Source organism: Streptomyces sp. NPDC030143, assembly GCF_055573695.1.
On sequence record NZ_JBVIAY010000027.1, the window covers coordinates 1 to 55270 of the forward strand.

53 protein-coding genes and 1 pseudogene are annotated in these 55270 nt (G+C 72.4%); 23 read left to right on the plus strand and 31 right to left on the minus strand.

All coding sequences use genetic code 11. From position 1 onward, the window contains the following. Positions 1 to 262 precede the first annotated feature (262 nt). The 3 genes from ACZ4YY_RS32075 to ACZ4YY_RS32085 form a co-directional block, all read right to left on the minus strand. Complete coding sequence (locus ACZ4YY_RS32075) at positions 263 to 1363, minus strand: RNA polymerase sigma factor SigF (protein WP_468298298.1); 1101 nt, start codon at positions 1361 to 1363, stop codon at positions 263 to 265. Next, positions 1360 to 1773, minus strand: a complete 414-nt coding sequence (locus ACZ4YY_RS32080) for an ATP-binding protein (RefSeq protein WP_166002247.1) — start codon at positions 1771 to 1773, stop codon at positions 1360 to 1362. Before ACZ4YY_RS32080 ends, ACZ4YY_RS32075 begins: the two co-directional genes overlap by 4 nt. 270 nt (positions 1774 to 2043) lie before the next feature. Then, positions 2044 to 2304 (minus strand): UBP-type zinc finger domain-containing protein, encoded by a 261-nt coding sequence (locus ACZ4YY_RS32085; RefSeq protein ID WP_468298300.1) that lies wholly within the window; start codon positions 2302 to 2304, stop codon positions 2044 to 2046. Positions 2305 to 2364: 60 nt separating this feature from the next. On the opposite strand from ACZ4YY_RS32085, the gene ACZ4YY_RS32090 reads away from it, so the two are divergent. Beyond that, positions 2365 to 3963 carry a Na+/H+ antiporter gene (locus ACZ4YY_RS32090; RefSeq protein ID WP_468298302.1) on the plus strand — a complete coding sequence of 533 codons (1599 nt, stop codon included), beginning with the start codon at positions 2365 to 2367 and terminating at the stop codon, positions 3961 to 3963. Between the two features lie 152 nt (positions 3964 to 4115). Here ACZ4YY_RS32090 and ACZ4YY_RS32095 read toward each other — a convergent pair whose 3' ends face one another. Further along, positions 4116 to 5075, minus strand: a complete 960-nt coding sequence (locus ACZ4YY_RS32095; RefSeq protein ID WP_468298303.1) for a 1-aminocyclopropane-1-carboxylate deaminase/D-cysteine desulfhydrase — start codon at positions 5073 to 5075, stop codon at positions 4116 to 4118. Between the two features lie 111 nt (positions 5076 to 5186). On the opposite strand from ACZ4YY_RS32095, the gene ACZ4YY_RS32100 reads away from it, so the two are divergent. The 5 genes from ACZ4YY_RS32100 (at position 5187) to ACZ4YY_RS32120 (ending at position 9213) form a co-directional block, all read left to right on the plus strand. Next, a complete protein-coding gene (locus tag ACZ4YY_RS32100; protein WP_468298305.1) occupies positions 5187 to 6593 on the plus strand; it encodes a family 2B encapsulin nanocompartment shell protein in 1407 nt (468 codons plus the stop codon). Between the two features lie 112 nt (positions 6594 to 6705). Continuing rightward, positions 6706 to 7830: a family 2 encapsulin nanocompartment cargo protein polyprenyl transferase gene (locus tag ACZ4YY_RS32105; RefSeq protein ID WP_468298307.1), complete on the plus strand. Its 1125-nt coding sequence runs from the start codon at positions 6706 to 6708 to the stop codon at positions 7828 to 7830. A gap of 209 nt (positions 7831 to 8039) precedes the next feature. Next, positions 8040 to 8627: a dihydrofolate reductase family protein gene (locus ACZ4YY_RS32110; RefSeq protein WP_468298309.1), complete on the plus strand. Its 588-nt coding sequence runs from the start codon at positions 8040 to 8042 to the stop codon at positions 8625 to 8627. Between the two features lie 18 nt (positions 8628 to 8645). Then, positions 8646 to 8912 (plus strand): hypothetical protein, encoded by a 267-nt coding sequence (locus ACZ4YY_RS32115; protein ID WP_468298311.1) that lies wholly within the window; start codon positions 8646 to 8648, stop codon positions 8910 to 8912. 28 nt (positions 8913 to 8940) lie between these two features. Further along, positions 8941 to 9213, plus strand: a complete 273-nt coding sequence (locus tag ACZ4YY_RS32120; RefSeq protein WP_468298313.1) for a hypothetical protein — start codon at positions 8941 to 8943, stop codon at positions 9211 to 9213. 50 nt (positions 9214 to 9263) lie between these two features. Here ACZ4YY_RS32120 and ACZ4YY_RS32125 read toward each other — a convergent pair whose 3' ends face one another. Continuing rightward, a complete protein-coding gene (locus ACZ4YY_RS32125) occupies positions 9264 to 10037 on the minus strand; it encodes a VOC family protein (protein WP_468298428.1) in 774 nt (257 codons plus the stop codon). Positions 10038 to 10519: 482 nt separating this feature from the next. Between ACZ4YY_RS32125 and ACZ4YY_RS32130 the strand changes: the two genes are divergently transcribed. After that, positions 10520 to 10636 carry a phosphatidate cytidylyltransferase gene (locus ACZ4YY_RS32130; protein ID WP_468298315.1) on the plus strand — a complete coding sequence of 39 codons (117 nt, stop codon included), beginning with the start codon at positions 10520 to 10522 and terminating at the stop codon, positions 10634 to 10636. A 299-nt stretch (positions 10637 to 10935) separates the two neighbouring features. Here ACZ4YY_RS32130 and sodN read toward each other — a convergent pair whose 3' ends face one another. Next, positions 10936 to 11331: a superoxide dismutase, Ni gene (gene sodN / locus ACZ4YY_RS32135; RefSeq protein WP_468298317.1), complete on the minus strand. Its 396-nt coding sequence runs from the start codon at positions 11329 to 11331 to the stop codon at positions 10936 to 10938. 145 nt (positions 11332 to 11476) lie between these two features. Between sodN and sodX the strand changes: the two genes are divergently transcribed. Then, on the plus strand, positions 11477 to 11911 hold the full coding sequence (gene sodX / locus ACZ4YY_RS32140; RefSeq protein ID WP_468298430.1) for a nickel-type superoxide dismutase maturation protease: 435 nt from the start codon (positions 11477 to 11479) through the stop codon (positions 11909 to 11911). Here sodX and ACZ4YY_RS32145 read toward each other — a convergent pair. Continuing rightward, positions 11815 to 12444, minus strand: a complete 630-nt coding sequence (locus ACZ4YY_RS32145) for a CGNR zinc finger domain-containing protein (RefSeq protein ID WP_468298319.1) — start codon at positions 12442 to 12444, stop codon at positions 11815 to 11817. The genes sodX and ACZ4YY_RS32145 overlap by 97 nt on opposite strands. A gap of 112 nt (positions 12445 to 12556) precedes the next feature. Here ACZ4YY_RS32145 and ACZ4YY_RS32150 point away from each other — a divergent pair. Next, positions 12557 to 12778 (plus strand): annotated as a pseudogene (locus tag ACZ4YY_RS32150) (SAM-dependent methyltransferase); the annotation flags it as partial. A gap of 101 nt (positions 12779 to 12879) precedes the next feature. Here ACZ4YY_RS32150 and ACZ4YY_RS32155 read toward each other — a convergent pair. Genes ACZ4YY_RS32155 through ACZ4YY_RS32165 form a run of 3 tightly spaced genes read right to left on the minus strand, consistent with a single transcriptional unit; the run spans position 12880 to position 15590 of the window. Beyond that, on the minus strand, positions 12880 to 13641 hold the full coding sequence (locus tag ACZ4YY_RS32155) for an amino acid ABC transporter ATP-binding protein (RefSeq protein ID WP_468298321.1): 762 nt from the start codon (positions 13639 to 13641) through the stop codon (positions 12880 to 12882). Beyond that, positions 13638 to 14597 carry an amino acid ABC transporter permease gene (locus tag ACZ4YY_RS32160; protein ID WP_468298323.1) on the minus strand — a complete coding sequence of 320 codons (960 nt, stop codon included), beginning with the start codon at positions 14595 to 14597 and terminating at the stop codon, positions 13638 to 13640. Before ACZ4YY_RS32160 ends, ACZ4YY_RS32155 begins: the two co-directional genes overlap by 4 nt. A gap of 30 nt (positions 14598 to 14627) precedes the next feature. Further along, complete coding sequence (locus ACZ4YY_RS32165; RefSeq protein ID WP_468298325.1) at positions 14628 to 15590, minus strand: ABC transporter substrate-binding protein; 963 nt, start codon at positions 15588 to 15590, stop codon at positions 14628 to 14630. A gap of 627 nt (positions 15591 to 16217) precedes the next feature. Here ACZ4YY_RS32165 and ACZ4YY_RS32170 point away from each other — a divergent pair. The 4 genes from ACZ4YY_RS32170 to ACZ4YY_RS32185 all read left to right on the plus strand — a co-directional run bounded on the left by ACZ4YY_RS32170 (position 16218) and on the right by ACZ4YY_RS32185 (position 19468). Continuing rightward, positions 16218 to 17450 carry an NAD(P)-dependent malic enzyme gene (locus ACZ4YY_RS32170; RefSeq protein WP_468298327.1) on the plus strand — a complete coding sequence of 411 codons (1233 nt, stop codon included), beginning with the start codon at positions 16218 to 16220 and terminating at the stop codon, positions 17448 to 17450. A 163-nt stretch (positions 17451 to 17613) separates the two neighbouring features. Further along, positions 17614 to 18579: a zinc-binding dehydrogenase gene (locus ACZ4YY_RS32175; protein WP_468298328.1), complete on the plus strand. Its 966-nt coding sequence runs from the start codon at positions 17614 to 17616 to the stop codon at positions 18577 to 18579. A 116-nt stretch (positions 18580 to 18695) separates the two neighbouring features. Continuing rightward, a complete protein-coding gene (locus ACZ4YY_RS32180) occupies positions 18696 to 18905 on the plus strand; it encodes a helix-turn-helix domain-containing protein (RefSeq protein WP_037674056.1) in 210 nt (69 codons plus the stop codon). Continuing rightward, positions 18905 to 19468 carry a Clp protease N-terminal domain-containing protein gene (locus ACZ4YY_RS32185; protein ID WP_468298331.1) on the plus strand — a complete coding sequence of 188 codons (564 nt, stop codon included), beginning with the start codon at positions 18905 to 18907 and terminating at the stop codon, positions 19466 to 19468. Before ACZ4YY_RS32180 ends, ACZ4YY_RS32185 begins: the two co-directional genes overlap by 1 nt. Before the next feature lie 481 nt (positions 19469 to 19949). Here the strand turns inward: ACZ4YY_RS32185 and ACZ4YY_RS32190 are convergent, their stop codons facing one another. From ACZ4YY_RS32190 to ACZ4YY_RS32220, 7 genes are all read right to left on the minus strand, one after another. Then, on the minus strand, positions 19950 to 20999 hold the full coding sequence (locus ACZ4YY_RS32190) for a PadR family transcriptional regulator (protein ID WP_468298333.1): 1050 nt from the start codon (positions 20997 to 20999) through the stop codon (positions 19950 to 19952). A gap of 1 nt (position 21000) precedes the next feature. Next, positions 21001 to 21948, minus strand: coding sequence for a DUF4097 family beta strand repeat-containing protein (locus ACZ4YY_RS32195; protein WP_468298335.1), 948 nt, complete (start codon positions 21946 to 21948; stop codon positions 21001 to 21003). A gap of 217 nt (positions 21949 to 22165) precedes the next feature. After that, the gene (locus tag ACZ4YY_RS32200; RefSeq protein WP_003992906.1) at positions 22166 to 22345 is read right to left on the minus strand and encodes a DUF6104 family protein; all 180 of its coding nucleotides are present in this window, start codon (positions 22343 to 22345) and stop codon (positions 22166 to 22168) included. A gap of 298 nt (positions 22346 to 22643) precedes the next feature. Then, positions 22644 to 26444: a multifunctional oxoglutarate decarboxylase/oxoglutarate dehydrogenase thiamine pyrophosphate-binding subunit/dihydrolipoyllysine-residue succinyltransferase subunit gene (locus tag ACZ4YY_RS32205; RefSeq protein ID WP_468298336.1), complete on the minus strand. Its 3801-nt coding sequence runs from the start codon at positions 26442 to 26444 to the stop codon at positions 22644 to 22646. Positions 26445 to 26757: 313 nt separating this feature from the next. After that, positions 26758 to 27864, minus strand: coding sequence for a HAMP domain-containing sensor histidine kinase (locus ACZ4YY_RS32210; protein ID WP_468298338.1), 1107 nt, complete (start codon positions 27862 to 27864; stop codon positions 26758 to 26760). Beyond that, positions 27861 to 28601, minus strand: a complete 741-nt coding sequence (locus ACZ4YY_RS32215; RefSeq protein ID WP_264935759.1) for a response regulator transcription factor — start codon at positions 28599 to 28601, stop codon at positions 27861 to 27863. The genes ACZ4YY_RS32210 and ACZ4YY_RS32215 overlap by 4 nt, the downstream gene beginning before the upstream one ends. Before the next feature lie 121 nt (positions 28602 to 28722). Further along, positions 28723 to 29400: a spermidine synthase family protein gene (locus ACZ4YY_RS32220; protein WP_468298340.1), complete on the minus strand. Its 678-nt coding sequence runs from the start codon at positions 29398 to 29400 to the stop codon at positions 28723 to 28725. Positions 29401 to 29645: 245 nt separating this feature from the next. Here ACZ4YY_RS32220 and ACZ4YY_RS32225 point away from each other — a divergent pair, with 245 nt between their 5' ends. Then, positions 29646 to 30437: a rhomboid-like protein gene (locus ACZ4YY_RS32225; RefSeq protein ID WP_468298342.1), complete on the plus strand. Its 792-nt coding sequence runs from the start codon at positions 29646 to 29648 to the stop codon at positions 30435 to 30437. Positions 30438 to 30653: 216 nt separating this feature from the next. Here ACZ4YY_RS32225 and ACZ4YY_RS32230 read toward each other — a convergent pair whose 3' ends face one another. Further along, positions 30654 to 31316: a GNAT family N-acetyltransferase gene (locus tag ACZ4YY_RS32230; protein WP_468298344.1), complete on the minus strand. Its 663-nt coding sequence runs from the start codon at positions 31314 to 31316 to the stop codon at positions 30654 to 30656. Positions 31317 to 31489: 173 nt separating this feature from the next. Between ACZ4YY_RS32230 and lon the strand changes: the two genes are divergently transcribed. Together lon and ACZ4YY_RS32240 are read left to right on the plus strand one after the other, a co-directional pair. Continuing rightward, on the plus strand, positions 31490 to 33913 hold the full coding sequence (gene lon / locus ACZ4YY_RS32235; RefSeq protein WP_468298346.1) for an endopeptidase La: 2424 nt from the start codon (positions 31490 to 31492) through the stop codon (positions 33911 to 33913). A gap of 174 nt (positions 33914 to 34087) precedes the next feature. Then, entirely contained in the window at positions 34088 to 34579 is a 492-nt protein-coding gene (locus ACZ4YY_RS32240) for a MarR family winged helix-turn-helix transcriptional regulator (protein ID WP_468298347.1), read from the plus strand. A gap of 308 nt (positions 34580 to 34887) precedes the next feature. Here ACZ4YY_RS32240 and ACZ4YY_RS32245 read toward each other — a convergent pair whose 3' ends face one another. Continuing rightward, complete coding sequence (locus tag ACZ4YY_RS32245; RefSeq protein WP_468298349.1) at positions 34888 to 35673, minus strand: protein phosphatase 2C domain-containing protein; 786 nt, start codon at positions 35671 to 35673, stop codon at positions 34888 to 34890. Between the two features lie 366 nt (positions 35674 to 36039). Between ACZ4YY_RS32245 and ACZ4YY_RS32250 the strand changes: the two genes are divergently transcribed. The 5 genes from ACZ4YY_RS32250 to ACZ4YY_RS32270 are packed head-to-tail and all read left to right on the plus strand — an operon-like array spanning position 36040 to position 42321. Continuing rightward, complete coding sequence (locus ACZ4YY_RS32250) at positions 36040 to 39459, plus strand: sensor histidine kinase (protein WP_468298351.1); 3420 nt, start codon at positions 36040 to 36042, stop codon at positions 39457 to 39459. Further along, positions 39456 to 39959: a roadblock/LC7 domain-containing protein gene (locus tag ACZ4YY_RS32255; protein WP_468298353.1), complete on the plus strand. Its 504-nt coding sequence runs from the start codon at positions 39456 to 39458 to the stop codon at positions 39957 to 39959. Before ACZ4YY_RS32250 ends, ACZ4YY_RS32255 begins: the two co-directional genes overlap by 4 nt. Beyond that, positions 39956 to 40429 carry a DUF742 domain-containing protein gene (locus ACZ4YY_RS32260; protein ID WP_468298355.1) on the plus strand — a complete coding sequence of 158 codons (474 nt, stop codon included), beginning with the start codon at positions 39956 to 39958 and terminating at the stop codon, positions 40427 to 40429. Before ACZ4YY_RS32255 ends, ACZ4YY_RS32260 begins: the two co-directional genes overlap by 4 nt. Continuing rightward, the gene (locus tag ACZ4YY_RS32265; RefSeq protein ID WP_468298357.1) at positions 40410 to 41057 is read left to right on the plus strand and encodes a GTP-binding protein; all 648 of its coding nucleotides are present in this window, start codon (positions 40410 to 40412) and stop codon (positions 41055 to 41057) included. Before ACZ4YY_RS32260 ends, ACZ4YY_RS32265 begins: the two co-directional genes overlap by 20 nt. Positions 41058 to 41070: 13 nt before the next feature. After that, positions 41071 to 42321 carry a styrene monooxygenase/indole monooxygenase family protein gene (locus ACZ4YY_RS32270; protein WP_468298359.1) on the plus strand — a complete coding sequence of 417 codons (1251 nt, stop codon included), beginning with the start codon at positions 41071 to 41073 and terminating at the stop codon, positions 42319 to 42321. Here the strand turns inward: ACZ4YY_RS32270 and ACZ4YY_RS32275 are convergent. The 4 genes from ACZ4YY_RS32275 to ACZ4YY_RS32290 form a co-directional block, all read right to left on the minus strand. Continuing rightward, on the minus strand, positions 42273 to 43367 hold the full coding sequence (locus ACZ4YY_RS32275; protein ID WP_468298361.1) for a C40 family peptidase: 1095 nt from the start codon (positions 43365 to 43367) through the stop codon (positions 42273 to 42275). The two genes, ACZ4YY_RS32270 and ACZ4YY_RS32275, sit on opposite strands and share 49 nt — an antisense overlap. Before the next feature lie 102 nt (positions 43368 to 43469). After that, positions 43470 to 43772 carry a hypothetical protein gene (locus tag ACZ4YY_RS32280; RefSeq protein ID WP_468298362.1) on the minus strand — a complete coding sequence of 101 codons (303 nt, stop codon included), beginning with the start codon at positions 43770 to 43772 and terminating at the stop codon, positions 43470 to 43472. A 14-nt stretch (positions 43773 to 43786) separates the two neighbouring features. Further along, complete coding sequence (locus ACZ4YY_RS32285; protein ID WP_468298364.1) at positions 43787 to 44437, minus strand: TetR/AcrR family transcriptional regulator; 651 nt, start codon at positions 44435 to 44437, stop codon at positions 43787 to 43789. A gap of 200 nt (positions 44438 to 44637) precedes the next feature. Further along, the gene (locus tag ACZ4YY_RS32290) at positions 44638 to 45576 is read right to left on the minus strand and encodes an AurF N-oxygenase family protein (protein ID WP_468298366.1); all 939 of its coding nucleotides are present in this window, start codon (positions 45574 to 45576) and stop codon (positions 44638 to 44640) included. Between the two features lie 150 nt (positions 45577 to 45726). Between ACZ4YY_RS32290 and ACZ4YY_RS32295 the strand changes: the two genes are divergently transcribed. Continuing rightward, positions 45727 to 46062, plus strand: coding sequence for a hypothetical protein (locus tag ACZ4YY_RS32295; RefSeq protein ID WP_468298367.1), 336 nt, complete (start codon positions 45727 to 45729; stop codon positions 46060 to 46062). Here ACZ4YY_RS32295 and ACZ4YY_RS32300 read toward each other — a convergent pair. The 7 genes from ACZ4YY_RS32300 to ACZ4YY_RS32330 all read right to left on the minus strand — a co-directional run bounded on the left by ACZ4YY_RS32300 (position 46022) and on the right by ACZ4YY_RS32330 (position 53185). Continuing rightward, complete coding sequence (locus tag ACZ4YY_RS32300; RefSeq protein WP_468298369.1) at positions 46022 to 46528, minus strand: DUF3291 domain-containing protein; 507 nt, start codon at positions 46526 to 46528, stop codon at positions 46022 to 46024. The two genes, ACZ4YY_RS32295 and ACZ4YY_RS32300, sit on opposite strands and share 41 nt — an antisense overlap. A 44-nt stretch (positions 46529 to 46572) precedes the next feature. Beyond that, a complete protein-coding gene (locus ACZ4YY_RS32305) occupies positions 46573 to 48030 on the minus strand; it encodes a penicillin-binding transpeptidase domain-containing protein (RefSeq protein ID WP_468298371.1) in 1458 nt (485 codons plus the stop codon). Positions 48031 to 48049: 19 nt separating this feature from the next. Then, positions 48050 to 49417, minus strand: coding sequence for an FtsW/RodA/SpoVE family cell cycle protein (locus tag ACZ4YY_RS32310; RefSeq protein WP_468298373.1), 1368 nt, complete (start codon positions 49415 to 49417; stop codon positions 48050 to 48052). A 52-nt stretch (positions 49418 to 49469) separates the two neighbouring features. Then, positions 49470 to 50405 (minus strand): SH3 domain-containing protein, encoded by a 936-nt coding sequence (locus ACZ4YY_RS32315; protein ID WP_468298375.1) that lies wholly within the window; start codon positions 50403 to 50405, stop codon positions 49470 to 49472. A 53-nt stretch (positions 50406 to 50458) separates the two neighbouring features. Next, complete coding sequence (locus tag ACZ4YY_RS32320) at positions 50459 to 51742, minus strand: ATP-binding protein (protein WP_468298377.1); 1284 nt, start codon at positions 51740 to 51742, stop codon at positions 50459 to 50461. Continuing rightward, positions 51739 to 52536 carry a hypothetical protein gene (locus ACZ4YY_RS32325; RefSeq protein WP_468298378.1) on the minus strand — a complete coding sequence of 266 codons (798 nt, stop codon included), beginning with the start codon at positions 52534 to 52536 and terminating at the stop codon, positions 51739 to 51741. The genes ACZ4YY_RS32320 and ACZ4YY_RS32325 overlap by 4 nt, the downstream gene beginning before the upstream one ends. A gap of 142 nt (positions 52537 to 52678) precedes the next feature. Next, positions 52679 to 53185: a protein-tyrosine phosphatase family protein gene (locus ACZ4YY_RS32330; protein WP_468298380.1), complete on the minus strand. Its 507-nt coding sequence runs from the start codon at positions 53183 to 53185 to the stop codon at positions 52679 to 52681. Between the two features lie 109 nt (positions 53186 to 53294). On the opposite strand from ACZ4YY_RS32330, the gene ACZ4YY_RS32335 reads away from it, so the two are divergent. Then, positions 53295 to 54101, plus strand: a complete 807-nt coding sequence (locus ACZ4YY_RS32335) for a nuclease-related domain-containing protein (protein WP_468298382.1) — start codon at positions 53295 to 53297, stop codon at positions 54099 to 54101. A gap of 238 nt (positions 54102 to 54339) precedes the next feature. Here the strand turns inward: ACZ4YY_RS32335 and ligD are convergent, their stop codons facing one another. Continuing rightward, positions 54340 to 55227 (minus strand): non-homologous end-joining DNA ligase, encoded by an 888-nt coding sequence (gene ligD, locus ACZ4YY_RS32340; protein WP_468298384.1) that lies wholly within the window; start codon positions 55225 to 55227, stop codon positions 54340 to 54342. Between the last annotated feature and the right edge of the window lie 43 nt (positions 55228 to 55270).

The window sequence follows — 55270 nt, forward strand, 5'->3', positions numbered from 1 at the left end:
GGTGCTGGACCGGTACCTGCACCACCTGCGGACGCCCCCTGCCCAGACCTCGGAGCAGCCGCAGACAGCCCACAACCTAACGAAGCACTACTAGGGCCCTTCTGATGGATCTCCGCGGCGTCGCGACGCCCGGCGCACGCACTCTCGCCGCACCGCGCGAAAGCCCAAGTAGCGCCGCTACGAGGACTTCCGCGCCGCACGCCGAGAGCGCGCACCGGACGCCGCTCCTTCTCCCACGGAGATCCATCAGAAGGGCCCTAGGTCACTCCTCCACGAGGAGCTTCTCCCGCAGCTGCGCCAGCGTCCGCGCCAGCAGGCGGGAGACGTGCATCTGCGAGATGCCGACCTCCTGGGCGATCTGCGACTGGGTCATGTTGCCGAAGAAGCGCAGCAGGAGGATCCGCTTCTCCCGGGGCGGGAGGTCCTCCAGCAGTGGCTTGAGCGACTCGCGGTACTCGACGCCCTCCAGAGCCTCGTCCTCCGCGCCCAGTGTGTCGGCGACCGCCGGGGACTCGTCGTCGGTGTCGGGGACGTCCAAGGACAGGGTGGAGTACGCGTTGGCGGACTCCAGGCCCTCCAGGACCTCCTCCTCCGAGATCGCCAGCTTCTCGGCGAGTTCGTGGACCGTGGGGGAGCGGCCGTGCAGCTGGGAGAGCTCGGCCGTCGCCGTCGTCAGCGACAGGCGCAGTTCCTGGAGCCGGCGCGGCACCCGCACCGCCCAGCCCTTGTCGCGGAAGTGGCGCTTGATCTCGCCGACGACCGTCGGTGTCGCGTACGTCGAGAACTCCACGCCGCGGTCCGGGTCGAAACGGTCCACCGACTTGATCAGACCGATGGTGGCGACCTGGGTCAGGTCGTCCAGCGGCTCGCCGCGGTTGCGGAAGCGGCGCGCGAGGTGCTCGACGAGCGGCAGGTGCATCCGGACCAGCTGGTTGCGCAGCTCCGCGTACTGCGGGCTGCCCTCCGGCAGCGCACGCAGCTCGACGAACATCGCCTTCGCCCCGCTGCGGTCCTGAGGCACGTGCTGTGTGCCCGGCACGGCCTGCACGCCCTGGTCGTCGTCTCGCTCGTGCTCGCTCATCGTCCCGCCCGTCGCCCTCTGTCGAGCTCTCACCTCAGCCCGGCCCGGGGTGCCCCCGATCCGCCTCTCCCGAGGCGAGCCCTGCACGGCACCGCCCGCGAGGCCCGCCCGCGTGGGGGGCACGTCGCCCTCCGGATGCGGCCGGGCCTGCTCGGGAATGCCGTCGATGCCGTCCGCCATGCCGGGGGAACCGCCCGGAGAGACTGGATTCTCGGCGCTCTCGGCCGGCAGCTCCCGTGTGCCGCGCTCTTCGTCCCGCACCGGCCCGTCCCCGTTCCTCACGCCGGCCCGGGTCCCGCGCCGCGCTGTTTGTAGAGGCTGATCGAAACGGTCTTGTCCTCGTCCACGGCGGAGGAGACCTTGCCCGCCAGCGCGGACAGCACGGTCCAGGCGAAGGTGTCCCGCGAGGGGGCGTGGCCGTCCGTGGTGGGCGCCGAGACGGTGACCTCCAGCGAGTCGTCGACCAGGCGGAAGACACAGCTGAGCACCGAGCCGGGCACGGCCTGCTGGAGCAGGATCGCGCAGGCCTCGTCCACCGCGATGCGCAGGTCCTCGATCTCGTCCAGGGTGAAGTCCAAACGGGCCGCGAGACCGGCCGTGGCCGTCCGCAGCACCGACAGGTAGGCACCCGCAGCCGGCAGCCGGACTTCCACGAAGTCCTGGGTCGCGGGCTCGCCTGCGATGTGGGACACCCTCACCTCCAAGGTGGTACAAGCTTTTCGGGGCCGAGGGTCGCCCCCCGGGGTAACGCGTGTGTGGTGCAGCGGTGACGCTATCGCGCTCTCATCCGTCCTGTCCCCGGGACCCCAACCCCCTGGCGTCACTCACAGTAAAGCTGTGAACACGCTCCGTGTCTAGGGGGTCTGCGGACCCAAATGGGAAGAGGGCGCGCCGGGTTGACGTACCCCGGCGTCAGATGCTCGAACCGTACCCGCTGGACCGCCGCACCGTCCTGCGGTGGCTCATACGAGGACGTGGTCCTCGAAGCACCAACGCCAGTTCTCGCCGGGTTCGAAGGTCCGCATGACCGGATGGCCGGAGTCCTTGTGGTGCTCGGTGGCGTGGCGACCCGGCGAGGAGTCGCAGCAGCCGACGTGCCCGCACGTCAGACACAGCCGCAGTTGCACCGGGTGGGTGCCGTCCCGCTCGCACTCCGGACACGTCTCGCCGAGCGGGACGGGTTCGGGGTGAGGCAGCGCGTCGGCGTGCGTGCACTGTTTCATGATTGCCAGATTACGACGCTCGTGCGGACGACCGCGCGGAAAAACGAGGGTGGGCAGGACATGGACGTGATGCCACTGCTGTTGCTGGTGGCGGGCAGTGCGGCGATCGCCGCGGCGGCCCGGCGCACCCCGGTGCCGGCGCCCCTGCTGCTGGTCGCGGTCGGCCTGGCCGTCTCCTACGTCCCCGGCGTCCCCGACTACACCCTCGATCCGGACGTCGTCCTGCCGCTGCTGCTGCCCCCGCTGCTGTACACCTCGGCCACCGACAGCTCCTACCTGGACCTGCGCGCCCAGCTGCGGCCGGTGGCGCTTCTGTCGGTCGGGTACGTGCTGTTCGCGACGGTCGTCGTCGGATGGGCGGCCTACCTGCTCGTCCCCGGGCTGCCGCTGACGGCGGCGCTGGTGCTGGGCGCGGTGGTGGCGCCGCCGGACGCGGTCGCGGCGACGGCGGTGGCCCGCCGGGTCGGCCTCCCGTCCAAGGTCACCACGATCCTCCAGGGCGAGTCCCTGCTGAACGACGCCACCGCGATCACCGCCTACAAGGTCGCCCTCGCGGTCGTCGTCGGCGAGGGCGCCTCCTGGGCCGGCGGCGTCGAGGAGTTCCTGGTGGCGGCGGTCGGCGGCACCGCCGTCGGGCTGCTGCTGATGGCCCCGCTGCACTGGCTGCGCACACACCTGAGGGAACCGCTCCTGCAGAACACCCTCTCCCTCCTCATCCCGTTCGTCGCCTACGCGGCCGCCGAGCAGTTCCACGCCTCCGGGGTCATCGCCGTGGTCGTCGTCGCCCTCTATCTCGGCCACCGCGCCTGGGAGGTCGACTTCGCCACCCGCCTCCAGGAGGAGGCGGTGTGGAAGATGGTCGCCTTCGTCCTGGAGTCGGCGGTGTTCGCCCTGATCGGCCTGCAGCTGCCCGTCGTCCTGCGGGGCCTCGGCGCCTACGAGGGTGCGGACGCCGCCTGGTACGCGGTCGTCCTCTTCCTGGTGGTCGTCGCCGTGCGCTTCCTGTGGGTCTACCCGGCGACCTTCCTGCCGAGGCTGCTGTCCGCCCGCATCCGCGCGCGGGAGGAGAACCCGACCTGGCGCGGGCCGATCGTCATCGCCTGGGCCGGCATGCGGGGCGTGGTCTCGCTCGCCATCGCCTTCTCGATCCCGCTCACCGCCGACCACGGCGACGAACCGTTCCCGCACCGCAACCTCATCCTGTTCCTGACCTTCACCACCGTCATCGGCACCCTGGTCGTCCAGGGACTGACCCTGCCGCCGCTGATCCGCCTGCTGAAGTTCCCCGACCCCCACCCGCAGGCCGCCACCCTCGCCGAGGCCAACGCGCAGGCGCAGGCCTCCCGGGTCGCCGAGGAACGCCTGGACGCCCTCCTCGCCGACGAGCGCAACATCCTGCCCCCGCCCCTCGCCGACCGCCTGCGCACGGTCCTGGAGCGCCGCCGCAACGCCGTCTGGGAACGCCTCGGCCAGACCAACCCGGTCACCGGCGAAACCGTCGACGACACCTACCGCCGTCTCTCCCGCGAGATGATCAGCGCCGAACGGGAGGTCTTCGTCCGCCTCCGCGACGGCCGCCACATCGACGACGAGATGCTGCGGACGCTGCTGCGCAGGCTGGACCTGGAGGAGGCGGCGGCCTACCGGGAAGCGGGGTAGGGGAGGCCGGGACTGTTTCCTTCGGGACGGCGGGCCGGGCGCGGTCTTTCGGGGCGGCGGGCCGGGCGACGGTTCCTGCGGAGTGCTCCGGGGGAGCGGGCGGGCGTCCCGGGGGCCGTCCCGCGCGGCTCAGAGCCCTGCCGGGGGCCGGGTCACGTGGGGAACGGCGTGCCCGTGATCACGGCCGCCACCCGGGTCCCCGGGGCGAAGGCGCCCTCCCGGGCCAGCGCGACGAGTCCGAACAGCAGCTTGGCCACGTAGAGGCGTTCCAGGGGCAGGCCGTGGCGCCGCTCGAAGTCGGTGGCGAAGACGTCCAGTTCGGGGGGCGTGCGGGCGTAGCCGCCGAAGTGGAAGCGGTCGTCCAGGGACCAGTGTCCGGCCGGCGCGCCGAAGGCCTCCGTCTGGAGGGACCGTATGGCGTCGTCGAGGAAGGCGCCCCTGAGGACCGGTATGCCCAGGGCCCGCTGCCCGGGGGCGAGACCGGCGGCCAGGCCGGCGAGGGTGCCGCCGGTGCCGCAGGCCAGCGCGACGACGTCGGCCCGGCCGCGCAGCTCCTCGCCGAGGGCCCGGCAGCCGTGGACGGCCGCCGTGTTGCTGCCGCCCTCGGGGACGACGTACGCGCCCTCGGCGTCGGCCGCGCGCAGCACCGCCCCGAGCATGGGGGGCTCGTTCTTGCGGCGGTAGGCCGCGCGGTCGACGAAGTGCAGCCGCATCCCGTCGGCCGCGCACCGGGCGAGGGAGGGGTTCAGCGGGCGGTCCGCCAGCTCGTCGCCGCGCACCACGCCGACCGTGGCCAGCCCGAGCAGCCGGCCGGCGGCCGCCGTGGCCCGCAGGTGGTTGGAGTAGGCGCCGCCGAAGGTGACGACCGGCCGCCCGGCCGCGGCCCGCAGGTTCGGGGCCAGCTTGCGCCACTTGTTGCCGATCAGCTCCGGATGGATCAGGTCGTCCCGCTTGAGCAGCAGCCGAACGCCGTGCCGCGCGAACCGCTCGTCGTCCACCTCGGTCAGGGGTGACGGGAGGCGCGGACGCAGGGCGGCGGAGTCGGTCACCGGGCCATTGTCGAACACCGACCGGTGCGAAAACACGCTCTGCCCAGCGCGACGATGATCCATTCCCGCTCTTTCGTGTAATAGCACGAGCGCGCTCCGTGATGGAAGGCTTGCCGCGAGAACAGTGCATCGGCGCAGTACGGCGCCCGTGCATGACCGGGAGGGCAATTCTCTATGTCGGTAGGCGATGAGGTCCGCACGGAGCAGGGCAAGCCGCAGCAGAGTCTCGGCACCGCGGCCGCGCGGAACCTGGCCACCACCACCAAGTCCGTGCCGCAGATGCAGGAGATCAGTTCCCGCTGGCTGCTGCGGAATCTGCCCTGGGTGGACGTGCAGGGCGGCACGTACCGGGTGAACCGGCGGCTGACGTACGCGGTCGGCGACGGCCGGGTGACGTTCGTCAAGACCGGTGACCGCGTCGAGGTCATCCCCGCCGAGCTGGGCGAACTGCCCGCGCTGCGGTCGTACGAGAACGAGGAGGCCCTGGCCGAACTGGCCCAGCGCTGCCGGCAGCGCGAGTACGCCCCGGGTGAGATCATCGCCTCCTTCGGCGGTCAGACCGACGAGGTCTACCTGCTGGCGCACGGCAGGGTCGAGAAGGTCGGCACCGGCCCCTACGGCGACGACCAGGTCCTCGGGGTCCTCGCCGACGGCGCCTACTTCGGCGAGCAGGCACTGCTCGACGCCGACGCCATCTGGGAGTACACCGCTCGCGCCGACACGGCCTGCACGGTCCTGATCCTGTCCCGCCAGGACGTCGACCAGGTCGCGGAGCGCGCCGACTGCCTGCGCGCGCACCTCCAGGCACAGCGCTCGATCCCCGAGCAGCGCACCAACAAGTACGGCGAGAAGGCCGTCGACCTCGCCGCGGGCCATTCCGGGGAGCCGGACATCCCGCACACCTTCGTGGACTACGAGGCCCGGCCGCGCGAGTACGAACTGAGCATCGCCCAGACGGTGCTGCGCATCCACTCGCGCGTGGCCGACCTCTACAACCAGCCCATGAACCAGACCGAGCAGCAGTTGCGGCTGACGGTCGAGGCGCTCAAGGAGCGCCAGGAGCACGAGCTGGTCAACAACCGCGAGTTCGGACTGCTGCACAACTGCGAGTACGACCAGCGCATCCAGCCGCACGACGGCGTGCCCAGCCCGGACGACCTGGACGAACTCCTCAGCCGGCGGCGCGGCACCAAGATGCTGCTGGCCCACCCGCGCGCGATCTCCGCGATCGGCCGCGAACTCAACAAGCGGGGGCTCGTCCCCGAGACCATCGATGTCGGCGGCAACCGGATCCCCACCTGGCGCGGGGTGCCCATCTACCCCTGCAACAAGATCCCGGTCACCGAGGCCCGTACCAGCTCGATCATCGCGCTGCGTCTCGGCGAGCAGGACCAGGGCGTCATCGGCCTGCGCCAGTCCGGCATCCCGGACGAGATCGAGCCGAGCCTGTCCGTGCGGTTCATGGGCATCAACGAACAGGCCATCATCAAGTACCTGGTCACGGCCTACTACTCGGCCGCCGTGCTGGTCCCGGACGCGCTGGGCGTCCTGGAGAACGTCGAGATCGGCCGCTGGCGGTGACGTCGCCCGCGTGCCCGCCGTGTCCCCGTCCGCCCGGGCGGGTACACCCAGGGGGTACCCGCCCGGTGGTGGCGCATCCGCCACCGGACGCGGACCCTGCGAGGGGGACTCCATGACCGAGTTCGTGACGGAGACCAGGCCGCCGCGCGCGGACGGCACGGAGGAAGGGGGCGGCCCCGTCGGGAGCCGGGCCGACGGCGGGCGGGCAGCCCTCGACGGGCACGAGGCGGTGGCGATCCTGGCGGACACCCGGGCGTCCGTCGACCCCGCGCTGCGCACCGCCCTCGACTCCCTGCCCGGCTCGATGCGCCGGATCGCGCGCTACCACTTCGGCTGGGAGCACGCCGACGGAACACCGGCCGCGGGCAACGCCGGCAAGGCGATCCGCCCGGCCCTCGTCCTCACCGCGGCCGCTGCCCTCGGCGGGCCGTCGGCCCGGGCGGCGGCCGTCCGGGCGGCCACCGCGGTGGAGCTGGTCCACAACTTCACGCTGCTGCACGACGACGTGATGGACCGCGACACCACCCGCCGCCACCGCCCCACCGCCTGGACGGTGTTCGGCGACGCCGACGCCATCCTCGCCGGAGACGCCCTCCAAGCCCTGGCCCTCGGGCTGCTCGCCGAGGACCCCGACCCGGCGTCCCCGGCGGCCGTGGCCCGGCTCGCGTCCTGTGTGGTCGAGCTGTGCGCCGGCCAGCAGGCCGACACGGCCCTGGAGAAGCGGGGTCCCGCCGAGGTCACCCTCGACGAGGTGCTGGCCATGGCCGAGGCCAAGACGGGCGCGCTGCTCGGCTGCGCCTGTGCCCTCGGCGCGCTGTACGCGGGGGCGGCCGCGGAGGACGTCGACGCGCTGGACGCGTTCGGCCGGCAGGCCGGGCTCGCCTTCCAGCTCATCGACGACGTCATCGGCATATGGGGCGACCCCCGGCACACCGGCAAGCCGGCCGGCGCCGACCTGGCCGCCCGCAAGAAGTCCCTGCCGGTGGTCGCCGCGCTCGCCTCCGGCACCCCGGCCGCCGCGGAACTGGCCGAGCTGTACGGGAGTCCGTACGAACCGGCGGACCTGGAGCGCACCACGCTCGCCGTCGAGCGGGCCGGCGGACGGGCGTGGGCGCAGGAACAGGCGGGTGACCGGATGGCCCGGGCGATGTCCGAGCTGGCCCGGGCGGTCCCGGACCCGGAGACGGCGGGAGGTCTGCTCTCCCTGGCGGAGTTCGTGACGCGACGCAGCACTTGAGTTCGAGACCCCGGAACCCCGGATCGCGCGACCCCTGACTCCGCGCGGTCGGAGGGGTTCCGGCCGGGCGGGTCCCGCGCAACCCCACGGTGCGCGGGACCCGCTTCTGCGTGCGTCGGGAAAGTCGTGGGTCGAAAACACTTGCGCCACTACGTTTGGAGTACTACAACTACAGTGGTTTACGAATCGATCTACGAAAAGAGACCGGCTTGCGCAAGCTCACCTACTTCGTCGCCTGCTCCATCGACGGGTTCATCGGGGACCCGCAGGGCGACGCCTCGTCGATGTTCGCCTTCCTCGACGAGGAGTTCGTCGGCTTCCTCGCCTCGACGTACCCCGAGACCATCGCCACCCCCGGCCGCGCACAGCTCGGCATCGAGGAGGCCGAGAACCAGCACTTCGACACCGTGATCCAGGGCCTCGGCAGTTACCGGGTCGGTCTCGACGCCGGGCTCGCCAGCCCCTACGGCCACCTCCGCGAACTCGTCGCCTCCCGCACGCTCGGCGACTCGCCCGACCCCAACGTCGAGGTGATCGACGGCGACGTCGTGGCCCGCGTCCGGGAGCTGAAGGCCGAGGAGGGAAAGCTCGGCATCTGGCTGTGCGGAGGTTCGCGGATCGCGGGTGCGCTGATCGACGAGATCGACGAACTGGTCATCAAGACCTATCCGCAGGTCTACGGCTCCGGCATGCCCATGTTCGGCGGCACCGGTTTCTCCCTGTCCGACTTCACGCTGGAGTCGGTGCGCACCTTCTCCAACGGAGTCCTCGTCCGCACCTACGCACGCAGGCGCTGACCGGCCTACCCTGGTGACATGGACAGGGAACACCACGTCTGTCCCGACTGCGGGCAGCACGTAGACACCGTCGTCCGGCGTCACAAGACGCTGGGTGCCTGGGTTCCGCGCTGGGTCGCGGGCCCCTGCCACAACCCCGACTGCGGGGCGTACGTCGAGCCCGGCGCCCAGCAGCACGGCCACCAGGGGCACGGCCCGCACGCGCGGCACGATCACGCCGGGCACCCCGACCGGCCCGGGCCGGCGGAGGAGGCGGGCCCCGCCCCCGCGACCCCTGCCTCCTGAGGCAGGGCCGGGGCGCCGGCGTGCATCCATGACCGAACGTGGAGGAACGGACGGAGTGACGGCCGGCGCGCGCCGCCGCCGATGGCGGTGGGCCGTGACCCTCTGGGCGACGGCGGTGGTCGTGGCCGGGGGCGCGACCCTCCTGCTGCGGGACTCCGCCGCGCCCCCGCAACCGCGTGGGTGGTACGAGACCGACGAGCCCGCGCCGCTGTTGGAGGCGGACGTGGACGAGCTGCCCTCCTCCTGCCCGACGGCGGAGCACACCACCGTCGCGTGCGCGTACGCCACATGGGGCCCCTAGGGTCCCAGCTCGTGATCACCACAGGGCTCGTACGGCGCGGGCCCGCCCGCTCAGCGGCGTCCGACCGCCTCGCGCGTGTCGGACGCCGTCGGCGGCAGGCCTCCCGTCTCCGCGTCGCGGCCGGTCAGGCAGTACAGGCCGCCCGCCGGGTCGCGCATCACCGTCCAGGAGGGGTGGGCGGCGACGAGGTGCGCCCCCCACCGCTCGTGCCGGGCGCGCACGGCGTCGACGTCCGGGCCGCAGGCCAGGTCGAGATGGGCGGACACGGGGCCGTCGTCGTCCAGGCGCTGGAGCAGGATCCGGACCGGCAGGCCGGGCGGCGGCGCGAGCACGTGGAACATCGGGAGCGAACCCGGCCGGGACGTCCACTGCGGCAACAGGGCGCTCCAGAAGGCGACTTCGGCGTCGTACGCGGACGGCGGGACGTCGAGGCAGACCTGGTCCAGGCGGCTGCCGGCCACCACCGGCGGGCGCACGGCCTCACCGTGCCAGGGCACCGCGCAGAACAACTGCCCCGCGGGGGACCGCAGGACGGCCCAACCGTCGTGCTCGGCGGCCGTCCGCGCGCCCAGCTCCCGTGCCGCCGCAACGAACGCGGGCACGTCCTCGACGCAGAGGTCCAGATGCGCCCCGCCGGGCCCGTCGGCCACGCCCTGCACCTTCACGCACGGGTCGGCGCCCTCCGCGAGCAGCGTGGTGAACTCGCCCTGCTCCCCGCGCGGTTCCGACAGCCGGGTGTCGGTGACGGCGGTCCAGAAGGCGCAGGCCCGCTCGAAAAGGTCGGCGGGCCGGTCCACGAAGGCGTACGTCCAGCGGATGCGGATGCTCATGCAGGGATCGTAGGGCGACAACCCGGGCGTCCGTCCCGGCCCCCTCGTCCTGGCCGCCGCGGTGACGGGTGTGGTGCTCGCGGCCTGGCCGGCGCCGGGACAGGGGCCCCGGGTGCTCGCGGTCGGGGCGCTCGCGGTGGCCGCGGTGCCCCTGCTCGCCGGCGACGTCGATCACGGCCCGCGGCGGCTGGGCGCCGGGCTGCCAGGGCTGGCACGGCTGAGTCTTCCGGCCGCGCTGGTGCCGCCCGGGGCGAGCGGGCCGGCGCTGTCCGTGGCGGTCTCGATCGCCGACATCACGGCGTACCTCGCCGGCCGGGGCATCGGCGGGCCGCGGCTCTCCCCCCTGTCACCGGCCCAGCGGTGGAGCGGAACCCTGCCCGGGGCCGCGGCCGGTGTCGGCGTGCTCGCCGTGCTGTCCGCGCCGAGCCGGCCGACGGCGCTCGCGGTGGCGGTCGGCGGGCGACCTGCTCGAGTCCATGGTCAAAGAGGTGCGCGGGCCAAGGACGGGCCGCTGGCTGCCCGGTTCCGGAGGTCTGCTGGACAGGATCGACTCGACGCTCCTCGCGCCGGCCGTCCTGCTCGTCCTGCGCTGACACCCGCCGGCCCGACGCCGCCCGGACGTCAGAGCCGATGCCGCTGGGGACGTCGAGCCGGTGCTGCTGCCCGGACGGCAGAGCCGATGCTGCCCGGACGTCGAGCCGTTGCCGCCGCCCGAGGTCGAGCCGCCGCTCCGAGGTCGAGCCGCCGCCCCGAGGTCGAGTCGCCGCTGCCGGACGCAGAAGACCCGCACCCGGACCGCCGCGGACGCCGTGCTCGGCGGCCTGCGGGCCGGGTGCGGGCCGTAAGACGCTGCAACCAGAAAAAAATCGCAGGTCAGACCGCAAAGAAGGACTCAGGCCTTCTTGGTCTCCCAGAAGATCTTGTCGATCTCGGCGATCAGCTGCAGGGCCTTCTCACCGGTCTGCGGGTCGGTCGAGCCCTTCGCGGCCGACAGGGCCTTCAGGGTGTCGTTGACCAGCTGGTGCAGCTGCGGGTACTTCTCGAAGTGGGGGGCCTTGAAGTAGTCGCTCCACAGCACGGAGACGTGGTGCTTCGCGAGTTCGGCGCGCTGCTCCTTGATGACGGTGGCACGCGCCTGGAAGTGCGGGTCGTCGTTGGCGGCCATCTTCTCCTGCACGGCCTTCACCGACTCCGCCTCGATGCGGGCCTGGGCCGGGTCGTACACACCGCAGGGCAGGTCGCAGTGCGCGCTGACCTTGACCTTGGGGGCAAACAGGCGGGAAAGCATGGAGCGTTCCTTCCTCGTGATCGTCTTCTCAGGTGGGACATTACTCCCTGCGAGACGGGATTTCGCGGGTGCCCCCATGGGCTTAGGACAAAAGTCCGGGGCGAGACTGGGACTGGTGGAGGAACGGACCGGGGAGGTGCCGGCGATGCCGGAGCTGTCGCAGGAGCCCGAGCGGGGGAGGGCCGCCGTGCCCTTCGGACTGGCCGAGGTGACCGGGCCGTCCATGGTGCCGACGCTGCACCACGGGGACCAGCTCGTCGTGCAGTACGGGGCCAGGGTGAGGATCGGTGACGTCGTCGTGCTGCGGCACCCCTTCCAGCAGGACCTGCTCGTCGTCAAGCGGGCCGCCGAGCGCCGTGAGGGCGGCTGGTGGGTGCTCGGCGACAACGCGTACGCCGGCGGCGACAGCACCGACTACGGGGCGGTGCCCGACGACCTGATCCTGGGCAAGGTCCGCTTCCGCTACCGGCCGCCGCGGCCGGGTCAGCGCTCGCCGTTCGCGGTGCTGCGCTGGATGCTGTCGGCGGCCAGGCCCGTGCTGGCCGACCGGTCGGCCTCCAGGCGCTTGCGGGCACGGTAGGCGGCGACGTTGGCGCGGGTGGCGCAGCGGTCGGAGCAGTAGCGCCGGGAGCGGTTGGTGGAGGTGTCCAGGTAGGCGTTGCGGCACGGCGGCGCCTCGCACAGGCCCAGGCGGTCCACGCCGTACTCGGTGAGGTGGAAGGCCAGGCCCATCGCGGCGATGGCGGCGTACCCGGCGGTCGCGTTGGAGGGGTGGTCGGCCAGGTGCATGTGCCACAGCGGGCGGCCGTCGTCGTCGCGGGTGTCGTGGCCCGAGATCTGGGGGCTGACCGGGAACTCCAGCAGGAGCGAGTTCAGCAGGTCGACCGCGAGCGTCTCGTCGCCCGCGTCGGCCGCCTCGAACACCGCCCGCAGCCGTGACCGCACCGAGCGGAACCGGGTCACGTCCGCGTCGGTGGCGCGGCGGGCCGCCGACTGGTTCCCGCCGAAGAGGTCGCGGACGGCCTCGGCCGAGGTCAGCGAATCCCTGCCCCGGGCCGGTTCCTCGCTGTTGACGAGGCGAACGGCGTAGTCCGAGTAATAGGCCAGTTCCACTTGCAGTCCTTACGGAGGGGCTCTACGGTCGCGAGTGCGGTCGAGTAACAGCTGATCGTGCTTCCAGGGTATTACGTAGGTGACGGAAGAGGGCTTCCATGACCATCGCGCTGTCGCGGCCCTCTACGGTCGGGTCGCGGAACTCGTCCGCGACGGCGGTGTCTTCCTGAACGCGGACCACATGATCGACGACACGACGCCCCGGATCAACGCGGCCGAGCGCGTCCGGCGCCACGCCCACATGGACCGGGCCAGGGCGGCGGGCGTCGTCGACCGGTCGCAGTGGTGGCGGCCGGCCACCGCCGACCCGGTCCTCGCCGCCCCTCCCGCCCGGTCGACCGTTTCGAGATCCACGGCGAGCAGTCGACGCGCAGGGCCCGCGCACGCGAAAGGGGCGGTACGAGGATCTCGTACCGCCCCTTCGCCGGTGAGGAGCTACAGCACCTTGGACAGGAACGCCTGGGTGCGCTCGTGCTGCGGGTCCGTCAGGACGTCGCGCGGGTTGCCGGACTCGACCACCACGCCGCCGTCCATGAAGACCAGGCTGTCGCCCACCTCGCGGGCGAAGCCCATCTCGTGCGTGACGACGACCATCGTCATGCCGGACTCGGCCAGGTCGCGCATGACGTCGAGGACGTCGCCGACCAGCTCCGGGTCCAGGGCCGAGGTCGGCTCGTCGAACAGCATCAGCTTCGGGTCCATGGCCAGCGCCCGGGCGATGGCCACGCGCTGCTGCTGGCCGCCGGAGAGCTGCGAGGGGTAGTTCCCGGCCTTGTCCGCCAGGCCCACCCGCTCCAGGAGCTGCATCGCGCGCTCCTTGGCCTGCGCCCTGCTCACGCCCCTGACCTGCACCGGCGCCTCGATGACGTTCTCCAGCGCCGTCATGTGCGGGAAGAGGTTGAACCGCTGGAACACCATGCCGATGTCCCGGCGCTTCAGCGCGACCTCGCTGTCCTTGAGTTCGTACAGCTTGTCGCCCTTCTGGCGGTAGCCGACCAGCTCGCCGTCGACGTACAGCCGACCGGCGTTGATCTTCTCCAGGTGGTTGATGCACCTCAGGAAGGTCGACTTGCCCGAGCCGGAGGGGCCGATCAGGCAGAACACCTCACCGGAGTTGACCTCCAGGTCGATGCCCTTGAGGACCTCGACCGCGCCGAAGGACTTGTGCACGCCCTCGGCCTTCACCATCGCGGTCATGCCACGCTCCTCGATCCGAACAGGTTCGCCCTGATCTTCTGGAAGACGGTCGGCGGCAGGCTCCGGCTCGAGCCACGCGCGTAGTACCGCTCCAGGTAGTACTGGAAGACGCTGAACACGCTGGTCATCACCAGGTACCAGATCGAGGCGACGAAGAGCATCTCCATCACGGCGTACGACGTGGAGCCGATCACCGAGGTGGAGCGCAGCAGCTCGTTGTACGTCACCGCGTACACCAGCGACGAGGTCTTCAGCATGTTGATGAACTCGTTGCCGGTCGGCGGCACGATCACCCGCATCGCCTGCGGGATGACGATCCGGCGCAGCGTCTTGGAGTGGCTCATGCCCAGGGCGTGCGAGGCCTCCGTCTGCCCCTCGTCCACGGCCAGCAGACCGGCACGGCAGATCTCGGCCATGTACGCCGCCTCGTTCAGGCCGAGACCGAGCAGGGCGCACATGAACGGCGTCATCACGTCCGTCATCTCGTCCTTGTAGATCGGACCGAGATTCAGCATCGGGAAGATCAGCGCCAGGTTGAACCACAGCAGCAGCTGCACGTACACCGGGGTGCCGCGGAAGAACCAGATGTACAGCCAGGCCACACCGCTGGTCACCGGGTTCTTCGACAGCCGCATCACGGCCAGGACGATGCCCAGCAGGACGCCGAGCACCATCGCCAGGACGCTGATCAGCAGCGTGCGGCCGGCGCCCGCGATCACGGTCGAGTCGAACAGCTTGTCCGACACCGCCTGCCACTGGATGTCGCCCTGCGCGAACGCCAGGACGAGCAGCACCAGCAGCGCGAGGACGATGACGCCACTGGCCCAGCGGCCGTAGTGACGCACCGGGATGGCCTTGATGGCCTCCGGCGGGCCGGAGAACGCCGAGTCCTCGCCCGTCGGCGGCTGGTCCGCCGGCGGCGCGCCCGCGGCGGACTTGTCGAGCTTGTCAGTCATGGGGACTGCCCTTCAGTGGTGCTGGGAGGATCACTTGCCGCCGTTGACCTGGGCGGCCTTGATCGCGCCGCTCTGGGCGCCCCACTTCTCCAGCACCTTCTGGTACGAGCCGTCCTTGATGATCGCGTCGACGGCTTCCTTGAGGGCGTCGCGCAACTGGGTGTTCTTCTTGTCGACGGCGATGCCGAACGGACCGGCGTCGACCTGCTCGCCGACGACCTCGAAGGCGTTGCCGCCGTCGGCCTTGCGGGCCAGGTCCACGGCGACCGGGTAGTCGTTGACACCGGCCACGGCGCCGCCGGACTTCACACGGGTCTGGGCCTCGGTGTCGTTCTCGAACGACTCGATCTTGATGGCCTTCTTGCCGCCGTCCGTGCACTTCTTGGACTGGTCCTGCAGGGCCTTCTCGTACGTCGTGCCCCGCTGCACCGCGGCGGTCTGGCCGCAGAGGTCCTCGATGGACTTGACGCCCTTGGGGTTGCCCTTCTTGACGTAGATGGCGGTGCCGGCGGTGAAGTAGTCGACGAAGTCCACGCCCTCGCCGAGCTTCTTGCCACTGTCGTCCAGACCCTCCTGGCGCTGCTTGTTGTCGGTGATCGACGACATCGCGATGTCGTAGCGGCCGGTGTTGACCGCCGTGATCAGACCGTCGAAGGAGCCGGAGGTGAACTTGAACTCGACGCCGAGCTGCTTGCCCAGCGCCGCGGCGATGTCGGGGTCGACGCCCACGATCTTGCCGTTCTCGACGGACTCCATCGGGGCGTACTCGGCGTTCGTGCCGACCTCGATGACGCCCTTGTCCTGAATCTCCTTCGGCAGCTTGGAGAAGAGGGGCGCGGTGCTGGCCTTGCCCGACGCATCGGAGGAGCCGCTGCCGCTGTCGGTCTGGTCACCGCACGCGGTGAGCAGCAGGGCGCCCGCGACCGCGAGGGAACCGACCGCGGCTAGCCGGGTGCGCGCGGCGGTGGTACGGCGGATGGAGCGTGCGGTCATGGTGAGTGCCTCCGGCGGATGGATGGAGTGCCGATGGGTCGACGAGAACACACACCTTCGGGTGTCGCGACCTCGTGTGATGACGGCATCTTGCCATTCGGACTACGGCCTTCAGGGGGCCAGCCATGTCAAAATCGGATAACGGGCGACCCCCGAACCCCACCAGTCCGGTACATCACGACCGGACTGGGCCGGACCATCTGCGGGAATCCGCTCTTCCGGCCGGAAGATCTGCGGTTGCGTCTCAGAATACGGTCCCGGGCTCCGACGTGCATGCATCGATCCGATCCCGTGTCAAGAGGCCGGGTGGGGCTTGTCCGCGCCGGGGTGCATGAGTCATGTCACTGACATGTCGTCGGACGGGAACCGGCCTCGGTGCGGCCCGACCGTCTGTGGAGGTCCTGCAAGATCCGCCGTGTGACCTTGCACGGATTGGACTCGTCGCCGGTGGTGTCCGTCCGGTAAGAAGGTTCTTTACACCCCTCATCCGGGGCTCAGGGCGCGTGTGCGGCGCGCCCGACGCGCAGGTGCCCGTACGTAACTCCACTGGGCCCTGGGCGGTGCCCGCCCACTTCTCAACCAGGAGTGGCCACCCTCAAACCATGAACACCTAAGGGGTACGACACAGTGGCAGCGGAGATCGTCAATCCTCGCAGCGAGAGCGAGACCGACCATACGGGCCAGGAGGGCGGTGCGGAGCCCCTCGACTCGTTCGACCCGGCCTTCGCGTTGCACCGTGGCGGGAAGATGGCCGTGCAGGCCACCGTCCCGATCCGCGACAAGGACGACCTGTCCCTCGCCTACACCCCCGGCGTCGCGCGCGTGTGCACCGCGATCGCGGAACAGCCGGACCTGGTGAACGACTACACCTGGAAGTCCTCGGTCGTGGCCGTCGTCACCGACGGAACGGCCGTCCTCGGGCTCGGCGACATCGGCCCGGAAGCCTCCCTCCCCGTCATGGAGGGCAAGGCGATCCTCTTCAAGCAGTTCGGCGGCGTCGACGCGGTTCCGATCGCGCTGGCCTGCACGGACGTGGACGAGATCGTCGAGACCGTGGTGCGGCTCGCGCCCTCGTTCGGCGGAGTCAACCTCGAGGACATCTCGGCGCCCCGGTGCTTCGAGGTGGAGCGCCGGCTCCAGGAGGCCCTCGACATCCCGGTCTTCCACGACGACCAGCACGGCACGGCCGTGGTGACGCTGGCGGCGCTGCGCAACGCGGCGCGGCTGAGCGGCCGGTCGATCGCGGACCTGCGGGCCGTCATCTCGGGTGCCGGCGCGGCCGGTGTCGCCATCGCGAAGATGCTGGTCGAGGCCGGCATCGGGGACGTCGCGGTCGCCGACCGCAAGGGCGTCGTCTCCGCGGACCGCGAGGACCTCACCGACGTCAAGCGCGAGCTGGCCGGCTTCACCAACAAGGCCGGGCTGACCGGCTCCCTCGAGGACGCGCTGGCCGGCGCCGACGTCTTCGTCGGCGTCTCCGGCGGTACGGTCCCGGAGGCCGCGGTCGCCTCGATGGCCAAGGGCGCCTTCGTGTTCGCGATGGCCAACCCCAACCCCGAGGTGCACCCGGACGTCGCCCACAAGTACGCGGCGGTCGTCGCGACCGGGCGGTCGGACTTCCCGAACCAGATCAACAACGTGCTGGCGTTCCCGGGCATCTTCGCCGGCGCGTTGCAGGTGCGGGCGTCCCGGATCACCGAGGGCATGAAGATCGCGGCGGCGGAGGCGCTGGCCGGGGTCGTCGGTGACGACCTCGCGGCGGACTACGTCATCCCGTCGCCGTTCGACGAGCGGGTCGCTCCGGCGGTCACGGCGGCGGTCGCCGCCGCGGCCCGGGCGGAGGGCGTCGCCCGCCGCTGACGAGCTCGGTCGCATGGCCCCGTCCGCTCGGACGGGGCCATGCGCTTGCCCGTGCACCCGTTGCCTCTGGTCCGCCTGTGGGGTGGAGCCCCGCCCGCAAGAGGGCATGTCTCACAGTGCCCCCCGGTTTCGCCCGCCGCCCCCGGAACCTATCGTCGGCTTCATGTTCGCCGTCTACGCCGCCCGAATCGACCGTGACCAGCCGCTGAACGGCCTGGAGTTGGGGGAGCGCCCGGCCCCCGAGGCCCGCCCCGGCTGGAGTACGGTCGACGTCCGCGCCGCCTCCCTCAACCACCACGACCTCTGGTCCCTGCGGGGCGTCGGCCTCCCCGAGGACAAGCTGCCGATGATCCTCGGCTGTGACGCCGCAGGCGTCGACGAGGACGGCAACGAGGTCGTCCTGCACTCCGTCATCGGTCAGACCGGCCACGGGGTCGGTCCCCGCGAGCCGCGCTCCATCCTGACCGAGCACTACCAGGGCACCTTCGCCGAGCGGGTCGCCGTACCGACGTGGAACATCCTGCCGAAGCCGAAGGAGCTCTCCTTCGCGGAGGCCGCCTGTCTGCCCACGGCCTGGCTGACCGCCTACCGGATGCTCTTCACCAACGCGGGAGTGCGCCCGGGCGACTCCGTGCTCGTCCAGGGTGCCGGCGGCGGTGTCGCCACGGCCGCGATCATCCTCGGCAAGGCCGCCGGACTGCGGGTCTTCGCGACCAGCCGGGACGAGGCCAAGCGCAAGCGCGCCCTGGAGCTGGGCGCCGTCGAGGCGGTGGAGCCCGGTGCGCGGCTGCCGCAGCGGGTGGACGCCGTCATCGAGACCGTCGGCGCCGCCACCTGGTCCCACTCGGTGAAGTCCCTGCGGCCCGGTGGCACGCTCGTCATCTCCGGCGCGACCAGCGGCGACCGCCCCTCCCACGCCGAGCTGACCCGCATCTTCTTCCTCGAACTCAAGGTCGTCGGCTCGACGATGGGCACCAAGGACGAGCTGGAGGATCTGCTCGCCTTCTGTGCCACGAGCGGTGTCCGTCCCGTCATCGACGAGGAGCTTCCGCTCGACCGCGCCCGTGAGGGCTTCGAACGGCTCGCGTCGGGCGAGCAGTTCGGCAAGATCGTGCTCACCCATACCTGACGGTCCGTCGCCGTCGCCCCCGGCGGGCCCGGATCAGGACTCCGGGCCCGCCTTTCTCACTCCCCGTCTGTCAACTGTGGTTGACGCCTACGGGTGTGTCAACGTAAGTTGACGTCATGACCGAAGCAACGGATCTCGCCGAGCGCGCCGGCGACCGCGATCCACGGGTCGGACTGCGCGCCGTCGCCGCACTGCGCCGGCTGCTGGAGCAGTTGGAGGCGGTACAGGTGCGCAGTGCGCGCCATCAGGGCTGGTCGTGGCAGGAGATCGCCGCGGAACTCGGAGTCAGCAGGCAGGCCGTGCACAAGAAGTACGGGAGGCAGTGATGTTCGAGCGGTTCACGAAGGACGCCCGCGAAGTGGTGCGGGGCGCTTTCTCGCAGTGCCAGAGCGGGGGTGCGCGGACCGTGGGGCCCGAGCATCTGCTGCTCGCCCTGCTGGATCGCGAGGCGAGCCGCGGCTCCTTCGCGCTGACCGCCCTCGGGCTCCCGCCGGAGCGCAGGGAGGGGGTGGGCGAGGCCCTGCGGGAGGCCCGCCGACGCGCCGGCCTGTCCCGGGCCGACACCGACGCCCTCGCCGGCCTCGGCATCGACGTCTCCGAGATCGTGGCCCGGGTGGAGGAGGTGCACGGTGTCGGGGCGATGTCGGGTGATCGGCGGGAGAGCGGGCGACCGGCTCGCCCGTCCTTCGGGCGGGAGGCCAAGGACGTCCTCGAGAGGTCCCTGCGCATCGCCCTCGCCCACCGCGACCGGCGCATCGGCGACGAGCACATCCTCCTCGCCCTGGCCGCCGGCCCCGGCCTCCCCGCTGAAACCCTCGCCGACCACGGCATCACCCACGCCTCCCTGGCACGGGTGCTGTACGACGGGGGAGAGGCCGGGGCGGGGTGAGGGACGGGGCGGGTGAAGGACGGGAAAGGGTGAGGGGCGGGGAGGGTGCGCCCGGGCCCGCTCGGACGGCACACCCTCGCTGACCGTCCGGCGCGCGAGGCTCCCCGCTCCACGGGGGCAAGCATGAGGGCGGGGACGGAGGCGGCCGAGGCCGCCGCCAGGACCTCCGTCCCGGCCGCGCCCTCCCCGGCTCGAGTTCCGGCACCCCGGTCCGCGCCGACGGCCGAGCCGTCTACCACGGCCACCACCGCGGCGGGCCAGCGCGTCCCCCCTGGCCCGCGCTCTGTCCCCTCGCGCGTCCTCCCTGGCCCGCGTCCGGGCACTCCGCGCGCCCTTCCGGGCTCGCCTCGGCACCAAGCGGCCCCAGGACGGCGCTTTGCCCGGCCCACGAACTCTCAGCCCAGCGCCCTCTCCCCGGGCGGCATCTTCTCCCCTAGCCGCGTCCTCTCCCCGGCCCGCGTCCTCTTCCCGGTCCGGGTGCTCAGCCCTTCGAGGATCGCAGGAGCGCCCCGATGTGGGCCGCTGCGGTCGACAGGTGGAGGCGGGCGTCGCGCAGCTGGGCCGTCGTGACGCCGTGGTCGCGGGCCGCGTCGCGGATGTCGTCGCGGAAGCGGTCCAGCAGGCGGTCCAGGTCGCGGGCCGGGTCTCCGCTGGAGTCCTCGTGGGCCCAGGCCGGCTCGTAGTCGGCCGGGAAGTCCTTCGGAGTCTCGGAGTAGACCGGGCCCTGGGCCGTCGGACCCTCCGTGCCGCCGGGGCGGCCGAACCCGAAGTCCTTGCCGAACTCCTTCCCGACGTCCTTGCCGAACTCGCCGAACTCCCTGGCCAGTTCGGTCAGGCCCTCCCGGACGCCCGTCGGCCAGTCGCCGCGCGAGAAGTGGTCCTGGACCTGCTCCTGGACGCGTCGCGCTATGCGCTGGACCTCCTCCTGAGCCTGGGCGCGGGCCCGGTCCTGCGCCTCCTTGGCCTGGCGGCGGGCCCGCTGGGCCTCCTCACGGGCCCTGCGGCTCTCGTCCTTCGCCCGGCGGGCCTGCTCCTTCCACTCCTGCTTGACGCGGCGCATCTCCTCCTTGGCGGCGCGCCAGGCCTCCTTGTCACCCGGCTCGCCGTCCCCGGCGTAGTCGTCGGTGTCATGGCTCGGGTCGCGGCGCGCCTCGGACGCCGCCGCGCGCATCTCGCGGCGCAGATCCCCCGCCGCACCGCGCACGTCGGCCTTGATCTCCGCGGCCAGCTCCGCGACCGACTCGCGGATCTCCAGCTCCAGGTCGGCCAGTTCACCGCTGCGGTCGGCGAGTTCCGCCCGCCCGGCGTCGGTGATCGCGTACACCTTGCGGCCCCCCTCGGTGGTGTGGGTGACCAGCCCCTCCGCCTCCAGCTTGGCCAGACGGGGGTAGACCGTGCCCGCCGAGGGGGCGTACAGCCCCTGGAAGCGCTCCTCCAGGAGACGGATCACCTCGTAACCGTGGCGCGGGGCCTCGTCCAGCAGCTTCAACAGGTAGAGGCGGAGGCGGCCGTGGGCGAAGACGGGGGGCATGTCAGAGCACCTTCTTGTCGGTCGTGCCGTCGGCCGGGCCGTCGGTGGGGGGCGCGGTGTCCGGGCCGGGAGAGGCATTCTCCCCCGGGGCGGTGGGCGATCCGTCCGACGGAGTCGCCGATTCCGGCTCCATGGGCTCGTCCTCCGCCGGCGTGCGGCGCAGCAGGGCGATCGAGCCGGAGACCGTCGTCGCCTTCAGACTGCCGTTGCCCGCGCCGAGCCGGCCGGTGATGCGCTTGGCGCCCCACTGGCCGCCGACGCGCAGGTCCTCGAAGGCGTTGGAGACCGAGCCGCTCGCGGTGTTGGCTTCCACCCGCGCGTCCGCCGGGTGGGGCAGCCGGATGGCGATCTCGCCGGAGACGCTGGTCAGACTGATGTCGGTGGGGCGGCTCGCCGGGTCGAGGTCGACGATCATCGACCCGCTCACCGAGTCGGCCTTCACGGAGGAGCCCGCCTCGACCACCGTCAGGTCTCCGCTGACGGAGTGGAAGCGCAGGTCGCCGCTGAGGGCCAGGGCCTCCACGCTCCCCGAGACGGTGTCCGCGCGGACGGGGCCCGTGAGCCGCACCAGCGTGGTGTCCCCGGAGACGCCCTTCACCTCCGCGTGCCCGTCGATGCCGGAGACGACCGCGCCGGCGCTGACCACGCCCACCTCGACCCGGGTGCCCGCCGGGACGGCCAGCGAGACGACCGCGCTGCGGCGCCACTCCTTGCGGTCGAGCCACTTCAGGAACCCCTTCCAGGGCAGGTCCTCGTAGGCCACGGTCAAGGTCCCGTCGCGATGGGTCACCACCAGGGGTGGCCCCTCGACGTCGGAGACCTCCAGGCGGGCGGAGTCCTCGTCGGTCCCCACCACGTTCACCGTGCCGGCCACGATGCGGACGTGCAGTTCGCTCACCGGCTCGTCGAACGACAGCTTGCTCGGCTCGGCGACGGACCACTCGGACATGGGGCAGACCTCCTCGGCCAGACGGACACGACAGGGCTCGACACGCCATATCGCGTCTCACGTAATTCACGATATATCGCGGTCGTGGAAAGTCAAGCCGCCCGTTCGGGTGAGTCAGCCCGGTGCCCCGGGCCCGCACACGCCGAAGGGCGCCCCCGAGGGGGCGCCCTTCGCACACGCCGGACCGGGCCGCGGACCTACGGACCGGGGCGCAGACCTACTCGTCGTCCTCGTCGTCCAGCCGCGCCAGCCACGTGGCCAGCCGCTCGACCGGCACCTCGAAGTCCGGGTTCAGGTCGACGAACGTCCGCAGCTGCTCGGCGAGCCACTCGAAGGTGACCTCCTCCTCGCCGCGCCGCTTCTCCAGCTCTTCGATGCCACGGTCCGTGAAGTACATGGGTCAAGGATAAGAGCTCAGAACAGAGGGGGTGGCCCGAGCCGGGCCCGCCCTCAGGGGTCCTTGCACTGTGCCCGCCTGCACCGCGCGGCCTGGTGCCGCACCTCGCCGCGTTGCCGGAGAGCCCTGGTAGCTCCTACCAGGGCTCTCCGGCGCCTTGCCATGCACGGCATCAACCCAGGCGGCCTGATCAGGCGCTCATCGTGCAAGGACCCCTTGGTCCGGAGCTCTCAGCGCGCGCAAACGGCTGGGCCGCACCCCCGGAACAGGGGTGCGGCCCAGCCGCGCGTCGGGGACGTCAGGCCTCGAAGACCTCACGCACCAGCTGCTCCTGCTCGGCCTGGTGGCGCTTGGCCGAGCCGACCGCCGGGGACGAGCCGTGCGGCCGCGAGATGCGGCGCAGACGCTCGCCGTGCGGCACGTCGGCGCCGACGGCCAGGTCCAGGTGGTCGATCAGGTTCAGGGCGATGAACGGCCAGGCGCCCTGGTTGGCCGGCTCCTCCTGGGCCCACAGGTACTTCTCGACGTTCGGGTACTTGGCGATCTCCGCCTGGAGCTCGGCACCCGGGATCGGGTACAGACGCTCGATGCGGATGATCGCGGTGTCCGTGACGCCGCGCTTCTGGCGCTCGGCCTCCAGGTCGTAGTAGACCTTGCCGGCGCAGAAGACGACCTTGCGGACCGCGGCCGGGTCCACCGACGCGTCGCCGATGACCGGGCGGAACTGGCCCGTCGTGAACTCCTCCGCCTTCGACGCGGCGGCCTTCAGGCGCAGCATCGACTTCGGCGTGAAGACGACCAGCGGCTTGTGGTGCGGGTTGTGCACCTGCCACCGCAGGAGGTGGAAGTAGTTCGACGGCAGGGTCGGCATCGCGACCGTCATGTTGTTCTGCGCGCAGAGCTGGAGGAACCGCTCCGGGCGGGCCGAGGAGTGGTCCGGGCCCTGGCCCTCGTAGCCGTGCGGCAGCAGCAGGGTGACGCCGGAGGTCTGGCCCCACTTCTGCTCGGCCGAGGAGATGAACTCGTCCACGACCGTCTGCGCGCCGTTGACGAAGTCGCCGAACTGCGCCTCCCACATCACCAGCGCGTCCGGGCGGGCCAGCGAGTAGCCGTACTCGAAGCCCATCGCCGCGTACTCGGACAGCAGGGAGTTGTAGACGTTCAGGCGGGCCTGGTCCTCGGAGAGGTACAGCAGCGGGGTGAAGTCCTCGCCCGTCTCACGGTCGATGATCACCGCGTGCCGCTGGCCGAACGTACCGCGCTGGGAGTCCTGGCCGGCCAGGCGGACCGGGACGCCCTCCAGGAGGAGGGAGCCGATGGCGAGGGTCTCGCCCATGCCCCAGTCGATCGTGCCGTCCTCGACCATCGCCGCCCGGCGCTGCAGCTGCGGCAGCAGGCGCGGGTGGACGGTGATGTGGTCGGGGATGTTGACCTGGGACTCGGCGATCCGCTTGACGACCTCGGTCGAGACGGCGGTAGGGACCGCGACCGGGAAGCCGTCCTGCGGGTCGTGGGAGTCGCCGGCGACGGGCTGCGCGGTGGCCTCGCGGACCTCCGTGAAGACCTTCTCCAGCTGGCCCTGGTAGTCCTGCAGCGCCTGCTCGGCCTCTTCCAGGGTGATGTCGCCGCGACCGATGAGGGACTCGGTGTACAGCTTGCGCACCGAGCGCTTCTTGTCGATCAGGTCGTACATCAGCGGCTGGGTGAAGGCCGGGTTGTCCGACTCGTTGTGGCCGCGGCGGCGGTAGCAGATGAGGTCGATCACGACGTCCTTGTTGAACGCCTGACGGAACTCGAAGGCCAGCCGCGCGACGCGGACCACGGCCTCCGGGTCGTCGCCGTTCACGTGGAAGATCGGGGCCTCGATCATGCGGGCCACGTCCGTCGCGTACATGGAGGAACGCGAGGACTCGGGGGCCGCGGTGAAGCCGACCTGGTTGTTGATGACCACGTGGACCGTGCCACCGGTGCGGTAACCCCGCAGCTGCGACATGTTCAGGGTCTCGGCCACCACGCCCTGGCCCGCGAAGGCCGCGTCGCCATGCAGGGCCACCGGCAGGACGGTGAAGTCCGTGCCGCCCTTGTTGATGATGTCCTGCTTGGCGCGCGCGACGCCCTCCAGCACCGGGTCGACCGCCTCCAGGTGGGAGGGGTTGGCGGTGAGCGAGACCTTGATCTGCTCGCCGTCCAGGCCGGTGAAGGTGCCCTCGGCGCCCAGGTGGTACTTCACGTCGCCCGAGCCGTGCATCGACTTCGGGTCGAGGTTGCCCTCGAACTCGCGGAAGATCTGCGCGTACGACTTGCCGACGATGTTGGCGAGGACGTTCAGGCGGCCGCGGTGGGCCATGCCGATGACGACCTCGTCCAGCCGGGACTCGGCGGCCGAGTCCAGCACCGCGTCGAGCAGCGGGATGACGGACTCGCCGCCCTCCAGGGAGAAGCGCTTCTGGCCGACGTACTTGGTCTGCAGGAAGGTCTCGAAGGCCTCCGCCGCGTTCAGCCGGCGCAGGATGCGCAGCTGCTCCTCGCGCTCCGGCTTGGTGTGCGGGCGCTCGATGCGGTCCTGGATCCACTTGCGCTGCTTGGGGTCCTGGATGTGCATGAACTCGACGCCCGTGGTGCGGCAGTACGAGTCGCGCAGCACGCCGAGGATGTCGCGCAGCTTCATCAGGGACTTGCCGGAGAAGCCGCCGACGGCGAACTCGCGCTCCAGGTCCCACAGGGTGAGCCCGTGCTCGGTGATGTCGAGGTCGGGGTGCTTGCGCTGGCGGTACTCCAGCGGGTCGGTGTCGGCCATGACGTGGCCGCGGACCCGGTAGGAGTGGATCAGCTCGAAGACGCGGGCGGCCTTGGTGACGTCGTCGTCGTGGCTGGCGTCGATGTCCTTGAGCCAGCGGACCGGCTCGTAGGGGATGCGCAGCGCCTCGAAGATGTCGTCGTAGAAGCCGTTCTCGCCCAGCAGCAGGTTGGCGACGGCGCGCAGGAACTCGCCGGAGGCGGCGCCCTGGATGACCCGGTGGTCGTAGGTCGACGTCAGCGTCATGACCTTCGAGATGCCGAGCTTGTTCAGGGTGTCCTGGGAGGTGCCCTGGAACTCCGCCGGGTAGTCCATGGAGCCGACGCCCATGATGACCGACTGGCCGGGCATCAGACGCGGCACGGAGTGCACGGTGCCGAGACCGCCGGGGTTGGTCAGGGAGACCGTGACGCCGGTGAAGTCGTCCATCGTCAGCTTGTTGTCGCGGGCGCGACGGACGATGTCCTCGTAGGCCTGCCAGAACTCGAAGAAGTTCAGCGTCTCGGCCTTCTTGATGGCGGCCACGACGAGCTGGCGGTCGCCGTTGGGCTTCACCAGGTCGATGGCCAGACCGAGGTTGACGTGCGGCGGCTTGACGAGGGTCGGCTTGCCGTCCTTCTCGCCGAACGACCAGTTCATCGACGGCATGGCCTTGATGGCCTGCACCATCGCGAAGCCGATCAGGTGCGTGAAGGAGATCTTCCCGCCCCGGGCGCGCTTCAGGTGGTTGTTGATGACGATGCGGTTGTCGAACAGCAGCTTCACCGGGACCGCGCGCACGGACGTGGCCGTGGGCAGCTCCAGCGAGGCGTTCATGTTCTTGGCGACCGCGGCGGACGGACCGCGCAGCGTCACGAACTCGGGGCCCTCGGCAGAGGCGGCGGCCGGCTCGGCCTTGGCCTGCGCGGCGGCCGGCCTGGGGGCCGGGGCGGCGGGCTTCGCGGGAGCCGGAGCGGCGGCCGCGGGCTTCGGGGCGGCCTGGGCCGGCGCGGGAGCCGGAGCGGCGGGCGCAGCCTGGGCCGGAGCGGCCGGGGCGGCGGGCGCCGCCTGGGGCGTGGTGGTGGTCCCTGCGGCCCCCGTGGCCGCAGTACCCGCCGGAGCCGGGGCGGAGGCCGCGCCCGGCTTGTAGTCGGCGAAGAAGTCCCACCAGGCACGGTCTACCGAATTCGGGTCCTGGAGGTACTGCTGATAGATCTCGTCGACGAGCCACTCGTTCGGACCGAACGCGGCAGCGGGGTTCTTGCCCGCTTGGTCGGTGTCGGTCGAGATGCTCGATGCGTTACTGGGGGACTGTGGCGACACGGCGGCAACCGCCCTCTTCCGCTTCACAAGGTGATGGACAGCGGGAATAAAGGCTACGCCCCCTGGAGGGGGAAGGTCAGGTCGGGCTGCTTCATCGTCGCGTAAGTCACATCGAAGAGCGTGTTTCGGGGGTGGAAATGGCGGGAAACAAGCGCGGTTGCGCTGCGAAAGGGGTGCATCGACGCAGGTCGCGCACGCCGAGCGCGCGGACCGCGGCCGACCTGCGCCGGTGCTCTGCCTGATCACACGTGTCCACCAGCCGTTCGACGGCCCGGATGATCGTGGATCTTGTGGCTCCGGTCCGCACTTTACGTCAACTTGGCACGGATGGCTCTCCCGGAAGAGTGACAAGAATCCGGCAACCTCGCGTGGATTCGGCCACTCCGATCCTGCCCCCGTGGAGATCCACCGCCCAGCGGGCGATCGCCAGCCCCAGCCCCGTGCCGCCGTCGCTGCCCGGACCGTGCGGCCGGCGCACGGCACCCCGGTTGAACCGCTCGAAGACCCGGCGCCACTCCGACCGCGGGATGCCGGGCCCCTCGTCCAGGACCTCCAGCTCCAGCGACTCCGGCGTCGGGCCGCGCCGCGCCTTGACCGTCACCCGGCCGTGCGGCGGACTGTGCTTGACGGCGTTGTCGATGAGGTTGGCGACGACCTGGTGGATGCGCTCGGGATCCGCGTGCGCGGTCAACTCGGGCGGGGAGACGTCCAGATGCAGATGGACGTCCGTCCGGGTGTGGCTGCCGGAGCCGGACGCCATGCCCGCGCGCGCGGAGGCCACCATGTTGGCCTCCTTCAGCACCCCCGACAGGTACGGCCACACCTCGAAGCGCCGTCTGCGCAGCGGTACGACGCCGTTGTCGAGGCGGGAGAGGTCCAGGAGTGTCTCCACCAGACGTCCCAGCCGCTCGGTCTGCTTCAGGGCCGTGCGCATCGTCTCGGGGTCGGCCTCGGCGATGCCGTCGACCACGTTCTCCAGGACGGCGCGCAGACCCGCGATGGGTGTGCGCAGCTCGTGCGAGACGTTTGCCACCAGCTCCTTGCGCTGGTGGTCCTGCGCCTCCAGCTCGTCCGCCATGACGTTGATCGTCTGGGCCAGGTCGCCCAGCTCGTCACGGCGGTTCTCCCGCACCCGGCGGGTGTAGTCGCCGTGCGAGATGGATCGGGCGACCGTGTTCATCTCGTCGAGCGGGGCGGTGAGCGAATGCGCCACGAACTGCGTGATCAACAGTGTGGCGATCATCGAGAAGACCGTGATGAAGCGCAGTTCCGTCTTGGTGTGCACCGCGATCATCGACAGACCGGTGGTGATGAGCACGGAGATGACGACCAGCGCGCCCAGTTTGGTCTTGATCGAGAACGGTCGCACGCCGCCCCAGGGGCCCCCGGGGCCTCTCGGTCCGTCCGGCCCGCCGCTCATGGCGTCGGGGTCTCCAGCGCGTAGCCCACGCCGTGCACGGTGCGGATCCGCTCGGCGCCGATCTTCCTGCGCAGCGCCTTGATGTGGCTGTCGACGGTCCGGGTGCCGGAGGCGTCGGCCCAGTCCCACACCTCCGCCAGCAGCTGCTCGCGGGAGAGCACCGCGCGCGGGGTGTTCGCCAGGCAGACCAGCAGGTCGAACTCGGTGGGCGTGAGGTGCACGTCCTCGCTGCGCACCCGCACCCGGCGCTGCGCGTGGTCGATCTCCAGTTCGCCGAGACGCAGGATCCCGCTGCGCGGGGTCGTCGCGGCGAGCGCCGCCCGCTCCACGCGGCGCAGCAGCACGTGCACGCGCGCGGCCAGCTCCCGCATGGAGAACGGCTTGGTCATGTAGTCGTCGGCGCCGACGCCGAGCCCGACCAGCATGTCGGTCTCGTCGTCGCGCGCGGTAAGCATCAGCACCGGCACCGGACGCTGGGCCTGCACACGACGGCAGACCTCCAGACCGTCGAAGCCGGGCAGCATGATGTCGAGGATCAGCAGATCGGGCTGCCAGGCCTCCGCGGTGTCGACGGCCGCCGGGCCGTCACCCGCTGTTTGCACGAGGAATCCCTCGGCGCGCAGGCGGGCCGCGATGGCGTCGACGATCGTCGGGTCGTCCTCCACCACCAGGACGCGGCGCTGCGCGCCCGGGGTCGCCGTCGTCGTGCCGTTGTGCGAGGTGTGTGTCTGCTCCATCGCCCGCCCCTGAGGTGCTTTCCGGAATCAGTGGGGTGATCCCTTGTCTGCGCATGACTGCGGTTGACGCGTAAATGATCGGCGTCAGGGCAGCAGCGTACGGGGAGTCACCGCGGCTTTGCTATCCAGGTCGGACGGCGAGATGTACGACGTCCGGCACTCCTCGGGCAACCGGGATCTCTTCGGTACGCACCTGCTGGAACCCGGCATTCCCCAAGGTTCCCTCGAATTCCGGAGACGGCTGCGCGGACCATACCGCCAGTACCCCGCCGGGTCTCAACACCCGTGCGCAGCTTGCCAGTCCGGCCGGGGAGTAGAGGCCGTCGTTGCCCTCCGTGACGGTCCAGTCCGGGCCGTTGTCGATGTCCAGGCACAGCGCGTCGAACGTGTCGGATGTCTCATTGACGTAGGCGAGCAGATCCGCTTCCACGATCTTCGTGCGCGGATCGGCGAGGGCGGGGCCGGACACCGCGGACAGCGGCCCGCCGAGGTGCCAGTCGATGACGGCGGCTTCGCGCTCGACGACGGTGAGGGCGCCCCAGCGGGGATCGGCGGCGGCGTGGACCAGGGAGAAGCCGACGCCCAGGCCGCCGATCAACGCCTTCGGCGCAGGGCGGTCGTCGAGGGCCGCCAGGGCGGCGTCGACGAGCAGGCGTTCGGAGCGGCCGTCGGAGGTGTCCATCAGGAAGCAGCCGTTGGCGATGATCTGGAGCAGTTCCCCGTGCCGGCGCAGGACGACCTCGCCGTACGGGCCCTCACGACGGTCCAGGACTTCGGGCATGTCGTAGGAGACGGGCATCGGCCCATCTTGGCAGTTTCCCCGACGGACCGTTGAGGAAATACGGGCGGGCCGCTCGCGCGGACGTGGTCCGGTGCGCGGGTCCGACGTGGCCGGCGTCGCGGGCGGCGCGGCGAAGCTGTCGGGAAGCTGCCAGGTTGCTGTGAATCGGCCTGCGCGTGGCGTCGGTCACAGACACCGGGGCGTTACCCGCGAAGGGTTGGGGGTAAGTCGGAGCCAGTCCGCCCTGGAAGGAGCGCCTCGCGGTGGAACGTCCGGTGGAGCGTGCGGCGGACCGCACGGATGAGCGCGCGGCGACGGCCGAGGCGTTCCCCGAGGTCTCGGGCCTGCTGGACGGGATCCCCCGCCAGCGCGGTCCCGCCGGGTCCCCCTCGCCGGCCGTCGGGAGCGGACCCCGCCCGCGCCCCTGGCGGCTGCTCCCCACCCCCGTCGGCACGCCCTTCACCTTCGCCTACGCCGTCGTCCTCGCCGTGACGTCCTATGTCGCCGCCCACGCCGACGCCGCGCTCGTGCAGCAACTGCACCAGGGGTCGAGCACGGACGTGGCCCACCTGCTCCGAGCGCCGGTTCAGGTGCTCTTGGCCAGCGCGCTGTGGATCGCGGGCGGCTTCGCCTCGCCGTTCACCGTGGGCTTCCTGCTCGTGCTGACCGCGCTGGAGCGGCGCGTCGGAGGTCTGCGCACGGCGGGCGTGTTCCTGCTCGGACACGTCCTGGCCACCCTCGCCACCGAGGTGCCCGTCGGCCTCGCCGTCCTCGTGGGCCACCTGCCCGAGAGCTCCCTGCACCGCCTGGACTACGGCATCAGCTTCGGCGTCGCCGCGAGCACCGGGGCGCTGGCCGGCCTGCTCACCCCCTGGCTGCGGTGGCCGCTCCTCGCCGCCTTCGGCGCCCTGCTGGTCCAGGGCCTGCTCGCCTTCACCGACCCGATGACCGACTGGGGCCACATGATCGCCCTCATCATCGGCATCGCCACCTGGCCGTGGCTGCGGCGGGCCCGCGGGCGGACGGTGGGGGCCGGGGCGGTCCAGGTGCGCTGATCGCGAGCGGCGCGACGGCGGGCGGGCTCGGTCCCGGCGAAGAGCTCCGGTGTTTCACTCCGCTCGCGCTCGCCGACGCTGAGGCCTCGGCCCGACCGCCGCCGTTGCGGTTCCGCTCCGCCCGCAGCCTCGGTCACCGCCGTTCAGGTCTTGCCCCGGCCGCCGCCGTCATGCCTCGCTCCGGCCACATCCCTCAGGCCCTCCGGCGCGCGCCCCTCACGCCCGCCCCCGACCGTCGAACCTCGCGCTGGTCAACGGGGCCACCGTGGTCCACCCCACCGACTCGTACAGCCGCCGCCCGGCCGGTGTCCCCGCCAGGACCCCCCGTTCCGCGCCCTCCGCCGCGGCAGCCGACCCGAGGGTGTGCATGATCACGCCGCCCAGGCCGCGGCGGCGGTGGTCGGGGGCCGTCTCGATCTGGTCGGCGACGGCCGTGGCGCCGGTCGGGGCGATCTGGCCGCGGGCCGCCAGGGAACCGTCGGGGGCGGTGATCAGGGCGCGGACGACGCCGCCGCGCGTCCAGTGGCGCAGGCGGTAGCCGGCCGGAGGGGGTACGGGGGCGCTCCGCCCCTGCAACGGCACCGTCATCAGCCAGCCGGGCTCCGGGTCCACCCACCAGCCCTCGCCCAGCCAGCCCCCGACCTCGGCCGGGTCGCGGAACGCCTTGAGCCACACACCGGCCCCCGTCACCCCGTCCGCGACGGCGCGCACGTCCTCCTCCTCGACCTCCGTGCCGACGCCGGCGAAGACGTGCCGGGACACCTGCCCCGGCTGCCCCACGTCCACGGTGAAGCCCCACGGCTCGGGCACCGGCGGAGCCGCCCCGCGCGACACGACCCAGCCGTCCACCCATGCCCGTACCGTGCCGCTGCCGCTCACGGCGCCTCCGTAATAGTCATAATCATTGTTCGGGTATTACGTGGAGGACGATAGGCGGCCCGGGCGTCCCCGCGGCAGACGTGATCGCTGAGAGCGAACGGGGGTCGGGGAACAATCGATCGCTCTCGTGCATTGAGTCGGCATAACTCAACTTGACTGCCGAAGGGGAGATCATGGCTGCTGAGTCCGCAGCGTTCACACCGCTCACCCTGCCCGTGCTGCCGCTCGACGACGAAGTGGTGCTGCCCGGGATGGTGGTTCCGCTGGACCTGAGCGACGCCGATGTGCGGGCCGCCGTGGAGGCCGCCCAGGCCGCCGCCCGGTCGGAGCCCGGCAAGCCCAGGGTGCTCCTGGTGCCTCGCCTCGACGGGACCTACGCGAGCACCGGCGTGCTCGGCACGGTCGAGCAGGTCGGCCGGCTGGCCGACGGCGACCCGGGCGCCCTCATCCGCGGCCGTGGCCGTGTGCGCATCGGCGCCGGCACCACGGGGCCCGGGGCGGCGCTGTGGGTGGAGGGCACCAGGATCGACGAGACCGTGCCCGAGCCCCTGCCCGGGCAGGTCGCGGAGCTGGTCAAGGAGTACAAGGCCCTCGCCACCGCCTGGCTGCGCAAGCGTGGTGCCTGGCAGGTCGTCGACCGCGTCCAGGCCATCGACGACGTCTCCGCCCTCGCCGACAACTCCGGCTACTCGCCCTTCCTGACCACCGAGCAGAAGGTGGAACTCCTGGAGACGGCCGATCCGGTCGCCCGCCTCCGGCTCGCCACCCAGCAACTGCGCGACCACCTCGCCGAGCAGGACGTCGCCGAGACCATCGCCAAGGACGTCCAGGAGGGCGTCGACAAGCAGCAGCGCGAGTTCCTGCTGCGGCGCCAGCTGGAGGCCGTCCGCAAGGAGCTGCGCGAGCTGAACGGCGAGACGGAGGGCGAGGAGTCCGACGACTACCGCGCCCGCGTCGAGGCCGCCGACCTGCCGGAGAAGGTCCGCGAGGCCGCGCTCAAGGAGGTCGGCAAGCTGGAGCGGGCGAGCGACCAGTCGCCCGAGGGCTCCTGGATCCGCACCTGGCTCGACACCGTCCTCGAGCTGCCGTGGAACGAACGGACCGAGGACTCCTACGACATCCGCGGCGCCAAGGCCGTCCTCGACGCCGAGCACGCCGGTCTGGAGGACGTGAAGGAGCGCATCACCGAGTACCTCGCGGTGCGCAAGCGGCGCGGCGACCGCGGCCTCGGCGTGGTCGGCGGGCGGCGCGGCGGTGCCGTGCTCGCCCTGGTGGGCCCGCCCGGCGTGGGCAAGACGAGCCTCGGCCAGAGCGTCGCGCACGCCATGGGCCGCAAGTTCGTCCGCGTCGCCCTCGGCGGCGTCCGCGACGAGGCCGAGATCCGGGGCCACCGGCGCACCTACGTCGGCGCGCTGCCCGGCCGGATCGTCCGCGCCGTCAAGGAGGCCGGCTCGATGAACCCGGTCGTGCTGCTCGACGAGATCGACAAGGTGGGCTCCGACTTCCGCGGCGACCCGGCCGCCGCCCTGCTGGAGGTGCTGGACCCGGCGCAGAACCACACCTTCCGGGACCACTACCTGGAGGTGGAGCTGGACCTCAGCGACGTGGTCTTCCTCGCCACCGCCAACGTGCTCGAGGCCATCCCGGAGGCCCTGCTCGACCGCATGGAGCTGGTCCGCCTGGACGGGTACACCGAGGACGAGAAGGTCGTCATCGCCCGAGACCACCTGCTCCCGCGCCAGTTGGAGCGGGCCGGTCTGGACGCGGACGAGGTGACCCTCGACGAGAGCGCGCTGCGCAAGCTGGCCGGCGAGTACACGCGTGAGGCCGGCGTGCGCAACCTCGAGCGGTCCGTCGCCCGGCTGCTGCGCAAGGTGGCCGCCCAGCACGAACTGGGCGAGCGCGAGCTGCCGTTCACCGTCCGCGACGAGGACCTGCGCGCGCTGATCGGACGGCCGCACCACGTGCCCGAGTCCGCACAGGACCCGGCCGAGCGGCGCACCTCCGTACCGGGCGTGGCCACCGGCCTCGCGGTCACGGGCGCCGGCGGCGACGTGCTCTACGTGGAGGCCTCGCTGGCCGACCCGGAGACCGGCGCGGCCGGCCTGACCCTGACCGGACAACTCGGTGACGTGATGAAGGAGTCGGCGCAGATCGCGCTGAGCTTCCTGCGCTCGCACGGCGCCGAACTGGAACTGCCGGTGGGCGACCTGAAGGACCGGGGCGTGCACATCCACTTCCCGGCGGGCGCGGTCCCCAAGGACGGCCCGAGCGCCGGCATCACGATGACGACGGCCCTCGCGTCCCTCCTCTCCGGGCGACTGGTGCGCACGGACGTGGCGATGACCGGCGAGGTGTCGCTCACCGGCCGGGTCCTGCCCATCGGAGGCGTGAAGCAGAAGCTGCTCGCCGCGCACCGCGCCGGGGTGACCACCGTGATCATCCCCAAGCGCAACGAGCCGGACCTGGACGACGTGCCGAGCGAGGTGCTGGACACACTCGACGTCCATGCCGTCACCGACGTCCGCCAGGTCCTGGAGCTGGCGCTCTCCCCCGCGACGAACGGGGCGGCGCCGGAGGTTCCGGTCGCGGCGTGACGGACGCGGCCGGAAACAGGGAGACCCGGGTCCCCGTGAGGAGGCCCGGGCTCTCGCCGCGGACGCCCCGCGGGCGGCACGGGCATGCCGTCCCGGGCGGACCCGGTGGCGAGCCACCGGTGCAGACCTACGCACGTAGAATCAGGTGCGGGCAACCGGATCAGGAGTGCTGACGTGCACGAGGGCGCAAACGGCGACGGACGCGGCGGCGCGTCCGAGACGCTGCCGAGCGGTGTGGACCAGGAATTCCTGTCGCTGGAGCGGGAGCTGACGGTGCTGCTGCGCCGTGCCCGGGCCAACCAGGGGGAGATGGCCCGCGAGGTCCACCCCGACCTGGAGTCCGCCGCGTACGGGCTCCTCGTGCGGCTGGAGGAGTGCGGACGCCAGCGGGCGACGGAACTCGCCGCCTACATCGGCGTCGGCAAGGCCACCATGTCGCGCCAGTTGCGCGCCCTGGAGCAGCTCGGCCTCGTCGCCCGCGAGCCGGACCCGGCGGACGGCCGGGCCTGGCTGGTCGACCTGACCCAGGAGGGCCGCACCCGGGTCGGTCGGGTCCGCGAGGCCCGCCGCGCCCGGTACGTCAGCCAGCTCTCCCACTGGGACCGCGGCGAGATCGCCGAGCTGGCGCGACTGCTGCACCAGCTCAACCGGGGCATGGCCCGGTAGCCGCCGGCCCGACCGCCCCGCGCCCCCCGGCGCCTGCCCGTGATCGCTCAGGGTCCCCTGGCGGCTGCCCCGGATCGCTCCCCGTCCCCCGGCGCCTGCCCGTGATCGCTCAGCGCCCCTTGGCGGCTGCCCCGGATCGCCCGGCGGCTGCCCTCCGATCACCCGCGACCGGCCCGCGCCCCTGCCGAGGGCTGGCCCCTTGACCGCCCCGCGCCCCCGAGGGCTGGCCCCTTGACCGCTCCGTGGCCGCCCGCGCCCCGCCTGCCCTCGATCGCCCCGTGGCCGTCCCGGGGCCACCCCGTGGGGGCTCACCACTCCACGTACACGGCCGTCGCGTCGTCGTGGGTCTTGCCGCGGCCCAGGTGGGCGCGGGCCGTGTCCGCCCGCTCCAGTTCGCGGACACGCTTCACCAGGGCCCCCGGGCCCGCCTTGCGGACGTAGGTGAACAGGTCCGTCCAGTCGCCCTCGCGGAACGTCTCCACCCAGCGCGTCGCCCCGTCGGTCAGTGCGGCCAGCGACGCCACCCGCGCGCGCGGGACGCTCCCGGTCACAGCGCGGGCGGCCACCGCCGGATCCGCGCCGGCCGTGAAGAAGCCGCCTTCCCGGTTGCGGGCCCGCGCGTTGCAGATCTCCTCGCTCGCCAGCAGCGCGCGGGGCAGACGGGCGAGGCGGTCGTCCAGGACCGGGGTGACCGCGCCGTCGGGCGAGGCCAGCAACAGGACCGAGTCGCACAGCACCAGGTACTCGACCGTCTCCGGCGTCCACCGCGCGAGAGCCACGGTCGCCTGAGGGGTGCGCGGGTGAGAAAGGTCACAGGTTGCGGCATGGGCGTCGGAGGTACGCGCGATGGCGCGGGCCAACGCCTCGACCAGGGGAACATCCGGGAGCGAAACGGTCAGTTCGGTCAGGGCCCCGCCAAGACGCGCGGTGTACCAGGAGACCGAATGCAGACAGCCCGTGCCGCCCGACGGCGCCGTCACGCCGTCGAGGACGACGAGCGAACCGCCCTGTCCGCAGGCGGGAAGTCCGACGCTCGCGAAGTCCTCGTTGGGATGCGCCCGGTCACCGGGCTCCGACACAAGTTCCGTCCGCATCCGGCCAGTCTGCACGACCCCTTCACGCTCTGCGCAAAAGGCCTGCATCGCTCCCCGGACCGGTGCGCCCACGCAGGTCAGACGCCTGCTTTGGGAGGGAATGAAGCACTCCGGGAAGACGTGGCGGCGAATACTGCCAAAGCCCGCCGCCCACGTCCAACCGGCCGTGCGCGCAAGGCCGCCGCACACGCCGGAGGAACTTGCCCGCCAACTCCCCTCCGAGGTTCACTCCTTCGGGTGGCGGGGCAGGCGATGCGCGGCCCGTGCCCACCGGCACTGGGAGGGTCGGGAACCGTACCGGACGTACGCGCCAGTTGACGGAGCGTCATCCGGCCCATGGGTAACGAATCAGGAATGCGAGCACCGGTGCAGAAGACGCGGCCTCGGCGCACAGGCAGCAAGACGGCCTCCGAGGGGGGCGCGGAGCGCACCCCCGTCGGCAAGGGCCGCCCGACCCACGTACGCAACCGGCTGATCGTCGCGGTCGCCGTGGTGGCCGCCGCCATCGCCGGCGCCGGCGCTCCCTCCGTGCTCGCCGCCTCCGGGCAGCTCAAGGACTCCCAGGATCTGGTGACCCTGGCCGAGCGCACGCAGGACGCCCTGGCGCTCGCCCAGTCGATCGCCGACGAGCGCGACGAGGTCACCCTCTACGTCGCCGCCGGCCGGACCAGGGCCGCGGCGCCCCCGGCGCAGTCCGGGGCCCGCGTCGACCGGCAGGTGCGGGAGCTGACCGCCCACACCGACACGTCCGCCGCGCTGCGCAGCGCCCTGAACGGTCTCACCGCCGTCCGTCAGGCCGCCCTCACCGGCAGGAGCACCGCCCTCCAGGCCCACCAGGCCTACTCGGCCGCCATCACCGCGCTGCACGGTCTCGCCGAGGACCTCGCGGAGCAGATGCCGCCCCGCGCGGGCTCCGGCGCCTTCGCCCTCGCCGAGCTGGACACCGCCGTCCAGCAGGCCGCCGCCGCCCGCGGGCTGCTGCTCGCCGCGCTGAGCGTGCCGACGAGCACCGAGAGCGTCTACGACCCGGAGACCGGCCGGATGGCCGACAGGACCGTCTCCTCCGAGGCCGACACCGAGCGGCGCGACGCCCTCACCGCCGCCGCCCAGCAGGCCCGCCTGCGCTCCGACGCGGCCCTCACCGCCTTCCGCGAGGGCGCCCCCGAAGCGGTGGTCGCCTCCTACGACTCCACCGTCACCGGCGGCGAGGTCGAGACCGCCGACACGTATCTGGCGAACCTCACCGACCAGCCGGCGCTCGACGACGACGAACTCGACACCAGCGCCAAGAAGGTCGACGCGGCACTCTCCGCCCGGGTCGACCTGATGCGCGGCGTCGAGTCGTCCTTCTACGACAAGCGCACCAAGGACCTCGCCCAGCTGCGCGACGACGACGTCACCGCGCTGGAGATCCGCGTCGCCCTCCTCGGCGCCCTGATGCTGGTCGCCGTCGGCGTCGCCACCGCCATGGCCCGCAGCCTCACGCGTCCGCTCGCCGTCCTGCGGCTGGGTTCGGCGCGGCTGGCCGGCGCGGAGAACCCGGCGGTCGAGGAACCGGTGCGGTTCACCGGGCGCAACGACGAGTTCGCCCAGGTCGTGCGTTCCGTCAACGCCCTGCACGAGCACGCCGTGGCGCTCCACGAACGCGTCGCCACCCTGGAGTCCGACCGCAAGCACCTCGTCGGGCAGCGCCAGAAGATGGCCGACGCCCGCGAGGAACTGCGCGCCGAACTCGCCGACGCCGCCGAGCGGCTGGAGCGGCTGCGGGGCTCCATCACGGGCACCTTCGTCAACCTGTCCCTGCGCACTCTCGGTCTCGTCGAGCGGCAACTCGCCGTCATCGAGGGCCTGGAGGAGCGCGAGCAGGACCCCGACCGGCTGGCCACCCTGTTCAAGCTCGACCACTTCGCCACGGTCATGCGCCGGCACAGCGAGAACCTGCTGGTCCTCGCCGGCACGGAACACGTCCAGCAGCACGCGGGTCCGATCCCGCTCGTGGACGTCGTGCGGGCCGCCGTCAGCGAGATCGAACGCTACGAACGCGTCCGCATCTCCGCCCTGCCGCCGCACGCGCACGTGGCCGGCTTCGCCGCCGACGACCTCTCCCACCTGCTGGCCGAACTCATGGAGAACGCCACCTCGTTCTCCCCGCCGGACCTGCCCGTCGAGGTCTCCGGCTGGCTCCTGGAGAACGGCGAGGTCATGCTCTCCGTCCAGGACGAGGGCATCGGCATGACCGAGGAGCGGCTCACCCGCCTGAACTCCCGCCTCACCGCGTTCGACCCGGAAAGCCCCTACGACCAGGAAGGCGAGGAGGGCCTCGGGCTCGGCCTGTACGTCGTGGCGCGGCTCGCCCACCGGCACGGGGTGCGCGTGCAGTTGCGCGAGCAGAAGCAGGGTGGGGTCGCCGCGGTCGTCGTCCTGCCGACGCCGTTGCTCTCCGCCGCGCCGGCCGCCGTGAACCCGACGTCCGCGCCCGCCGCGTCGGCCGTCCCCGGCGTCTCGCTCCCGGGTGCGGACGCGGAGGCCAACTCCAACGTCCTGCCCGGCCGCCCCAAGCCGGGCGCGGACCCCCTGGTCGCCCTCGCGGAGAACGCCGTCCGCACGGCCGAGACGGACCCGCGGCCTCCGGCGGAGTCGCCGGCCGACACCGGGACGGCAACTCCCCGTGGCCACACCGATTCCCCGCGCGACACCGACGCCACCCCGGCCGGTGCCGACGCCACCCCGGCCGGTGCCGACGCCACCCCGGCCGGTGCCGACGCCACCCCGGCCGGTGCCGAGGCCGAGCCGGTCGGGACCTTCGCCGACGCCTCGGCCGACACCCGCGCCGGAGTCCCGGCCGAGTCCCCGGCGGACATCTGGACCGGCGGCCGCGTCGACTCCCCGGCCGGTGCCGAAGCCGGCTTCCCGGCCGGTGCCGACGCGGGCTCCCCGGCCGGTGCCGACGCCGAGCCGGTCGGGACCTACGCCGACGCCTCGGCCGACACCCGCGCCGGAGTCCCGGTCGAGTCCCCGGCCGAGACCACGATGGAGCTCCTGCTGCCGGAGCTGCAAGGGGAAGCGGACGGTGAGGAGGCGGAAGGGGCCACGGGCCGCGCACCCGCACCCGCGTTCGCCGACGGCGAGGCCGTCGCACGGGAGGCCGCCGCACGCGTGGCCACCGCACAGGAGGCCGCGACCCATGTGGCCGTCCCCGAGCCGGCCGCCCCGCGCGAGGCCGGCACCCGCGAGGTCTCCCCGAGGGAGGGCGCCGCACGGGAGGCGTCCGCACAGCTGGTCGTCCCCGAGTCGGCCGCCCTCCAGGAGGCCGCCCCCGAGCCGGCCGCCCCGCAGGGGGCCGCCCCCGAGACGGCCGCCCCGCAGGGGGCCGCCCCCGAGACGGCCGACCGCGGGCAGGACGTCTCACATCAGGACGTCTCACAGGTGGTCGCCCCGCAGGAGGCCATCCCGCCGCACCCCGCCGCGGGCGAGGCCGGCGCCGAGCACGCGCGTACGCCGGACGCTCCGGAGGAACCGCTCACGGACAAGGGCCTCCCGAAGCGCACGCCCAAGATCACCGCCAGCGCCCCGGCCCCGCGTCAGCGGACCGGGTCCGTCGACGCCGAAGCACTCCGCCGCCGTCTGGGCGGCTTCCGCCGGGGGGCGGAGGCCGGGTACCGCGACGTCGAGGTGGAGATCGCCGAACAGACGGCCCAGAACAAGGCACCCGCACCGCAAGAAGCACACGCACACGCACATGCCGAAGAAGACACGGGGGGCACAGTCGAGGAGGCAAGCAGTTGACCGCGCCCAGTACCTTCGGACTGAGCAGTGAAGCCCGTAACCTGCACTGGCTGTTGACCAACCTGGTGGAGGAAGTGCCCGGCATCCAGTCCGTCGCGGTCGTCTCCTCCGACGGCCTGCTCCTGCTCTCCTCGGACGCGGGGCGCAACGACGCCGCCCGCCGCGCCCAGGGAGCCAGACCCACCGGCCCGCGCGGCTCCTCCGCCGACCTCGCCACCATCGTCTCCGGCATCGGCAGCCTCACCATCGGGGCCGCCAAGCTCATGGAGTTCGGCGGAGTGAAGCACACCATGATCGCCATGGACGAGGGCAGCCTGTTCGTGATGTCGATCAGCGACGGCTCCCTGCTCGGCGTCCACGGCTCCGCCGACTGCGACATGAGTGTGGTGGCGTACCACATGGCCCTCTTCGTGGGCCGCGCCGGACACGTCCTGACCCCGGAGCTGCGCAGCGAGCTGAGGCAGTCGCTGGAGTCCGTGACGGCGGGGGGCGCCCGATGAGCAGCTCCCGGAAGCCGCAGACGCCGCCGCACCGCGGGCAGCTTCCGGTGCGCGGCGGCGACCGCCGGCCCGCCCGGGTCCGCCCCTACTCGCTGACCGGCGGGCGTACCCGCTTCGGTCACGTCCTCCTCGTGGAGACGTTCGTGGCGACCACGGCCGAGCTCGAGGCGCCCGAGGAGCGCAAGGAGCTGACCGGGGGCACCGCCCGCGCCATCGGCGGTGGGGACGGTCTCCTCACCACCCGGGTCATGCCGGAGATGCGGGCCATCGTCGAACTGTGCCGCCGCATGCGCACGGTGGCCGAGATCGCCGCGCTGCTGAGGATGCCGCTCGGTGTGGTCCGGGTGCTCCTCAGCGACCTCGCGGACCAGGGAAAGATCCGTGTGTACGGCACCGGGACCGGTCACGGTACGGGCCGTCCCGACCGCGCTCTGCTGGAAAGGGTGCTGAGTGGACTCCGTCGTCTCTGACGCCGACCCCTCCTTCGGCGTGTCACCCCTCGTCGACGAACCCGACGAGGACCTGAAGTCCTGGCAGACGGACCGCACCCGCGCCCCGGTGGCCACCAAGATCGTTGTCGCGGGCGGCTTCGGTGTCGGCAAGACGACCCTGGTCGGCACCGTCTCGGAGATCACGCCCCTCCAGACGGAGGCGCTGATGACCGAGGCCAGTGAGGAGACGGACGACCTCACCGGCACCCCGGACAAGGTCACCACCACGGTCGCCATGGACTACGGCCGCATCACGCTCGACGACGACCTGGTGCTCTACCTGTTCGGCACGCCGGGCCAGCAGCGGTTCTGGTTCATGTGGGACGACCTGGTGCGCGGCGCGATCGGCGCGGTCGTCCTCGCCGACACGCGCCGGCTGAAGGACTGCTTCCCCGCGCTGGACTACTTCGAGAGCTGCGGGCTGCCGTACGTCGTCGCCGTCAACCACTTCGACGGCAGCGTGCTGTTCGAACCGGAGGACGTGCGCGAGGCCCTCACCATTCCTCCGCACGTGCCTGTCATGATCATGGATGCGCGTCGCCGGATCTCCGTGATCGAGACCCTCCTGGCCCTGGTGGGCCACGCGCTCGACGAAACCCCCGAGTAGGAGACACCCCCGCATGCGGAAGATACTCGTCGTCGGAGCCGGCCAGTCCGGACTCCAGCTCGCCCTCGGCCTCCAGCCGCACGGGTACGAGGTCACCCTGATGTCCAACCGGACCGCGGACGAGATCCGCTCCGGCCGGGTGATGTCGACGCAGTGCATGTTCCACACGGCACTCCAGCACGAGCGCGACCTCCAGCTGAACTTCTGGGAGCCGCAGGCCCCGAAGATCGAGGGGCTCGGCGTCTCCGTGGCCGCTCCCGGCTCGCACGACCCGGGCCCCACCCAGCGCGCGATCGACTGGCTGGGCCGGCTCGACGGCCACGCCCAGTCGGTCGACCAGCGCGTGAAGATGGCCGGCTGGATGGAGACCTTCGCCCAGCGCGGCGGCCAGCTGGTGATCCACGGCGCGGCCGTCTCCGACCTGGACTACTTCTCCCGTGCCTACGACCTCGTGCTGGTCTCGGCGGGCAAGGGTGAGCTCGTGCAGATGTTCGCCCGCGACCCCGAGCGGTCCCCGTACAGCGAGCCGCAGCGCGCGCTGGCCGTGTCGTACGTGCACGGCCTCGGCCCGCGCCCGGAGCACCCGGAGCTGGAAGCGGTGCGCTGCAACCTGGTCCCCGGTGTCGGCGAGCTGTTCGTCATGCCGACGCTGACCACGTCCGGCCGCGCCGACATCCTCTTCTGGGAGGGCATACCCGGCGGCCCGCTCGACGTCTTCAACGGCGTCAAGGACCCGGCGGAGCACCTCTCCCTGACGCTCCGGCTCATGGAGAAGTTCACGCCCTGGGAGTACGCGCGGGCCACCAGGGTCGAACTGACCGACGCGGGCGGCGTGCTGTCCGGCCGCTACGCACCCACCGTCCGCAACCCGGTCGGCCGGCTGCCCGGCGGCGGCCTGGTGCTCGGCGTCGCCGACGTGGTCGTCGCGAACGACCCGATCACCGGGCAGGGCTCCAACTCGGCGTCCAAGTGTGCGGCCGCCTACCTCGCCTCCATCCTCGAGCGCGGGGAGAAGGAGTTCGACGAGGAGTGGATGCGGGCCACGTTCGACCGGTACTGGGACACGGCCCGGCACGTCACCAAGTGGACCAACGCCATGCTGTCGCCGCCGCCGGAGCACATCCTGAACCTCATCGGGGCGGCGGGCCAGGTCCAGCCGGTGGCTGATCGTTTCGCCAACGGCTTCGACGACCCCTCGGACTTCGAGAACTTCTTCTACGAGCCGGCGAGGACGGAGGCGTACCTCGGGTCGTTCGCTGCCTGATCCGGGCGAACGGCCCCCAGGATCGGGTGGGACGCGATCGGGGAGACCTTGACCCTGTCCCCGGGACGGGGGGCCTGGATCACCCTGCCCCCGCCGATGTACATCGCCACATGGGTGGCGTCGGGGAAGTAGATCACCAGGTCGCCGGGGCGCAGCTCCTTGAGCGGGACCTTCGGCAGACGGGCCCACTGTTCCTGGCTGGTGCGCGGGATGGGGGAGCCGGCCGCCCGCCACGCCTCGGAGGTCAGGCCCGAGCAGTCGTAGGACGCCGGTCCCTCCGCGCCCCACTCGTACGGCTTGCCGAGCTGACGTGTGGCGTAGCGGACCGCGCGGACGCCCCCGCCGGAGGGGTTGCGGTCGTCGCTCAGGGCGCCGGAGGCCACGAGGTCCCGCTGGGCCCGGGCGACGCCGCCGCGCTCCAGTTCGGCGAGCGCGGTGAGCTGGGCGGCGGTGAGGGAGGCGAGCAGTGCCTCGACCGCGCCGAGCCGACGGCGTACGTCGTCGCGCTCCTTCTTGCGGCGCTCGGTGAGGGTGAGCTGCGCGTCGAGGGCGGCCCGTGCCCGGCGGGCCAGTCCGTCGGCCTTGCGTTCGCTGCCCTCCAGCCGCCCCACCGTCTCGGCCCGCTCGCGCGCCAACTGCCCGATCACATGGCCCTGGTCGAGGGCGTGCTGCGGGTCGCGGGCGAGCAGCAGCCGTACGTAGGGGGAGATGTCGGTGCTGCCCTGGTACTGCTGGCGGGCGAGCCGGCCGGCCGCGCCCCGGCTCTCGTGCAGGGTCAGCCGGGTCCGCGCCAGCTGGTCCCGGAGCCGGTCGGCCTCGGCCCGGCGCTCCTTCAGCCGCTCCTCGGTGGCGTTGTAGGTCTCGGTGGCCCGCTCCGCCTCCCGGTACAGCCGCTGAAGGTCCGTCAGCAGCTCGGCCACCGTGCGCCCGCCGGACGCCTCGGGGGGTTCGGGCACCGCCCCGGCCACCGTGGGGGTCAGCAGGACCTGTACGGCCAGCGCCGTCGTGCAGACCGTACCGACCAGACGCAGCAACCTTCCTGACACGCCATCACCTCCGCAGCGGGGCGGCCCCTCCACCCCGCAGGGTGAGCATCCGGGGTGTGTGCCCGCTGCGCGCGCGCAGGTGCGCGGTTCGGACCAACGGCGTCACCCGTCGGTGTCGTCCCGTCCGCCGCCCGGCGTGGCGTCGGGCCTGGACCACGGCCAGCGCGGTCGACGGCTCGGGGCGCCGGTGGGGTCGTACTCGTACTTCCAGCCCCGCGGCAGCCCCAGCCTGCGGCTGTGCCCGCGCGGCGCGCGCCGGTAGACCAGCACGGTCGGCGGGCCGCCGGCCGCGTCGGGGACGGGGATGCGGTACGTCTTCGGCGGCTGGCCGGTGGGGCCCAGCAGCACGGGCAGGACCCGTCCGTCCATGGGGCCGCCCTCGAAGGGGGTGTCTTCGCTCTTCACGGCACCAGTGTCGATCAGGTCTCCGCGGCGAGCGCACCGTGGACCACGTCGGCGGTCTCGGCGTCGCGGGCGGCGGTCACGGTCAGGACGGCGACGAACTGGTCCACGAGCCAGTCCCGCAGCTCCTCGGCGGGCGGCTGCTTGCCCTCGTCGAGCCAGATCAGCGAGGCCGCCTCGACGGCGGTGATCCACACGCGGACGGTCATCCGCAGCCGGGGGCCGGGCACGGTGACGCCGAGGTGGCTGTGGATGTGCTCTGCGGCGGTCCGCCGTACGCCGTCCACGATCGCCGTCGTCCGGGACGTCTCGACGACGCTGCCGCCCTGGAGGAGGGCGCTGAAGCCGGCGTCGTGCTGGTCGACGAAGGCGAGGTAGCGGTCCAGGGCGCGGGCCAGCCGGGGCAGCAGGGGGCCGTCGTGGGGCTCGTCGAAGCAGTGCCGGAGGTCCTCGGCGGCGGACCTCAGGGCGGCCTCGTACAGCTGCTGCTTGCCGCCGGGGAAGTAGCGGTAGACCAGTGGCCGGGACACTCCGGCAGCCTCGGCCACGTCGTCCAGCGACACGTCCTCGGGGACGCGGTGGGCGAAGAGGGAGAGCGCGGCGGCCAGCAGTTGTCTGCGACGCTCCTCGACGCTGAGACGGCGGTAGGCGGGGGCGGTGGGGGTCATGACGTGCAGCGTAATCGCCCACCCCCGCCGCGCGCCTGGGGCCCTTCTGAAGGATCTCCGCGGCGTCGCGACGCCCGGCACGCACTCTCGCCGCACCGCGCGAAAGCCCAAGCAGCGCCGCTACGGGGACTTCCGCGCCGCACGCCGAGAGCACGCACCGGACGCCGCTCCTTCTCCCACGGAGATCCATCGGAAGGGCCCTAGGCCAGCAGTCCGGACGAGCGCCACAGTCGCCGGCCCACCCCCCGCAGCACGCCGATGTCGTCCAGGAAGTCGGTCAGCCGCTTCGCTCCCGTCTGCATGACCTCGCGGCGGTGGGCGCTGGCCCTGACCTGGGCCAGGGCCTCCCGCTTGTCCAGGCCGACGTTCGTGTAGACCTCGGGGTTGACGAAGGCGACCGAGAAGACGCGGGCGAACTCGCCGGAGGTCACCCGGGTGAACTCCTGCGACCACTTCGGCGCGGTCACCATCTGGCGGCGCAGTTCCTCGCGGGCGTACCGCACGTGCCGGGCCTCCTCCACGACGTGGATGCGGGTCACGCCCCGGATCAGGGGCTGCACCCGCTCGTCGGGGAAGGTCAGCCGCTGCATCCAGTCGAGGACCTCCTCGCCGAGCAGGGTCGCGGTGAACGAGCCGGGGGTGGTGGAGATCGTCTTGAACAGGCGGCCGAGCTGCTGGTGGGCGCGGCTCACCGGGTACCAGGGCGTGCCACCGTGCGTGATCAGCCGGGCGAACATCTTGGAGTGCCGGCACTCGTCCTCGATCTCGGTCAGTGCGTAGCGCACGTGCGCGCTGGTCGCCGCCTTGTCGTAGACGTGCCGGACGAGCAGCTGCATCAGGATGATCTCGAACCAGATGCCGAGCGAGGCGAGCGCCGCCGCCTCGTGCCGGGACAGCAGGATCCGCTGCTCCTCGCTCATCCGCTTCCACAGCGGGGTGCCGTACAGCGACAGCAGCTCGGGCGGCCAGAACCACTTGCCCTCCTCGAAGGGGGCGTCCCAGTCCAGCTCCTCGTCGGGGTCGAAGGAGTGCTTGGCGGAGGAGGCGAGCAGCCGCTCGGCCACTTGCTCCCGGTCCTTGAGCAGCCCGAGCGCGTCGCGCAGGACGGCCGACGCGTCGGCCTCTGAGAGGGTCGTCATGGCTCTTTATGAGACTGCTTGTCAGCAAGCGGGTCAAGCCCTCGGACGGCACTTGTCACGGCGCCTCCGCGGAGCGGGGTGCGGCCTCCCCGCTCACCGGACCGGTGTGACCGGCGGTATCGTGGCCGCCCGCAGGAGAGGGGAACACCGATGACGGCCACGCACGAGACGCCGGTGCCGGTGCTGCGGGTGCGCAACACCGGCGATGAACTGCTGGAACTCGTCCTCGAGCCCTACGGCAGCGACCACTGGATGCGGCCCGGCGAGACGTTCGTGATCTGGGCGGTGGGCCCGCGGGACGACGGCCTCTTCGAGGTGGAGCACGCGCCGGACACCGTCACGGTGTTCGCCGCCGCGTCCGCCTACGTCGGGGACGCCGACGGCAACGAGATCGAGTGCGGCCACAACCGGCCGCGCGGCGCCCGGCCCTACTGGCTGGACCTGGCTAGACGGAGCACCCCGGACCGTCGGGTACCGCGAGGCTGACCGGCTCCGCGGCCCGCGCCGGGAACGACGTGCGCAGGGCGAAGGCGTACGGGGTCGGGCCGTGGGTGCGCAGGTGCAGCAGCCGGGACTCGGCGTCGGCGACGGTCGGACGGGTGCCGGCCGGAACCCACCACAGCGCCGTCATCGCCTCCTGGACCTTCTCGAACCACTCACGACGGCGCGAGAGCATCTCCCGGTGGCGGCCCCGGTACATGTACGCGGTCAGGGCGTCCCGGTCCCGCCACACCGTCATGTTGACGATCAGCCAGTCGTCGCCGAAGATCCGGACGTCCGTCGCGTCACCGCCCTCCGACCAGAGCCGCCACACGAAGCCGTCCGCGGCCTCCGCGTCCGCGTTGACCGGGTCGAGGTTGTCCACGAAGTCTTTCAACTCGGGGGATTCCAGAGGGAACTTGAGTCGGGCGACATTGACCTGGGCGAGTTCGAAGGCGGCTGCGTCAGTCATGCGCGAACCGTAGGACGGTCCTGTCCGTCGGGGAAGCCCCCGTCTCACGACATGAGCACCGCCTCCATCACCGCGCGCGCGATCGGCGCCGCCACGCCACCCCCGGTGATGTCCCGCCGGTTCGACGCCGCGTCCTCCACCACCACCGCGACCGCGACCTTCGGCTCGAAGTCCCGGTGGCCCTGCGCCCAGGACACGAACCAGGCGTACGGGACCCCGGCGTTGCCCAGCCCGTGCTGGGCGGTGCCGGTCTTGCCGCCGACGGTCGCGCCCCGGATCGCGGCGTTCCGGCCGGTGCCCGCGCGCACCACGTCCGTCATCAGCTCCCGCATCCGCCGCGCCGTCGAGGGGTGCATCGCCTGCCGCACCGGCCGCGACCCGGCCGTCACCAGGGTCGCCCCGCTGCGCCGCGTCGTGCGCTCCACCAGGTACGGCGTGCGCACCTGCCCCCCGTTGGCGACGGCCGCCGCGACCATCGCCATCTGCAGGGGAGTGGCCCGCGTGTTGTACTGCCCGATCGAGGACAGCGCGAGCTGCGCCCGGTCCAGCGAGGTGTCGAAGGTGCTCCGCGCCACGGCGAACGGGATCCGCACGTCCGTCGCGTTGAACCCGAACGCCTCCGCCGTGGCCGCCATGTCCGCCAGGCCCACGTCCACGCCGAGCTTCGCGAACACCGTGTTGCACGACCACCGGAACGCCTCCCGCAGCGAGAGGTCCTCACACCCCTCCGACTCGTTCGTCAGCCGCGTCGTCGTCCCGGGCAGCCGGTAGGGCGCGGGGGAGACGGTCGGGGCGTCCAGATCGGTGACCACCCCCGCGTCCAGCGCCGCCGCCGCGGTCACCACCTTGAACGTGGAGCCCGGCGGGTAGGTCTGGCGCACCGCCCGGTTCAGCATCGGCTTGTCCGGATCGGCGTTCAGCCGGTCCCACGCCCGCTCGGCCGCCGGCCCGTTCCCGGACAGCGCGGAGGGGTCGTACGACGGGAACGACACCAGCGCGAGGATCCGCCCCGTCGACGGCTCCACCGCCGCGACCGCGCCCTTGCGGCCGGCCAGCCCCTCGTACGCCGCCCGCTGGGCGCGCGCGTGGAGCGTGGTCTGGACGTCACCGCCCGAGGGCCGGCCGCGGGTGACGTCGTTGAGGACGGGGAACGGCGCGAGCAGCGGGTCCGTGCCGGCGAGCAGGGCGTCCTCGGCGTGCTCCAGGAACGTCGTCCCGTACACCTGCGAGGCGAAACCCGTCACCGGCGCGTACAACGGGCCGTCCAGGTAGGTGCGTTCGTAGCGCAGTTGCTCCCCGGTGTCCCGCGAGCCGGTGACCGCCACCCCGCCGACCAGGATGTTCCCGCGCGGCTGAGCGTAGCGTGCGATGGAGTCGCGCCGGTTGGCCGGATTGCCGTCGTAGCGGGCCGACTGGACGACCTGCACACGGGCGGCGTTGACGAGCAGCGCCACCAGCAGCAGCGCGCAGAAGACGGCGGCGTGCCGGATGTGACGGGTCATCACGCGCCCACCTCGAGTCTCATCCGGCCGCCTTCCCGTCGTACGGGCGTCGCGCCGAGTCGCTCGCCCGGATCAGCAGGGCCACGATCGCCCAGTTGGTCACGACCGACGAGCCGCCTTGCGCGAGGAACGGCATCGCCATGCCGGTCAGCGGGATCAGTCCCGTCACCCCGCCCGCGATGACGAACACCTGGAGCGCCACGATCGACGCCAGTCCGACGGCGAGCAGCCGGCCGAAGCGGTCGCGCAGGGCCAGGCCGGCCCGGTAGCCGCGCTCCACCAGCAGGCCGTACAGCAGGAAGAGCGCGGCCAGGCCGGCCAGCCCCAGTTCCTCGCCCGCCGTCGCCAGGATGAAGTCCGACTTGACGGCGAAGCCGATGAGGACGGAGTGGCCGAGGCCCAGACCGGTGCCCAGCATGCCGCCCGCCGCGAACGAGAACAGGGACTGCGCGAGCTGGTTGGGCCCCCGTCCCGCCTCGATCGACGCGAACGGGTGCAGCCAGTCCTCGACCCGGCTGTGCACGTGCGGCTCCAGCCAGCCCACGGCGACCGCGCCGAGCGAGGCCAGCAGCAGACCGACCGCGATCCAGCCGGTGCGGCCGGTGGCGACGTACAGCATGACGACGAACAGGCCGAAGAAGAGCAGCGAGGTGCCCAGGTCGCGTTCCAGGACCAGGACGCCGACGCTCAGCAGCCAGATCGCGACGATCGGGCCGAGGACCCGGCCGGTCGGCAGCTGCATGAACCAGACCTTGCGGCCCGCGTAGGCCAGAGCCGGCCGGTTGGCCGCCAGGTACGCGGCGAAGAACACCGCGAGGAGCACCTTCGCGAACTCGCCCGGCTGGATGGAGAACCCGGCGATCCGGATCCAGATGCGGGCGCCGTTGACCGCAGGGAAGAGGATCGGCAGCGTCAGCAGGACCAGCGCGGCGGCCACGCACACGTACGCGTACCGCTGGAGCACCCGGTGGTCGCGCAGCACGGCCACCACCGCGATGAACAACGCCACACCCAGCGTCGACCACACCAGCTGGGTGGGTGCCGCCCGGTCGCCCGGCGTCTCCAGGTCCAGCCGGTAGATCAGCACCAGGCCGATGCCGTTGAGCAGCACGGCGATCGGCAGCAGCAGCGGATCGGCGTGCGGCGCGCGCAGCCGCACCGTCAGATGCGCCAGCAGCGCGAGCACGCCGAGCCCGGCGCCGTAGCCGGCGGCGCCGGGCGGGACCGTGCCGTTCCTGGCCAGTCCGACGGCGCAGTAGCCGTACACCGACAGCAGGACGGCGAGCACGATGAGGGCTAGTTCGACGCCGCGGCGCCGGGGGAGGCGTACCGCCGGGGCGGGCGCGTCCACCGTCACCGCGATGGCTTCGGCTCCGGCTCTCGTCATGTCCGGAACTTACCCAAATGGGGCTCCTTGTGAGCCTGAGCGGATGGTCGGGTCAGCACCACCGGGGCGTCTGGCCGAGTTCACGGATGTAGCGCGCCGAGCCCCAGGCCCAGGTGCCGTCCGTGAGGAGGTACCACACGTGGTTGCCCTCGACCGACTGTCCGATGGTCTTGCAGAAGATGTTGACGACGTCACCGTGGCCGACGACGCGGATCACCTGGCTGCCGCGGGTCGGCGCGCTGCGCAGCAGGAGCTGGTCGGCGGTGACGACGCCCCGGGCGAGGTGCGCGTCGTGGTGACCGCCGTCGCCGCCGAAGCCGCCCTGGTCCTGACCGTCGCCGCCGAAGCCGCCGAAGCCGCCGAAGCCGCCCTGGGCGTTGCCGTTGCCGCCTTGGGCGTTGCCCTGCTGGCCGTTGCCGTTGCCGTTGCCGCCGAAGCCGCCTTGGCCGTTGCCCTGCTGGCCTTGACCGTTGCCGCCGTTGCCGCCGTTGCCGCCTTGGCCGTTGCCGTGGCCGTGGCCATTGCCGCCTTGGCCGTTCCCGTTCCACTTGCCGCCTTGGCCGTTGCCGCCCTGGCCCTGGCCGTTGCCGTTGCCGTTGCCGTTGCCGCCGAAGCCGCCTTGGCCGTTGCCCTGCTGGCCCTGGCCGTTGCCGCCCTGGCCCTGGCCGTTGCCCTGGCCCTGGCCGTTGCCCTGGCCCTGGCCGTTCCCGTTCCCGTGGCCGTTGCCGTTGCCGCCCTGACCTTGGCCGTTGCCTCCGTTGCCGCCCTGGCCGTTGCCGTTGCCCTGGCCTTGGCCGTTGCCGCCCTGGCCTCCGCCGCCGCCTCCGTTGTCGGAGACGCCGAAGCTGCTGGATCCGGGGTTGCCGCCGTCGTTCGCCTTCCCGCCCCAGTCGTCGTACGCGGCGGCGGGCGTGACGGCGGCCGTGGTGGCGAGTGCGCCTGCGGCGGTGACTATGGCGAGACGGGTGAAGGCGGAGCGCACGGACATGGAGGTACCTCCGAGGTGGGGCAGAACTGACTTACCGCCACATTAGGAGTCGTTCACGCCGGGCGCCCGTCACGCTGGGCCATCGGGGAGGCGGCCGCGGACTGAGGGAGCGTCAGCGTGGCCACCGCCCCGCCGTCCGGGGCGTTGGTGAAGGTCAGACGGGCGCCCAGGACCTCCGCCTGGCCGACGGCGATCGTCAGGCCCAGCCCGTGGCCCCGGGCCCCGCCCTCCGTGCGGAAGCGCTGCGGCCCGTGGACCACCAGGTACTCCGGAAAGCCGTCGCCGTGGTCCCGCACGGTCACCACCGGCCCGTTCACCGTCAGTGTCACCGGTGCGCGCCCGTGCCGGTGCGCGTTGGAGACCAGGTTGCCCAGCACCCGTTCCAGTCGCCGGCGGTCGGTCTCCACGCGGGCGTCCCGCACGACCGCGACCCGGGTGTCGGTCCGCGAGGCCCGCACCACCCGCCCGGCCAGCGCGCCCAGTGCTTCGGCGTCCAGCTCCAGCCGCTCGTGCCCGGTGTCCAGCCGCGAGATCTCCAGCAGGTCCTCGGTGAGCGTGCGCAGCGCCGCCACCCGGTCGCGCACCAGCTCCGTCGGCCGGCCGGGGGGCAGCAGTTCGGCCGCCGCGTGCAGCCCGGTCAGCGGGGTGCGCAGCTCGTGCGCCACGTCGGCGGTGAAACGCTGCTCGCTCAGCAGTTTGCCCTGCAACGAGGCCGCCATGGAGTCGAGGGCGACGGCGACGGCGCCCACCTCGTCCTGCGGACGCGTGCGGTCCCTCGTGCGGGGGTCGTCCACGCGCGCGTCCAGGTCTCCCGCGCTGATCCGCCGTGCCACCAGCGCGGTGGTGTGCAGCCGCCGGGTCACCCGGGTCACGGCGACCGCGCCGACCAGCAGCGTCGCCCCGATCGCCAGCACCGACGACCACAGGATCGCGTTGTTAAGGCCCTCGATGGTGCGCGCCTGCTGGCCGTAGTCGAGGGCCACCGCCAGTGCCCGCCCGCCGTCGGCCGGGCCGGCCGCCCACATCAGGGGGCGCCCGCGGTGGTCGGCGACCATCGTGCCGCGCTCCCCGGCCGCCGCCAGCTCCCGCAGCGCCGTCGGCAGTCCCTCGGGATCCACGCCGGCCCCCGGGGACAGCGTGTCGCCGGCCTCGTACGCCTCCGCCGCGTCCGCGAGCCGGGACAGGGCGCGGTCCCGTGCCTGGCCGACGGTCTGGTCGGTCACCTGCACGTGCACCAGCACGCCGAGCAGCGCGGCGAGCGCGCAGCACATCACGGTGATGAAGACGGCCGCCTTCACCGCCAGCGTGCCGGTCCACCGGGGAAGGGCGAGCCTCATCGCCCGCCCGCAGAGGAGGACGGGGCGGGGGAGGCCGGGGCGGCGGAGGACCGGGTGGGCGAAGGGGAGACACCGTGGGGGGTCCCGGCGTCGGGGACCTTCCCGCCGGGGACCTTCCGGCCGTCGGAGCGCAGCATCTCGTCGTGGGTGAGCAGCATCGCCTTGCGCTCCGGGTCCCAGTTCCACTGCAGGCGGTACTCGTACTCGGCGAGGTCGGACGGCGAACGGATGATCACCGACCGGCCGGCCAGTTCGACCGAGCTCACCGCGTCCTCCCAGGCCATCACCCGCACCGGCCGGTGCCGGTCGACGGTGTAGACGCGGACGGCGGTCAGGTCGCCCGGCAGCAGCCGGAAGCCCAGGGTCAGGTCCGGGCGTCCGTCGCCGGTGAGGTCGCGGTAGTACGGCTGGAGGACGGGACACGGGCTCGAGGAGGTCGTCCCGACGCCGTCGGCGCAGTCGCCCATCCGCCGGGCGGTCTCGCGGTAGGGCGCCTTGTCGCCGTCGTACTCGTCGGGGTGCGCGTCGATCTCGGCCCGCACCAGCGCGACGGGGTCGACCTCGCGGATGTCGTCGCCGGGGACGGCGACGCCGTCGACCGTCTCCGTGTCGGCCTCGTCGATGTCCCAGGCCGGGCTGGACGCCGGTGTCAGCTGAGGCCAGAGCCGGGCCGGGCTGATCGCGGTCGGCGTGGGTCCCGCGCCGCGCAGCCCGCCGACGTCGCCGCAGGCCGCGGTGGCCGACGCCAGCAGGGCGACGGACGCGACGGCGAGGGCGGTACGGCTGCGGGACACGGGGCTCCTGTGATCATGACGGCGGTCGGCCCCGTACACCTTATTCGTAGGGAAGTCCTTTTTGCGTACCGGGTGGGTCGAGACGGGGCGGCGGGCGGGGCCGGCCGGACGGGGAGACGCAGGTGGCGGGCCGGAGGAACGATCACTCCGCCAGCTCCTCCAGCAGCCTGGCCGTCGACAGGCCGGCCCGGAGGTACTCGACGAACAGCTCGTTGTGCAGGGCCCACGGCGAGCGCCGCGACCGTATCAGCCGGACCGCCGCCTCGGCCGAGTGGCCCCGGCGCATCAGCGTCTGGGCGACCACCAGGCCCGAGCGGTTGTAGCCGTGCCAGCACCGCACGAGCACCGATCGGCCCTCGTCCAGCGCCTCGCCCGCCGCCTGCGCCAGCCGGATCACGCCGGCGAGCTGGGTGCCGTCCAACGGCCCGTCCGGGATCGGCCACACCTGGTGCCGGACGCTCGGGTCGGGCCCGTGGCCGGGCACCCGCAGCAGCGTCTGCACCAGATCGAACTCGGTCCGTACGACGGCGAACTCCCGCTGCCCGGTGCCGCCCCGGAACTCGTGGCCGCCCATCCACAGGCCGGGCACGATCTCGCTCCACGGGGTGTCCGGAACGGGTACGTCGGGTTGCTTCCTGCGGGTCCGCAACGGCGCCTCCCCAACCGCGTCCCTGATCCATGCCCACCTCGCTCCCCGGGTAACCGCTTCTTGCCCCTGGAGCACCCCACCTGGTCCCATGGTCATGGGGTGATGCGGCATGAGCGGACTGCGCGTCGTACCGACCCGGCGGCACGGCCGGGAGCGGCTCTACGTCTGCCTCACGGACGGCACGAACATCGCCTGGTACGACCGTGAGGCCGGCCGGGTCAACGTCATCGGGGACGACCGCAGGGAGGACGTCCTGGAAGCCCTCCACCCCTTCCTGACCGGCCCGGTCACCGTGGGCCCGCCTCCCGTCCCCACCCCCGCCGAGCTGGCCCGGCTCGCCCTGCACCCCGACGACGACCTGGCGCCCAACCGGCCCGGCGAAGCCCTGTTGGTCGCGCTGGACCGCGACCCGGGCGGCGGCCACCGGCTGCGGCCCGACCCGCGCCGCCGCGCGCTCGCCGCCGAGCAGACGGTCGGCGAGGCCCTCGACCGCCTCGACGGCGCCGGCTGGCACGCCCTGCACTCGGTCCCGCTGCCCGGCGGCGACCGCGTCCACCACCTCGTCATCGGCCCCGGCGGGCTGTTCGCCGTCCACGCCCTGTACGCCCACAGGCAGCGGGTCCGGGTCGCCGACCCGGAGGTCGCGCTGGGCCGCCGCGACCCGCAGCCCCTGCTGCGCCGCGTCCGCGCCGACGCCGGCCGGGCCTCCCACGCCCTGACCGCCGAGGTCCGCCCGGTGCTCGCCCTCGTGGATCCGGCGGACGTGCGGATCGCGGTCCCGCCGCGCCGGGTCCGCGTCCTGCGCGACACGGAACTGGCGGGGCTGGCCCGGCTGGGCGGCGTCCTCAAGCCGGCGGACGTGGAGGGACTGCACGCGATGGCGCGGGATCGCCGCACGTGGACCTCCGGCGGTTGAGCGGTGCGGGGTGCGGGTCGGTCGAGGACGGCCGTTACCAAGGTCGCCCCCTGAGGGGTCCTTGCACTGGGCCCGCCTGGGCCGCGCGGCCCGGTGCCGCATCGCCGCGTTGCCGGAGAGCCCTGGTGGCTCCCCTACGAGGACTCTCCGGCGCTGTGCGATGCACGGCACCGGACCACGTGGCCTGATCAGGCGCTCACAGTGCAAGGACCCCTCAAGCCCCGCTCCGCCCCTGCGGTCAGGGCAGGGTGCCGGTCGTCTTCGGGTCGAACAGGGGGGCGAGCAGGTCGCCGGTGTCGTGGACGCGGTCCATGACGTCCTGGGCGCGGAAGGCCAGCTCCTGCGGTGCCCCGCACCCCTCGACCTCGTCCCAGGTCACGGGGGCCGACACGGTGGGCTCCGGGCGGGCCCGCAGGGTGTAGGGCGTGGCGGTGGTCTTGCGGGCCGCGTTCTGGCTCCAGTCGACGAACACCTTCCCCGGCCGCAGACTCCGCGTCATCCGGTGCAGCGCCAGATGGGGCATGGTCCGTTCCGCCTCCACCGCCAGCCGCTTGGCGTAGTCGGTGACCTGTTCGGACGACGATCCGCGCACGGCCGCCAGCAGATGCAGCCCCTTCGCGCCGGACGTCTTGGCCTGCGCCTCGATCCCGTCGGCGGCCAGCCGCTCCCGCAGCCAGAGCGCCACCTCGCAGCACTCGACGACCGTCGCGGGCGGCCCCGGGTCGAGGTCGAAGACGATCCGGTCGGCCTCCTGCGGGTCCTGGCCCTGGATCACCCACTGGGGCGTATGGAACTCCGTGACGAGGTTCGCCGCCCACATCAGGCTCGGCAGGTCCTGCACGAGCACCATCCGGGCCGGGCCCTCCGCGCGCGGCACCTCGGCGGTGGTGACCCAGTCGGGGGTGCCCGGCGGCACGTTCTTGGCGAAGAAGAGCTGGCCGTCGGGTCCGTCCGGGTAGCGCAGGAAGGACAGCGGCCGCTCCCGCAGATGAGGCAGCAGGGCGTCGGCGATCGTCGCGTAGTAGTGCAGCACCTCGCCCTTGGTGAAGCCGGTCTCCGGGTACAGCACCTTGTCCAGGTTGCTGAGCGCGAGCCGTCGCCCCTCCACCTCTGTGATCGGCGTCATACGATGAGAATCACATGAAACCGGGCAATATTTGCATCTACAG

Excerpts from the sequence above, each read along its gene's own strand:
- ACZ4YY_RS32085 (WP_468298300.1), bottom strand. The coding sequence starts at position 2,304 with ATGAAACAGTGCACGCACGCCGACGCGCTGCCTCACCCCGAACCCGTC.
- ACZ4YY_RS32090 (WP_468298302.1), top strand. The coding sequence starts at position 2,365 with ATGGACGTGATGCCACTGCTGTTGCTGGTGGCGGGCAGTGCGGCGATC.
- ACZ4YY_RS32095 (WP_468298303.1), bottom strand. The coding sequence starts at position 5,075 with ATGGATCATCGTCGCGCTGGGCAGAGCGTGTTTTCGCACCGGTCGGTG.
- ACZ4YY_RS32100 (WP_468298305.1), top strand. The coding sequence starts at position 5,187 with ATGTCGGTAGGCGATGAGGTCCGCACGGAGCAGGGCAAGCCGCAGCAG.
- ACZ4YY_RS32105 (WP_468298307.1), top strand. The coding sequence starts at position 6,706 with ATGACCGAGTTCGTGACGGAGACCAGGCCGCCGCGCGCGGACGGCACG.
- ACZ4YY_RS32115 (WP_468298311.1), top strand. The coding sequence starts at position 8,646 with ATGGACAGGGAACACCACGTCTGTCCCGACTGCGGGCAGCACGTAGAC.
- ACZ4YY_RS32120 (WP_468298313.1), top strand. The coding sequence starts at position 8,941 with ATGACCGAACGTGGAGGAACGGACGGAGTGACGGCCGGCGCGCGCCGC.
- ACZ4YY_RS32130 (WP_468298315.1), top strand. The coding sequence starts at position 10,520 with ATGGTCAAAGAGGTGCGCGGGCCAAGGACGGGCCGCTGGCTGCCCGGT.
- sodN (WP_468298317.1), bottom strand. The coding sequence starts at position 11,331 with ATGCTTTCCCGCCTGTTTGCCCCCAAGGTCAAGGTCAGCGCGCACTGC.
- sodX (WP_468298430.1), top strand. The coding sequence starts at position 11,477 with ATGCCGGAGCTGTCGCAGGAGCCCGAGCGGGGGAGGGCCGCCGTGCCC.
- ACZ4YY_RS32155 (WP_468298321.1), bottom strand. The coding sequence starts at position 13,641 with ATGACCGCGATGGTGAAGGCCGAGGGCGTGCACAAGTCCTTCGGCGCG.
- ACZ4YY_RS32160 (WP_468298323.1), bottom strand. The coding sequence starts at position 14,597 with ATGACTGACAAGCTCGACAAGTCCGCCGCGGGCGCGCCGCCGGCGGAC.
- ACZ4YY_RS32165 (WP_468298325.1), bottom strand. The coding sequence starts at position 15,590 with ATGACCGCACGCTCCATCCGCCGTACCACCGCCGCGCGCACCCGGCTA.
- ACZ4YY_RS32175 (WP_468298328.1), top strand. The coding sequence starts at position 17,614 with ATGTTCGCCGTCTACGCCGCCCGAATCGACCGTGACCAGCCGCTGAAC.
- ACZ4YY_RS32180 (WP_037674056.1), top strand. The coding sequence starts at position 18,696 with ATGACCGAAGCAACGGATCTCGCCGAGCGCGCCGGCGACCGCGATCCA.
- ACZ4YY_RS32185 (WP_468298331.1), top strand. The coding sequence starts at position 18,905 with ATGTTCGAGCGGTTCACGAAGGACGCCCGCGAAGTGGTGCGGGGCGCT.
- ACZ4YY_RS32190 (WP_468298333.1), bottom strand. The coding sequence starts at position 20,999 with ATGCCCCCCGTCTTCGCCCACGGCCGCCTCCGCCTCTACCTGTTGAAG.
- ACZ4YY_RS32195 (WP_468298335.1), bottom strand. The coding sequence starts at position 21,948 with ATGTCCGAGTGGTCCGTCGCCGAGCCGAGCAAGCTGTCGTTCGACGAG.
- ACZ4YY_RS32200 (WP_003992906.1), bottom strand. The coding sequence starts at position 22,345 with ATGTACTTCACGGACCGTGGCATCGAAGAGCTGGAGAAGCGGCGCGGC.
- ACZ4YY_RS32210 (WP_468298338.1), bottom strand. The coding sequence starts at position 27,864 with ATGAGCGGCGGGCCGGACGGACCGAGAGGCCCCGGGGGCCCCTGGGGC.
- ACZ4YY_RS32215 (WP_264935759.1), bottom strand. The coding sequence starts at position 28,601 with ATGGAGCAGACACACACCTCGCACAACGGCACGACGACGGCGACCCCG.
- ACZ4YY_RS32220 (WP_468298340.1), bottom strand. The coding sequence starts at position 29,400 with ATGCCCGTCTCCTACGACATGCCCGAAGTCCTGGACCGTCGTGAGGGC.
- lon (WP_468298346.1), top strand. The coding sequence starts at position 31,490 with ATGGCTGCTGAGTCCGCAGCGTTCACACCGCTCACCCTGCCCGTGCTG.
- ACZ4YY_RS32245 (WP_468298349.1), bottom strand. The coding sequence starts at position 35,673 with ATGCGGACGGAACTTGTGTCGGAGCCCGGTGACCGGGCGCATCCCAAC.
- ACZ4YY_RS32260 (WP_468298355.1), top strand. The coding sequence starts at position 39,956 with ATGAGCAGCTCCCGGAAGCCGCAGACGCCGCCGCACCGCGGGCAGCTT.
- ACZ4YY_RS32270 (WP_468298359.1), top strand. The coding sequence starts at position 41,071 with ATGCGGAAGATACTCGTCGTCGGAGCCGGCCAGTCCGGACTCCAGCTC.
- ACZ4YY_RS32285 (WP_468298364.1), bottom strand. The coding sequence starts at position 44,437 with ATGACCCCCACCGCCCCCGCCTACCGCCGTCTCAGCGTCGAGGAGCGT.
- ACZ4YY_RS32290 (WP_468298366.1), bottom strand. The coding sequence starts at position 45,576 with ATGACGACCCTCTCAGAGGCCGACGCGTCGGCCGTCCTGCGCGACGCG.
- ACZ4YY_RS32295 (WP_468298367.1), top strand. The coding sequence starts at position 45,727 with ATGACGGCCACGCACGAGACGCCGGTGCCGGTGCTGCGGGTGCGCAAC.
- ACZ4YY_RS32300 (WP_468298369.1), bottom strand. The coding sequence starts at position 46,528 with ATGACTGACGCAGCCGCCTTCGAACTCGCCCAGGTCAATGTCGCCCGA.
- ACZ4YY_RS32305 (WP_468298371.1), bottom strand. The coding sequence starts at position 48,030 with ATGACCCGTCACATCCGGCACGCCGCCGTCTTCTGCGCGCTGCTGCTG.
- ACZ4YY_RS32310 (WP_468298373.1), bottom strand. The coding sequence starts at position 49,417 with ATGACGAGAGCCGGAGCCGAAGCCATCGCGGTGACGGTGGACGCGCCC.
- ACZ4YY_RS32315 (WP_468298375.1), bottom strand. The coding sequence starts at position 50,405 with ATGTCCGTGCGCTCCGCCTTCACCCGTCTCGCCATAGTCACCGCCGCA.
- ACZ4YY_RS32320 (WP_468298377.1), bottom strand. The coding sequence starts at position 51,742 with ATGAGGCTCGCCCTTCCCCGGTGGACCGGCACGCTGGCGGTGAAGGCG.
- ACZ4YY_RS32335 (WP_468298382.1), top strand. The coding sequence starts at position 53,295 with ATGAGCGGACTGCGCGTCGTACCGACCCGGCGGCACGGCCGGGAGCGG.
- ligD (WP_468298384.1), bottom strand. The coding sequence starts at position 55,227 with ATGACGCCGATCACAGAGGTGGAGGGGCGACGGCTCGCGCTCAGCAAC.